This is a genomic window from Granulicella mallensis, assembly GCF_014203225.1.
Taxonomy (GTDB): domain Bacteria; phylum Acidobacteriota; class Terriglobia; order Terriglobales; family Acidobacteriaceae; genus Granulicella; species Granulicella mallensis_A.
The window spans coordinates 1-57671 of the sequence record NZ_JACHIO010000005.1 but is presented as its reverse complement, the minus strand read 5'-3'; the positions used below and the strand labels follow the sequence as shown (position 1 = coordinate 57671).

At 55.8% G+C, this 57671-nt stretch carries 49 protein-coding genes and 3 pseudogenes (1 of these 52 running past the window's edge); 25 read left to right on the top strand and 27 right to left on the bottom strand.

Translation table 11 applies throughout. The annotated features are described in order from the left end of the window. Window positions 1-682: the 5' portion of an MBL fold metallo-hydrolase gene (locus tag HDF15_RS06640; RefSeq protein ID WP_184253926.1), read on the bottom strand. 332 nt of this gene lie to the left of the window's left edge; only the first 682 of its 1014 coding nucleotides appear in the window; its start codon is at window positions 680-682; its stop codon lies beyond the left edge, outside the window. A gap of 854 nt (window positions 683-1536) precedes the next feature. Beyond that, on the bottom strand, window positions 1537-2562 hold the full coding sequence (locus HDF15_RS06635) for an alcohol dehydrogenase catalytic domain-containing protein (protein WP_184253924.1): 1026 nt from the start codon (window positions 2560-2562) through the stop codon (window positions 1537-1539). Window positions 2563-3374: 812 nt separating this feature from the next. Between HDF15_RS06635 and HDF15_RS06630 the strand changes: the two genes are divergently transcribed. Next, entirely contained in the window at window positions 3375-3653 is a 279-nt protein-coding gene (locus HDF15_RS06630) for a hypothetical protein (protein WP_184253922.1), read from the top strand. 404 nt (window positions 3654-4057) lie between these two features. Here the strand turns inward: HDF15_RS06630 and HDF15_RS06625 are convergent, their stop codons facing one another. The 4 genes from HDF15_RS06625 to HDF15_RS26410 all read right to left on the bottom strand — a co-directional run bounded on the left by HDF15_RS06625 (window position 4058) and on the right by HDF15_RS26410 (window position 6023). Beyond that, window positions 4058-5038: an HPP family protein gene (locus HDF15_RS06625; protein ID WP_184253920.1), complete on the bottom strand. Its 981-nt coding sequence runs from the start codon at window positions 5036-5038 to the stop codon at window positions 4058-4060. A gap of 112 nt (window positions 5039-5150) precedes the next feature. Continuing rightward, complete coding sequence (locus HDF15_RS26415; RefSeq protein WP_221314310.1) at window positions 5151-5330, bottom strand: hypothetical protein; 180 nt, start codon at window positions 5328-5330, stop codon at window positions 5151-5153. Next, on the bottom strand, window positions 5303-5602 hold the full coding sequence (locus HDF15_RS06620) for a hypothetical protein (RefSeq protein ID WP_221314309.1): 300 nt from the start codon (window positions 5600-5602) through the stop codon (window positions 5303-5305). Before HDF15_RS06620 ends, HDF15_RS26415 begins: the two co-directional genes overlap by 28 nt. 172 nt (window positions 5603-5774) lie before the next feature. Further along, entirely contained in the window at window positions 5775-6023 is a 249-nt protein-coding gene (locus HDF15_RS26410) for a carbonic anhydrase (RefSeq protein ID WP_221314308.1), read from the bottom strand. Window positions 6024-6277: 254 nt separating this feature from the next. Between HDF15_RS26410 and HDF15_RS26405 the strand changes: the two genes are divergently transcribed. Next, window positions 6278-6634, top strand: a complete 357-nt coding sequence (locus HDF15_RS26405; protein WP_184254376.1) for a LysR substrate-binding domain-containing protein — start codon at window positions 6278-6280, stop codon at window positions 6632-6634. 57 nt (window positions 6635-6691) lie between these two features. Here the strand turns inward: HDF15_RS26405 and HDF15_RS06605 are convergent, their stop codons facing one another. Together HDF15_RS06605 and HDF15_RS06600 are read right to left on the bottom strand one after the other, a co-directional pair. Next, entirely contained in the window at window positions 6692-7639 is a 948-nt protein-coding gene (locus tag HDF15_RS06605) for a GlxA family transcriptional regulator (protein WP_184253919.1), read from the bottom strand. A gap of 219 nt (window positions 7640-7858) precedes the next feature. Continuing rightward, the gene (locus tag HDF15_RS06600; protein ID WP_184253917.1) at window positions 7859-8566 is read right to left on the bottom strand and encodes an alpha/beta hydrolase; all 708 of its coding nucleotides are present in this window, start codon (window positions 8564-8566) and stop codon (window positions 7859-7861) included. Window positions 8567-8979: 413 nt separating this feature from the next. Here HDF15_RS06600 and HDF15_RS06595 point away from each other — a divergent pair, with 413 nt between their 5' ends. The 3 genes from HDF15_RS06595 to HDF15_RS06585 all read left to right on the top strand — a co-directional run bounded on the left by HDF15_RS06595 (window position 8980) and on the right by HDF15_RS06585 (window position 12191). Then, window positions 8980-9768: an HD domain-containing protein gene (locus HDF15_RS06595; protein ID WP_260330898.1), complete on the top strand. Its 789-nt coding sequence runs from the start codon at window positions 8980-8982 to the stop codon at window positions 9766-9768. Window positions 9769-9913: 145 nt separating this feature from the next. Then, a complete protein-coding gene (locus tag HDF15_RS06590) occupies window positions 9914-10633 on the top strand; it encodes a hypothetical protein (RefSeq protein ID WP_184253915.1) in 720 nt (239 codons plus the stop codon). 295 nt (window positions 10634-10928) lie between these two features. Continuing rightward, window positions 10929-12191 (top strand): aminotransferase class I/II-fold pyridoxal phosphate-dependent enzyme, encoded by a 1263-nt coding sequence (locus HDF15_RS06585; protein ID WP_184253914.1) that lies wholly within the window; start codon window positions 10929-10931, stop codon window positions 12189-12191. Window positions 12192-12363: 172 nt separating this feature from the next. Here the strand turns inward: HDF15_RS06585 and HDF15_RS06580 are convergent, their stop codons facing one another. Beyond that, on the bottom strand, window positions 12364-13290 hold the full coding sequence (locus HDF15_RS06580; RefSeq protein ID WP_184253912.1) for a hypothetical protein: 927 nt from the start codon (window positions 13288-13290) through the stop codon (window positions 12364-12366). 662 nt (window positions 13291-13952) lie between these two features. Between HDF15_RS06580 and rpiA the strand changes: the two genes are divergently transcribed. From rpiA to HDF15_RS06560, 4 genes are all read left to right on the top strand, one after another. Further along, window positions 13953-14648 (top strand): ribose-5-phosphate isomerase RpiA, encoded by a 696-nt coding sequence (gene rpiA / locus HDF15_RS06575; RefSeq protein ID WP_184253910.1) that lies wholly within the window; start codon window positions 13953-13955, stop codon window positions 14646-14648. A gap of 179 nt (window positions 14649-14827) precedes the next feature. Beyond that, window positions 14828-15451 carry a YkgB family protein gene (locus HDF15_RS06570; protein WP_260330897.1) on the top strand — a complete coding sequence of 208 codons (624 nt, stop codon included), beginning with the start codon at window positions 14828-14830 and terminating at the stop codon, window positions 15449-15451. Between the two features lie 209 nt (window positions 15452-15660). Continuing rightward, a complete protein-coding gene (locus tag HDF15_RS06565; RefSeq protein WP_184253908.1) occupies window positions 15661-16434 on the top strand; it encodes a helix-turn-helix domain-containing protein in 774 nt (257 codons plus the stop codon). A 1113-nt stretch (window positions 16435-17547) separates the two neighbouring features. Beyond that, on the top strand, window positions 17548-18012 hold the full coding sequence (locus HDF15_RS06560) for a helix-turn-helix domain-containing protein (RefSeq protein ID WP_184253907.1): 465 nt from the start codon (window positions 17548-17550) through the stop codon (window positions 18010-18012). 175 nt (window positions 18013-18187) lie between these two features. On the opposite strand, the gene HDF15_RS06555 is transcribed toward HDF15_RS06560, so the two are convergent. Further along, a complete protein-coding gene (locus HDF15_RS06555) occupies window positions 18188-19642 on the bottom strand; it encodes a catalase (RefSeq protein ID WP_184253905.1) in 1455 nt (484 codons plus the stop codon). A 608-nt stretch (window positions 19643-20250) separates the two neighbouring features. Between HDF15_RS06555 and HDF15_RS06550 the strand changes: the two genes are divergently transcribed. From HDF15_RS06550 to HDF15_RS06535, 4 genes are all read left to right on the top strand, one after another. Next, entirely contained in the window at window positions 20251-21711 is a 1461-nt protein-coding gene (locus HDF15_RS06550) for an NAD(P)/FAD-dependent oxidoreductase (protein WP_260330896.1), read from the top strand. Window positions 21712-22104: 393 nt separating this feature from the next. Then, window positions 22105-22383, top strand: a complete 279-nt coding sequence (locus tag HDF15_RS06545; RefSeq protein ID WP_184253902.1) for a hypothetical protein — start codon at window positions 22105-22107, stop codon at window positions 22381-22383. Window positions 22384-22620: 237 nt separating this feature from the next. After that, window positions 22621-23175, top strand: coding sequence for a carboxymuconolactone decarboxylase family protein (locus HDF15_RS06540; RefSeq protein WP_184253900.1), 555 nt, complete (start codon window positions 22621-22623; stop codon window positions 23173-23175). 1348 nt (window positions 23176-24523) lie between these two features. Continuing rightward, window positions 24524-25741: an immunoglobulin domain-containing protein gene (locus tag HDF15_RS06535; RefSeq protein WP_184253898.1), complete on the top strand. Its 1218-nt coding sequence runs from the start codon at window positions 24524-24526 to the stop codon at window positions 25739-25741. A gap of 133 nt (window positions 25742-25874) precedes the next feature. Here the strand turns inward: HDF15_RS06535 and HDF15_RS25770 are convergent, their stop codons facing one another. Beyond that, window positions 25875-26189 (bottom strand): hypothetical protein, encoded by a 315-nt coding sequence (locus HDF15_RS25770; protein WP_260330895.1) that lies wholly within the window; start codon window positions 26187-26189, stop codon window positions 25875-25877. Window positions 26190-26921: 732 nt separating this feature from the next. On the opposite strand from HDF15_RS25770, the gene HDF15_RS06525 reads away from it, so the two are divergent. Continuing rightward, on the top strand, window positions 26922-27263 hold the full coding sequence (locus HDF15_RS06525; protein WP_184253896.1) for a bifunctional 2-polyprenyl-6-hydroxyphenol methylase/3-demethylubiquinol 3-O-methyltransferase UbiG: 342 nt from the start codon (window positions 26922-26924) through the stop codon (window positions 27261-27263). A gap of 502 nt (window positions 27264-27765) precedes the next feature. Here the strand turns inward: HDF15_RS06525 and HDF15_RS06520 are convergent. The 4 genes and pseudogenes from HDF15_RS06520 to glmS all read right to left on the bottom strand — a co-directional run bounded on the left by HDF15_RS06520 (window position 27766) and on the right by glmS (window position 32737). After that, window positions 27766-28696, bottom strand: a pseudogene (locus HDF15_RS06520) (ISAs1 family transposase). 365 nt (window positions 28697-29061) lie between these two features. After that, window positions 29062-29682: pseudogene (locus tag HDF15_RS06515) on the bottom strand (AAA family ATPase); the annotation flags it as partial. A gap of 510 nt (window positions 29683-30192) precedes the next feature. After that, entirely contained in the window at window positions 30193-30396 is a 204-nt protein-coding gene (locus HDF15_RS06510) for a hypothetical protein (RefSeq protein WP_184253894.1), read from the bottom strand. Window positions 30397-30781: 385 nt separating this feature from the next. Further along, window positions 30782-32737, bottom strand: coding sequence for a glutamine--fructose-6-phosphate transaminase (isomerizing) (glmS, locus tag HDF15_RS06505; protein ID WP_184253892.1), 1956 nt, complete (start codon window positions 32735-32737; stop codon window positions 30782-30784). Between the two features lie 352 nt (window positions 32738-33089). Here glmS and HDF15_RS06500 point away from each other — a divergent pair, with 352 nt between their 5' ends. Further along, window positions 33090-33773 carry a hypothetical protein gene (locus tag HDF15_RS06500; protein ID WP_184253890.1) on the top strand — a complete coding sequence of 228 codons (684 nt, stop codon included), beginning with the start codon at window positions 33090-33092 and terminating at the stop codon, window positions 33771-33773. A 76-nt stretch (window positions 33774-33849) separates the two neighbouring features. Here HDF15_RS06500 and HDF15_RS06495 read toward each other — a convergent pair whose 3' ends face one another. The 3 genes from HDF15_RS06495 to HDF15_RS06485 form a co-directional block, all read right to left on the bottom strand. Next, window positions 33850-35337, bottom strand: coding sequence for a hypothetical protein (locus HDF15_RS06495; RefSeq protein WP_260330892.1), 1488 nt, complete (start codon window positions 35335-35337; stop codon window positions 33850-33852). Between the two features lie 195 nt (window positions 35338-35532). Beyond that, window positions 35533-36591: an LLM class flavin-dependent oxidoreductase gene (locus HDF15_RS06490; protein WP_184253886.1), complete on the bottom strand. Its 1059-nt coding sequence runs from the start codon at window positions 36589-36591 to the stop codon at window positions 35533-35535. 32 nt (window positions 36592-36623) lie between these two features. Next, window positions 36624-37619 carry a RimK family alpha-L-glutamate ligase gene (locus HDF15_RS06485; RefSeq protein WP_184253884.1) on the bottom strand — a complete coding sequence of 332 codons (996 nt, stop codon included), beginning with the start codon at window positions 37617-37619 and terminating at the stop codon, window positions 36624-36626. 155 nt (window positions 37620-37774) lie between these two features. Between HDF15_RS06485 and HDF15_RS06480 the strand changes: the two genes are divergently transcribed. Together HDF15_RS06480 and HDF15_RS06475 are read left to right on the top strand one after the other, a co-directional pair. Next, window positions 37775-38479 (top strand): CoA transferase subunit A, encoded by a 705-nt coding sequence (locus HDF15_RS06480; RefSeq protein WP_184253882.1) that lies wholly within the window; start codon window positions 37775-37777, stop codon window positions 38477-38479. Beyond that, window positions 38476-39159 carry a 3-oxoacid CoA-transferase subunit B gene (locus tag HDF15_RS06475; protein WP_184253880.1) on the top strand — a complete coding sequence of 228 codons (684 nt, stop codon included), beginning with the start codon at window positions 38476-38478 and terminating at the stop codon, window positions 39157-39159. The genes HDF15_RS06480 and HDF15_RS06475 overlap by 4 nt, the downstream gene beginning before the upstream one ends. On the opposite strand, the gene HDF15_RS06470 is transcribed toward HDF15_RS06475, so the two are convergent. After that, a complete protein-coding gene (locus HDF15_RS06470; RefSeq protein ID WP_184253878.1) occupies window positions 39156-39749 on the bottom strand; it encodes an RES family NAD+ phosphorylase in 594 nt (197 codons plus the stop codon). The two genes, HDF15_RS06475 and HDF15_RS06470, sit on opposite strands and share 4 nt — an antisense overlap. Window positions 39750-39787: 38 nt before the next feature. Further along, on the bottom strand, window positions 39788-40162 hold the full coding sequence (locus tag HDF15_RS06465) for an antitoxin Xre/MbcA/ParS toxin-binding domain-containing protein (protein WP_184253876.1): 375 nt from the start codon (window positions 40160-40162) through the stop codon (window positions 39788-39790). Window positions 40163-40288: 126 nt separating this feature from the next. Between HDF15_RS06465 and HDF15_RS06460 the strand changes: the two genes are divergently transcribed. Together HDF15_RS06460 and HDF15_RS06455 are read left to right on the top strand one after the other, a co-directional pair. Further along, complete coding sequence (locus tag HDF15_RS06460; RefSeq protein ID WP_184253874.1) at window positions 40289-40579, top strand: type II toxin-antitoxin system ParD family antitoxin; 291 nt, start codon at window positions 40289-40291, stop codon at window positions 40577-40579. 22 nt (window positions 40580-40601) lie between these two features. Continuing rightward, window positions 40602-40880: pseudogene (locus tag HDF15_RS06455) on the top strand (type II toxin-antitoxin system RelE/ParE family toxin); the annotation flags it as partial. Window positions 40881-40949: 69 nt separating this feature from the next. On the opposite strand, the gene HDF15_RS06450 reads toward HDF15_RS06455, so the two are convergent. The 3 genes from HDF15_RS06450 to HDF15_RS06440 form a co-directional block, all read right to left on the bottom strand. Next, a complete protein-coding gene (locus HDF15_RS06450) occupies window positions 40950-42413 on the bottom strand; it encodes a DEAD/DEAH box helicase (protein ID WP_184253872.1) in 1464 nt (487 codons plus the stop codon). A 359-nt stretch (window positions 42414-42772) separates the two neighbouring features. Continuing rightward, a complete protein-coding gene (locus tag HDF15_RS06445; RefSeq protein ID WP_184253870.1) occupies window positions 42773-43834 on the bottom strand; it encodes a glycosyltransferase in 1062 nt (353 codons plus the stop codon). Between the two features lies 1 nt (window position 43835). After that, window positions 43836-45386 carry a lipopolysaccharide biosynthesis protein gene (locus tag HDF15_RS06440; protein WP_184253868.1) on the bottom strand — a complete coding sequence of 517 codons (1551 nt, stop codon included), beginning with the start codon at window positions 45384-45386 and terminating at the stop codon, window positions 43836-43838. A 212-nt stretch (window positions 45387-45598) separates the two neighbouring features. Between HDF15_RS06440 and HDF15_RS06435 the strand changes: the two genes are divergently transcribed. The 4 genes from HDF15_RS06435 to HDF15_RS06420 all read left to right on the top strand — a co-directional run bounded on the left by HDF15_RS06435 (window position 45599) and on the right by HDF15_RS06420 (window position 51424). Next, window positions 45599-46888, top strand: a complete 1290-nt coding sequence (locus HDF15_RS06435) for an ROK family protein (protein WP_260330891.1) — start codon at window positions 45599-45601, stop codon at window positions 46886-46888. Between the two features lie 336 nt (window positions 46889-47224). Then, the gene (gene xylB, locus HDF15_RS06430) at window positions 47225-48712 is read left to right on the top strand and encodes a xylulokinase (protein WP_184253864.1); all 1488 of its coding nucleotides are present in this window, start codon (window positions 47225-47227) and stop codon (window positions 48710-48712) included. Between the two features lie 147 nt (window positions 48713-48859). Beyond that, complete coding sequence (locus HDF15_RS06425) at window positions 48860-50272, top strand: L-fucose/L-arabinose isomerase family protein (protein ID WP_184254366.1); 1413 nt, start codon at window positions 48860-48862, stop codon at window positions 50270-50272. 111 nt (window positions 50273-50383) lie between these two features. Continuing rightward, window positions 50384-51424, top strand: coding sequence for an aldose epimerase family protein (locus HDF15_RS06420; protein WP_184253862.1), 1041 nt, complete (start codon window positions 50384-50386; stop codon window positions 51422-51424). Window positions 51425-51683: 259 nt separating this feature from the next. Here the strand turns inward: HDF15_RS06420 and HDF15_RS06415 are convergent, their stop codons facing one another. Continuing rightward, a complete protein-coding gene (locus tag HDF15_RS06415; RefSeq protein WP_184253860.1) occupies window positions 51684-53570 on the bottom strand; it encodes a M61 family metallopeptidase in 1887 nt (628 codons plus the stop codon). Window positions 53571-53873: 303 nt separating this feature from the next. Here HDF15_RS06415 and HDF15_RS06410 point away from each other — a divergent pair, with 303 nt between their 5' ends. Both HDF15_RS06410 and HDF15_RS06405 read left to right on the top strand, forming a co-directional pair. Then, window positions 53874-55310 carry a sodium:solute symporter gene (locus HDF15_RS06410; protein ID WP_184253859.1) on the top strand — a complete coding sequence of 479 codons (1437 nt, stop codon included), beginning with the start codon at window positions 53874-53876 and terminating at the stop codon, window positions 55308-55310. 118 nt (window positions 55311-55428) lie between these two features. Next, a complete protein-coding gene (locus tag HDF15_RS06405) occupies window positions 55429-55758 on the top strand; it encodes a hypothetical protein (RefSeq protein WP_184253858.1) in 330 nt (109 codons plus the stop codon). 285 nt (window positions 55759-56043) lie between these two features. Here the strand turns inward: HDF15_RS06405 and HDF15_RS06400 are convergent, their stop codons facing one another. The 3 genes from HDF15_RS06400 to HDF15_RS06390 form a co-directional block, all read right to left on the bottom strand. Next, window positions 56044-56727 carry a radical SAM protein gene (locus HDF15_RS06400; RefSeq protein WP_184253857.1) on the bottom strand — a complete coding sequence of 228 codons (684 nt, stop codon included), beginning with the start codon at window positions 56725-56727 and terminating at the stop codon, window positions 56044-56046. A 97-nt stretch (window positions 56728-56824) separates the two neighbouring features. Continuing rightward, window positions 56825-57202, bottom strand: coding sequence for a 6-carboxytetrahydropterin synthase QueD (gene queD, locus HDF15_RS06395; protein ID WP_014267958.1), 378 nt, complete (start codon window positions 57200-57202; stop codon window positions 56825-56827). A gap of 47 nt (window positions 57203-57249) precedes the next feature. Then, a complete protein-coding gene (locus HDF15_RS06390; protein WP_184253856.1) occupies window positions 57250-57498 on the bottom strand; it encodes a hypothetical protein in 249 nt (82 codons plus the stop codon). Window positions 57499-57671: the final 173 nt, after the last annotated feature.

Sequence of the window (57671 nt, the reverse complement as noted above, 5' to 3'; positions counted from 1 at the left end):
CTCCGAGAGCCAAGACGTCTGCTTTTTCGAAGTAGATCAACAGGTCACCGTCTGTATGCCCGGGACCATAATATTCTACCTGGATCTTCTCCCCGTCGAAGAAGAAGTTTTTCTTGTCCGCTACCAGAAGCGTTGGGCGCGCTCCGATCGATACGGGGGGAAGCGTCCAATTCCAATCGTCGACATGAGTGGATTGGGACAGGTGTTTGAGGGTGTTCGGGTGTGCAATGATTGTTGCGCCGGATTCGTGCATCCAGCCATCGCCATCGGTATGATCCCAATGCCAGTGAGTGTTTACCACATATTTTAGCGGTGAAGGGCTGATCTTGTTAAGTGCAGCCTTCACCTTAGGCTCGGACACGCTGATTCCAGCGTCGACAAGAAACTTGCCCTGCGGTCCCGATAAGACAATAATGTTGGCGCCAGAACCGAACAGCACGCTAATGTTTCCGCGCAAGGTTTCTGTAACGATATCGCCCTCCGCTCTGCGTAAGTAGAAGGCTCCTGCGCCGGTATGAAAGTAATCATGTGGCGTAGCAGCTGTGGGCGCAGAGACGGTAGTCGGCGGAATCTGAGAAAAGGCAAGCGAGGTCGAAAAGCAGAAAGTGATAACAACATACATCGCTCTTAGAACTGCACGATCGCGACAAATCGTGGCGAGACTTCTAGTTGGTTGTGGCATTTTAGACCTTTCCGTATGGATGAGGCTGGTGTTGATGACCCGAACGCTGATTGTCTACCGAATGTCTATCTGGCATCGAGATATAGGATGTCGTTTCTACTCTGTTCAAACAGAAGCTAAGTTACAACTCTTCCCATTGGAGCGGGTTTGCAAATGAGCATGGCAATTGAGACCTCATCATGAATGAGCGGAAGATCCTGCAAGTGCCGTCCAAAGACCATAAGTCGAGGAAATCCCGCTGGCACGATAATGATCGAGGCGTTGCGAGACCGTTTCTGGCTGGGGCTGTTTGTGCGTGCAAGGTCTTAGTGCCTCGCATGAGCTCAGAAATGCGGAAAGAATCGCAAGTCGAATGGAAGGCTTGCTCTCCGACTGAGAGTTTTGCCGGGGTTCGCGTAGATCAGAAAGCCTGCGCAGTGTGAAATCCTCTCCATTCAACAAAACAACCTTTAAGTCTGGCCGCAGTTCTGCAACCCAGAGAATCGACTCACATTCTGAGGGGTGAGAGTGCGTGTGACCAAGTATCAATAGATCTGTGGAAGCCGCAGCGTGGGAACGCAAAAACGACTCTACAGAATAGAAGACTGCAACAGAGACGCTGGAGTTCCCAGGCCACGTGAATCCTACACGCCGCACCGAAGAGTCCGTGTCTATGATCGAGATCGTTGAGAAATTTGGAAGAGGCAAGTGTGGAGCCGGCGTCGATTCCCATGCTGGAGCTGTCGTTATCGTATTCATTCTCAATTTCTCCTTCAGAGCCTTGCTTACAACTAGAAGATAGATTGATCTGCAGTGCTGCGCCACGACACGGATACGTCAAATTCGGACATCATTAGAATGGGCCAGCTCCATCGCTATGAGTTCATTGTGAGGACGACACGGAATCGCGCTTTGCCAGACATCATGCGCGCATAGGCTTCGGGGGCTCGGTCGAGAGGCATCGTCTCGATCATTGCAGCCACACCAGTAAGTGAACTAAATTTGAGCGTCGTGTCTCCTGTAGCGACATTTCCCGTCAAACTTCCTTCAACGGATCGCGTGCCGAAGATCAACTCGGCGGATGACAGCTCGATTGGATCGGGAGTTACCCCAAGGACGAGGAGACGGCCTCGAGGACGAAGCCCCTTCACGGCCTTTGCCGTTGCTTTACCCCCAGACGCTGTGGCCAATATCAGAGAGGCCCCACCGAGTGCCTGCAGGGCCTGGGCAACGTCCGTGGTTGAACTGTCAATATAGTGATGTGCTCCAAGCTTCTTTACCAGTTCGGTCTTGTCGGAACCTCGTCCGATAGCCACGACTTCAAATCCCATCTGCCGCGCATACTGCAATCCGAGATGCCCCAGTCCACCAATTCCCAACACTGCAACCAGGTCGCCGGCCTTTGCTGGTGAGTCGCGCAATGCACTGAAGGTCGTAAGGCCAGCACAGAGAAGGGGCGCTGCATTCACGGAAGAGAGATCATCTGGGATGGAGATGAGTCCGCTCGCCTTAGCGATCATGACTTCTGCATAACCGCCGTCATGCTGAATTCCGGTGTAATCCTGATTCTTACAATTGACCAGGTCTCCTCCGCGGCAAAATAGGCAATGTCCACAGTTTCCACCCAGGAACCCAACGCCAACTCTCTGGCCAATGGTCCAGCCTTCGACGCCTTCACCCATGGCATCGATCTGGCCTACGACCTCATGGCCGGGGACACGCGGCCATTCAATAGGAAAGACGCCCTCAACCGTTCCCGCGTCAGAGTGGCAGACCCCGCATGCCTCGACTCGGATGCGGACATATCCGGGGAGGGGATCGACGACCGGCTTCATCGTCATCTCTAACTTTCCGGGGCTGACAGCCTGAAAAGCACGGTACATGGATTTCGTCTCTGACATTTAGTCCTCCGTTTTGCTTGTTGTGCTTGAAAATTGGGTAGACGACGCTGAATCCGAGCTCAAACCAAGCTCTAGTGCTTTGAGGCCGATTTTCTTTCCGTCTATCGTCAAATGAAGAGAGCCGACCCGTAACATCTCGATGGTTGATAGAAATTGGGTCTTACGGATGTCGATCAATACGATGAATAGATCGACATCAAGCTAGCGACCAGTATTTTGGTATACGTAGATCTCCTGCTCGGCAGCCGGGTGTCATTCGTTTCGGTGTGGTCGTATACAAGCTATGCTGCCTCGAAGCCGTCCGTCCAACTTGATTGTCCGCCTAATATCGAAATGCAAGTATCCCTATCTAGATTGATAGCAAAGTAAGAGCCGAAAGTCTTTCGCAAATGAATTAGTGTTTGCGAAAATGCACGACTTGTGGAGCTTGTTCGATAGGTAGAGACCGCGAGAACAGATGAACTCATCACGAATGGGAGATTACTATCAAATCTCCATAGGGACAACGGCACGCAGAACGATACAGAAATAAGCTCATCGTCGCCTTGAATCCTAAACAGTCTAGACGCGCGTGGAGAGGTGAGAGCTTGTGAATCATTGTTCTGCCAGAAAAGCTGCCTGTCCACAGGAAGCGTTAAGAAATGGAAATGATCACGCTTTGACTGATTCCCCAGAGAAGAGGATGAATTCAAAGTAGAGAGGCTTCGGGAAAATCACTTGTCTTTTTTTGCTGGATTTGTGTCGTGGCATATCTCGTGTGGCGAGATTATCTTGCAAGTAGAGGGTTATTAGCCCCTAAAGGAGATCCAATCATGAGCACGACGACTTCAGTAACTTTCAATTCAGGTGTCTTAAGCTCTAGGCGGCCTCTTAAGACGATCAAGAATAACAACTCACGGAGCATTCGCGCGGAGGTACGGACGATTGCTGCAGGCATAGCTAAGAGCGTAGCTGATGCGGGTGCGAGCAATTCAGAGGAGTTCTATCAAAATCATGTAACTGGAATCTACATGGCTATCTACGCCGAAGTAGCTCTGGCACCACTCATGGGAGCTCTGGCGATTCATTTGTACAGCCGTTGGATAATGTAACTGAAGTTGTGCGTAAGCCAAACAGGCTCAACGGCGATCACAAAGGGCTACAGAATCCTAAAAAAGATTTCTATAGCTCCAATTTTATTTCGAAGTATAGTAGAGCAGTTGTGTTGACTAGTAGCCTAGGTGGATGCAGCACGCCTATTTCAAATGCCCAGCGCAATGAGTAGCTCCGTTAGTAAATAGTTCGGACTGTTGAATTTAATTATATTATTAGATTAATTTGTTGTGGATTTTGGAAGAGCAAGCAAATCTAACCTGCGTTGATCTTTAAAGTGCTACATGGAAATGGAAAATGTAGTAATCCCGATGGAATTACCACATTTCTGTTTTTTTGCTCACTTATCAACTGGTAACTCTTACATCATATCCATTTGTAATGTGGAGTTTACTCCTCCGCCTTATGCTTTACGATTGAGCTGCGTCAACTGTTGAATCTCTCGCAATTTGCTATAGCCCCAAAAATACAGCATAAGTGCGATTGTTCCGAGCAGCACGGATATCGGGTATCGGTAGTTGGGAGCCTCCATCACAAACGGAAGTATGCCTACTGCCAATGCCGGAGGCATGTGCACTTTGAATATCCGAAGAAGGATGATCGAACAAAGCATCGCTACGACTACACCAACAAAACTGAAATTGAAGATGTGGCAGGCTAGGAGCCCTATTGATGCGGTGAGGAAACTTATCAGCGGGAACAGGACCGGGCGAGCCATCCAACTTGGGACTTCAGGATGGCCCAGAATTTCATAGGCCACTACGATCAAGGGCGGAAATATCAAAAAGAAAAGCCCTGTAATCTGTGCCGTTGTCGCTAAAACCAGCACAAACACCAGCAGAGCGATCCCCCAGAAACGGTCGTGAGGTGGCTCCTCGAGTTCATCGACCACCTTAGAGTTGATTTCCTCTTCTGCAGAGGGGTGTTCGTCTTTAGGGCCATATCGTTTCCAGATCAGAAGGAGTGAGACGAGTGCGCTGAGGCCAATAAAGATACCCAGGGGATAAATCCAGCTGCGTTCGGTGAGAACCATCGGGAGTACACCCGCAGAGATAGCTGGCGCGATTGTAGATTTGAGTAGTTTGATTACGATGAGGCTGACCAGCACGATCAATGTTAAAGCAAGAGAGTTAAAGTGCGTATGGCGTACGACCAGGAGACCGAAGATGGCGGTAATCGTTGGGGTTATGATGAGCAGCCATGGCTGATTCGCCCATTTCCCCCGAGACCGGGTAAAAACATCATGTGATAGCGCAGCAAGTTCAGGAAACAAGAGCAGGGAGAAACCAGTCCTGCGAGCCAGGAAGGCGATGGCTGCCATGTAAAACAGGGTCAACAGTTCACCCCCGAGAAATGCCGTGTGTCTACTGCGCGTGGTTTGCATATTACTCCAGAACGTATGATTCATTCAAATGGCAAGTGTATTCACAAAATTATCCTGCGGCCTAATAATTGGATCAAAGGGCGTGCAGGACATTGATCGGTGGAGGGGAGGGCTATGACCTATAAGGTTTGACTGGCAGAAACTTTCCGTCCAGTGTAATCACTGCGCGTGATCCACCTTCAGGGGCATCGATTTTTGTGATGTCCCTCCTGAAATTGATAGCACTGATGATGCCATCGCCAAACTGCTGGTGAATCAATGCCTTTAAGGTTGTGGCGTAGATCTGGAGCATGTCGTAAAAGTGATAGATGTTGCTACGTGACCGGGGACATTGCCGCGCATCGGAATGCTCTGCAGGAGGGCGACTGCATTGGTATTGAGATCAAGTTTCTTGCCGACCACTTCTGCGGCCCTCTCATGTAATGCGTGCTGGCCGGACAGGGCAGCGGCAACGAACGCGATGCTTGGGCCGGTTCCATCGGTCAGGTCTTTCTTGCTTTTGGCACCGTGGATATCGGAAGTGAGCTCGAGACGTGCGGCTTGGCTGAATTCTGATCTAGGCATGTTATTTCCTTTCAGTTTTACTGTGAAATGAAGTTGTTGGGTTTCGACACCAACGCACGCTTATCTGGGAACTGCGAGAGGGAGACAAATCTGTTGGTCCCTCCATCGAGTGCATCGATAGACCCCTTCTCGATGTCGTAGACCCATCCCTGTAGGGTGAGTCAGCTTTCTTTCAGGGCCAGAGCCACCGCCGGATGGGTTTTGATATTTGCTGCTGAGCGACGACATTATCGTGGATGAGAAAATTGAGCCGATCCTCGGGAAAGGAATAAGTGCGTGCTGCGTTGACGATTCTGGCCGACTCCGTATCGCGAAGCCAATTTGCGACTGCTGACAGGTGGTCGAGGCACTTGGACGTAGAGATCGCTGTCATCGCTCCACAATCGGAATAGCCGCAGATTAGGATATTGGTGACGCTCATTGCGGTTACAGCATATAAAAACCTTTAGCGCGCGTTATCAGGGCATACTACTCAACATCCAGAAGATGATGCAGGACAAGATGGAGCCCGCTTTGATGGAAGACAACTTCGATCTTGGATTGCGTTCTCCAAAGTGCGTTCACCCGAGATTGATTGCCGCCCCCTATTTGTAGAGAAATTAAGTGTAATGGTGGCAGCCTCTCTTTCCAGCATTAAGCAAGGCCTTACCATGACAAAAAGCGAGCTGCAGGGGAATCACTCGCTCTTCTTACAACCGACTTTGTGACGCGGCAATATGTAGATCTGTTTTTCAGGCACAAGGCATTGCCCCTCATATCTCGATCGAGGCGAATACTATCAGTGCAATCGTTGAGATTGTTCGCCGAGGACGGCTGATTACGATACTTCCCGTCCGAATTGCGGACGAGCATGGGGAGCTTCGTCCAATCATGTTGAAGCCTGCGATACCAAATCGGACAGCAGCACTTCTTCGGCGCCGCAGCGCATATGAGAGCGCTGCGGCGCGCATATACGTAAAGTCATTTAATCGAATGGTAGCTCATTACAAATCAGCCCAGACGGGCTTGGATTGCTATAGTGCGGTCAGCTAGGAGTATCTGTTTGAGTTTCTACCCCGCAGAATTAATCATAGCTTGCGAGGTGCTGCATTAGGCCATTGTGCTCTTGAAGCGGTTTGTATACTCGCCGGCCGTGATTCCAAGAACACGCAGGAAGACCCGGCGCATTGAATCTGCTGTACTAAAACCACACTGGTCGGCAACTTCTTTTAATCCCATCGTAGAACTGTCGATTAATTGCCGAGCTGCCTCGACTCTCATTCTGTCGACGAACTGCCCTGGATTCATCTGCGTGTCTTTTAGGCAAACCCGAGTGAAATGCCTCGCGCTCATGCCCATCCTATCGGCAAGATTATCAACCGAAAGGTCGGCTTTCAGATTCTCCAGCATCCATACGTGCAGTTCTCGGAGTGGTTGTGACGTTACCGCCTGTCTGGACAACATATGGCTAAACTGTGCCTGTCCTCCCGGACGTACCAGGAACATCACCAGGAAACGGGCGACGTCCAGAGCTGCCCGGTGCCCATGATCCTCTTCGACTAGTGCGAGAGAGAGATCGATGCCAGCGGTGATGCCGGCTGACGTGTACACGGACCCATCACGTAAGAAGATTGGCTCAGGGCGAACTTTAACCTTAGGAAACTCCTTCGCCAACCGATCGCAGAAATGCCAATGCGTTACGGCTTCCTTGCCATCGAGAAGCCCTGCTGCCGCCAGGAGAAACGCTCCAGTACAAATAGACGCTATTCTGCGAGAGCGTGCACCAGCTTCTGCGATCCAGGAGACGAACTCCTCATCGTAGATACCTGTCTCCGACCCAGGTCCGCCGGCAATCACCAATGTATCAATCGGTCCTTTGATCTCTTTGATCGGAGCAGCGTCAGTGAGTGAAACACCTCTATGAGTGCGTAGAGAGTTTTCCATACCGGGATTACCGATCTGCACCTCATAACCGGGGGCATTACAAAAAACTTCTAACGGGCCAGTCACATCCAAAATCTGGACCGGAGGCTGACCGACAATGACGACTCTTCGCATCCCAGCATTCTACGGGATATCAAAAATCTTGATCACGCTCAATCACGTGCTTGTGGTCCTTCTGGGCTAAATGGCATCCTTCAAGGTCTGCTGCGAATTCCATCGGGCCGCACCGGCGTCTATCAGCGCAGAAGAAGTCTTTGCATAATTTTCGTCGTTTAATAGCACAGGCTTAGGGACCGTTGATTCACGAAGATACACGATAAGCCCTCTTGATGATTAGGCATCGAGATGATTTGCAGCCAGAAGGAGTTGCTGGGCTAGCTCCACAGGTCTCGCGATTTGTGGGCAATGTCCGCAGTCTATCTCTGTAACGCTTGCGTAAGGCAATAGAGATGCCGCGTGCCTCTGCCACTCAGGCCTGACCGTCCGATCTGAAGCACAGACAATGTAATGCCTGCTCCTTAGAGAAAGTTCTGATAGGTAGGGAGTGCTGTAAATCACATCAAGCGGCAGTTCTGATTTTTTCCAGTACAAATCTGCGGTATCCGCGCGGCAATCGTGGAACAGATGGTAATCAAGAAAGTGGCGATGTGTGGTCAGAGGATCTTTCGACCGGATCAGGCTTTGGTACCCGTCTACCCATGTGGGATCGTAAATTTCTTCACCCGAAAGCAATCGATCGAAGAAACTTTGTCCTCTTTGGGGAGGGAAGGCTGCAACATAGATCTCTGACATGGCACCGAGTCTGTCTCCGAGAGCGGGCAGGACCAATCCTGCGATGGAATGACCGATGAGTATGGCTCGCGATGTTGGTCCGACCTTCTGAGCTAAGGCATCTGCTGCTGCATCGAGTCCGGATGCCCATGAGACATTATTCAAGCTCACTACGGCGGTCGTATGTCCGCTGATCTCCAATTGAGTCTGCAAAGTCTGCCATGAAAGTGGCCGAGTTTCGGAGCCTGTCAAAACGGTAAAATGCGCCATATTCCCCCAGAGTATTGTAAGAAACAGTAGATATCCTAGCGGCCTTAACGGGCTGGGGCCATGACACAGATGCAGCGATATCGGACATCCTGATGCTTGAACGATGAGGGCGAATGTATGTCCGAAAGTGTCGTGTCTATGTCGTTGTTGTAGCAAGAGATCGACTCTAAGCTTTGTCTTAGCGATAACCGCTTAGGAGCAAGACAAGGTGTGGACAAGAGTTTCAAAAGGTATCTCGACCGACAAGATAGTCCTCACCAGCAGTCAAGCTATCGTGCGATTTTGAAAGATTGATTCGATAGCGGAAGACTTCCTCTTAGTTTCTTTATAGAGTCAAGCTTCCGAGAGATTGACGATTAATAGACATCATCGCCTGACCACGAACCAACAACCTAGATCGAAGGAGATTGATCATGTCGCTTACACGCCGCGTTTTTCTAAAAAGTGCTCCAATGGCATCCGTTGCAGGAGTCACAGCCGTAGGTCTCGCCCAGGGAGGCTCGCCAACACCTGCTACCTTTCGCAGCCCCAAGGTCGTCATCCCAGTACCAACTCCGGCATCGCAATACCAAAGGGTTCAAGCAGGAGTTCCTGACAGTAAGCTGACCAGAGAGGCTACGGGCCTTTTGCGTGAGTTCAGTACACCCCTTCTCTTCAATCACTCCCATCGCGTCTTCTTTTGGGCCAATGAGCAGGGTCGTAGGGCAGGGCAAAGCTTCGACGTTGAATTGCTGTTTATCTGCGCTGCCTTTCACGATCTCGGACTTTTGAAAAAGTTTAGCAGCGAGGCAGACCGCTTTGAGGTTGATAGCGCCAATGCCGTTCGTCAATTCCTTGAACATCACAAGGTGCCGAATGAGCGAATCCAGACTGCATGGGACGCAATCGCCTTGCATACAACGCCTGGCATCGCTGCTTACAAACCTGTTGAGGTCGAGCTACTCTACAACGGTGTAGGCCTTGACGTCTTAGGCATCGGGTATCAGGAGTTTCCGGAGGACATTCGTAAAAAGGTGGTTGCCGAATATCCTCGTGTCGATTTCAAGCAGAGCATCGCCAAGGCATTTCTCGGTGGATTTGAACATAAGACACAAACCACTGAAGCGACCTGCAACGAGGACATCTGCTCACATTTCATTCGTAACTACAATCGCAGCAACTTTTACGATCAGATCCAGAATTCTCCTTTCCAGAATTCCTAGAAGGTTGTTTTTATAGGTGAAGGTATACGGTGATCTGCGTAGATTGCCGTACACCTTCTCCGGTGATGTTTACAACGAGATCACTACGGGTGTTGTGTTTATCACATTCGAGGGTTTCGAATACTCAAGCTGAAAGGGAAGCGAAATGAATGAGTTAGCTGAATTAGCAATGAATGCGCACGGAGGCATAAAGCGTTGGCGCGAGTTTAAGCAAATGAGTGCTCATCAATTGGTTGGAGGGGTACTCTGGTCAATGAAAGGCCAGGACGGTGTAATCAACGACTCGCATGTTACCGTGGACCTCCATCGCGAGTGGGCATCCCATACGCCTTTTACAGGGAGTAGCCGTCGCTCAGTGCTTGAGCCCCTCCGTGTCGCAATTGAGTCCTCAACCGGTGACATTCTCAAGGAACGGCTCAATCCGCGTAAATCATTTGAAGGGCACACTCTGGAAACTCCTTGGGATGATCTCCAGCTTGCGTACTTCGCCGGCTATGCAATGTGGACATATCTGACAACGCCATTTCTCTTTGCTCTTCCAGGTGTGGAGTCGGAGGAACTCGAGCCCTGGCAGGAGAATGGGACGACTTGGCGCCGCTTGAAGGTCCTCTTCCCCGATACGATCGAAACCCATAGCAAGCAGCAAATCTTCTACTTTGACCAGTCCGGTCTTCTGCAACGCCACGATTACGATGTTGATATTGCTGGCAGCAGCCCTGCGGCTCACTATACCTATGAGCACAAAGTGGTGGAGGGGATCGTTATCCCAGTAAAGCACCGAGTGTTTATTCGGAGACCTGATAACACACCTCTCTCGGAGCCTCTTGTAGTGTCGGTCGATCTGGACGATATCAAGTTCAGTTAGACCGATTGCCCTATGAACCGATGTAATTGGGACTCTGGTAGCACTGTAGTTCGAGTCGACCTGGCCATACCCATATAGCTGTACGGCTGCGGTCCCTAGGATTTTTGCTACAGGAATCTCCTAGATGTTATCTTGCAACCGCAAAGTGGAACCATGTGAATGGTTCCACTTTTGCTTGGTTGATGCAGCCTCTTGTGTTGCTCTGGCCGGTTCTCGTCGTGGCTCGTTGACTGAGGACGAAGCTGGATTTCTAATTGGCTCTAGCGTGATTTTGTCTGAAGGAAATTAGTCTGCGATGAAATCTCAGGAGGCGATCGGCATGTCTTTGAAGCAGCTTCAAGCGGAATACCTTGCACTTCAGCAGCGAGGTATTACCTTAGATCTCACGCGCGGGAAGCCATCCCCACAGCAACTCGATCTCAGTAACGAGCTCTTGAACCTTCCTGGTGTGCCGAATTTTATGGCCGAGAATGCCGTAGATACTCGTAATTATGGCGGGTTGCAAGGTTTGAGTGAGGTGCGCCATCTGTTCTCCAGCATGCTGGAAGCTCCGCCTGAACAGATTGTCATCGCGAACAATGCCAGCCTTGCCTTAATGCATGACATCGTGGCATTCGCGCTTCTCAAGGGTACCTGCGATAGTCCCGAGCCCTGGTCTAAACAGAGCGATATCGCTTTTATCTGCCCTGTTCCCGGCTATGATCGGCACTTTAAGATCTGTGAGGATTACGGTATTCGCATGATTTCTGTCGGGCTGCAGGAAGATGGGCCCAATATGGATGAGGTGGAAGAACTCGCAGCCGCGGATCCATCGATTAAAGGAATGTGGTGCGTTCCCAAATACAGCAATCCAACGGGCGCGATCTATTCCGACGCGGTAGTGGAACGACTTGCCGCGATGAAAACTGCAGCCGGCGACTTTCGTATTTTCTGGGACAACGCCTATGCAGTGCATCACCTTACCTCGGAACAGGTCTCGATAGCCAACCTCCTGGAGCGAAGTGCCGTGTATGGACACGCGAATAGAGTTTTCGTCTTTGCTTCCACCTCCAAAATCACCTTCGCGGGTGCAGGCCTTACCGCCATGGCCGCATCGCAACCAAACGTGCAGTGGTTGTTGAGCCGTTTGACGCCACGGACGATTGGACCCGATAAGGTCAATCAGCTTCGCCATGTTCGCTTCTTGAAAGATAAAGAAGGCATTGCTGCGCTGATGGAGAAGCATCGGGAGCTGCTGGCACCGAAGTTTGAAGCAGTTCTGGAGATCTTTGCCGCTGAGTTGTCACAGCTTTCGGGGATCACCTGGACTAAGCCTAAGGGTGGTTATTTCATCAGTCTGGATGTACCTGCAGGATGTGCGAAGCGTGTGGTCGCATTGGCCAGGGACGCTGGTATCGTTTTAACTCCTGCAGGTGCGACGCACCCTTACGGAAATGATCCTGAAGATCGTACGATTCGTATTGCGCCTTCGTTCCCTAAATTGGATGAAGTTCGGCAGGCTGCGAAAGCTGTTGCACTGTGTGTTCGATTCGCAGCGGCAGAAAAGCATGAAGCATAAGGTTGCTTAATGATCAATCGAGCGTTTGTTGTGCTTTGGGACTCTACTTGCTAGGCGATAACCAGTCTAGCGTGACCGAGCTGCATATGGGTAAGGTCGATGTCGCAGACGGCAAACTATTGTAATCATGGCAGATGGCCGCATGGAGCAATCTAAACTGTTTTAGATTGCTTCATGCGCAGGTTAAAAACGGTAGAAAGAGTACTGGCGCAAGAAGAACAAAGTCTGCTGCCGCGCGTAGTGTCGTCGCAGAGATGATTCGGCGATTACGGTGTAATTGAAATAGAAGGAACAGTGAAGCTGAACAGGCCAGTGAGATTGGCCTGGGTATTAGTACGCCCAGAAAGGCAAGCATGACTCCACTGGCCATGACAGCGGTGGCGATCTGACTCAGATAGCGAAGTGCGAAACGAGTGACGAAATGTACTGGGCGATAAAGATTGGAGCCACTGGACTCGTGTTCCCAGAAGTAAATGAAGAGGCAATTGAGGCTGCAAAGAGCAGCAAAAAGTAGAGCAGCTGGAGCCAGACCAACCTGGAGTTCCGGTCTGGTCGCCACTGCGGGAATGAACACGGCCGCGGCAAAAATGAACCCTACAACCAACTCTTTAGGGAGGCGATAGGCATAGTCGATGATATGGACGAGACTGAAATAGCCGGTAAGAAAAACGCCCAGTATGAGATAGAGATGCATAGCCCTATCAAGCACGTGAGGAAGAATCAGTGCAAGTGGTACCGCTGTAGCAATGATTGCGATGGAGAAGGCGCTCCGATGGCGATCGTGGAAGCGGTGGCGTGCTTCGAGATCGTCTACGACTGATGGCTTACTGCCAGACCGGCGAGCATCGAGGAGCCGGTCGGAAGCATAGAGCACCCACACAGCAAGAAACATCGCAAGCGGTGCAAACGCAGATATATGCGTGTGAATAGCCGTAGGAATGAACCAGGTCCAAAGGGCAGCAACGGTAGGCGCATCGAGGGAAAGCAAATGCCAGAGGTGGAAAAACCGAATGAGTGTTGAGTTCTCGCTCATCTCATCTCGGTTCAATCTCCCCGCCACACCTTGTCCAACCGACATCGTATTGTTGATGGTCTTCATCGATAAGCGTCTCGACTTCATCCCCTGTGAAGCTCATGTTAGGCGCTGCTTCGTCTCAACACCATGACGCGGACAAGGCAATTTATGACATGAATCTCATCTCTCGTCGCACATGTGGTTGATCTGTGTCACGGGCGAGAGCCCTGGAGTGCAGGGCCCCTGTGCTCAATTCTCTGGACGTAGTACATCGAAGTTTTAGTCGAAGTAGCTATGGCTGCCTATCTCGCGCTTTCAATTCTTGATTCCAGTTCGAGTGTAGAGATTGTCCTCCAATCAGTCTTCCTTGATTGAGAAGTCGTTTACAGAAGTGCACGGCATAATCGACGTCTGCCTTTAGTGTTCATTCCCGATGTCAGATCGGTGAATTGCCGATTGATGGCAAGCTCCCCATTAGCCCGGGTAATCGTTCAATCCGAAGATGTCAGATTCTGCTGTATTTGTGTCGTGGCGTTGTATCAGGGAGGCGCGTAATCTCCGAATTGTCAAGGGAAGCAGGGATGCAATAGCTTGTAGCACTTAGCAAGAAGTAGATGGAAGCAGGGGCGCGACGCATATCTTTCAACGGAACAGCAAGCAACCAGCCTGTGTGGGAGGAGTGTGCTCCAACTCCTCTTTGAAGTGTGAGTGGAACCAGAGATAGGGATTCCGAGATAGGTGGATAGATGGAAAACGTCAGAGAAGCAAGATCACGAATCAAAATGAAGGCAGCAGAGCATGCGGTTGAGCTTGTCAAATCCGGCATGACAGTCGGGTTTGGTTCCGGCTCTACAGTCTCGATGTGGGTGCGGTTGCTTGGTGAGCGCGTGCGGGATCATAGTCTGCAGATCGTAGCGGTTGCAAGCTCACGAGAGATTGAGCGTCTGGGCAGAAGCTACGGTATCCCCTTCATGGACATTGATAAATGTGATCGGATCGATGTGACCGTTGATGGAGCTGATGAAATTGCACCAGGGTTGGCATTAATAAAAGGAAAGGGCGGTGAGCTTTTGAGAGAGAAGATGCTTGCGAGTTCTTCAAAGATCTTTGTCGTTATCGCTGATTCTTCCAAAGTAGTCAGCAAACTCGGAGGTGTGCCTATACCTGTTGAGGTCATTCCTATGGCAGTGTCCCTGGTAAGTTGCGCTCTCGAAGAGTTGGGGTTTGCTGTCAAGCCACGCGAATGCCCTGACGGTAGCAGCTACCTCACCGATCAACGAAATTACGTGCTTGATTGCACAGGCGTAGCAATTGATGACCCATACCAAATGATGACTGAAATCAATGCGATTGTGGGTGTGGTCGAACATGGAATTTTTCTGGATATGGTGAACTTCGCCATCATTGCCGATGAAGATGGGGTGGTGGAGCGACGAGTCTAGTCGCCTTCCGGATGCCTGGTAGCCGTGCATTTTCACAACATGCAATTCAATGCGGAAAGACTCATTAGCCTTTCGATAGTTAGACTTGCAGCAGGAAGTATTAGGTTTATGAGAAGTCTATTCGCCCGAGAAGTACGTGTCCCTAGCAGCCTATTTGTACGGAGAGATGAGGAATAAAAATGCCCAACATATCTGCAACTGAGGAAAATATGCACGATCAAGATGGTGGAATTAGAACGTTGTACATCAAAGCGGCAAAGCTGGATCGATTTGGAATGGGCCTATTACGTTTAGGCCTTATTGTGGTTCTGCTATGGATCGGGGGGTTGAAGTTCTTTGCTTATGAGGCTGATGGCATCGTGCCGTTGGTGGCAAATAGCCCGGTATTAAGCTTCTTCTACCATCATCCCGCACCGGAGTATAAACATTATATGAATAAGGAAGGGGAGATGAATGCGGCTCATCGAGAGTGGCATACGTCGAATGGAACGTATACCTTCTCTCGTGAATTGGGCATTTTAATTGTGTTTATCGGTCTCCTGATTGCTCTGCACCCCTTTCGTCCTCAGATTGCAGCAGTCGGAAGTCTCTTGTTGATCTTCATGGCTTGTACGACCCTTTCGTTTCTTGTCACGACGCCCGAAGCCTGGGTCCCAGCGTTAGGCGACTCTGTACACGGTTTTCCTTACTTGTCGGGAGTTGGGAGGCTGGTCATCAAAGACGTGATTATGCTTGGAGCGGCGGTCGTTACATTAGCAGACTCGGCGAGGGCCTACCTTTATCGAAGCTCTTTGAAGAAGTAGCCTCTCTTGCATACGGAAGCCTTCTTTCTACAGGGAGAGGGTATGAAGGCAGAACAGTACCTTCATGCGGCAGGTTATCTAACCTTCGCCCGTGTGCTTAACACTAGTTATTGACAACATTTGATAACGGATGTCCGGGCTTTCACCATTATTTGCGATATTGAGGGACCGGATCGCAAAGCTATATAAAGTAGCGAGAACGGAACGATATGATAGTCACGATCAGTAAAAATGAGGATTTAGAGCTTAGAAAAATCGAGATGTCCAATCAGACCATCTCTTTGGTATTGGACCCTGGCTATGTTGATTTCGGTTTCACCCCAAAATCAGTAGGCCGTCTCAACTACAACACAAATGACGTGTTCCTTTTTCCCCGCCATAGGCAGATGTGGTTGAGGTCTATCAAATCGAATGTGATGACAGTCGTCATCTCTGATGAGGCTTTAGCCACCGTCGGTAAGGGAGCTGATAGCAGCAAAATTCATTGCGCGAAATATCTCAGAGATGATCGCATCAGCGCTCTGATGGTCGCGGTAAATGCAGATCGGCTTGTCGGCTTTCCGAGCGGGAAGCTGTTTCTGGATTCAATTGAGCTTGCTCTTGCCGCAGCACTAGTGGAGAGGCACACAATGCAAACGGCCGTTAGTCGTGGGGCTGGTTTAACCCCGATGAGACTGCGGAGGGTTCTTGAACTTGTTGAGGCAAATCTGCAGCATGATCTCTCTCTACAGGAGATGGCAGACGCTGCGGGTCTAAGTGTTTGGCATTTCTCCCAACTGTTCCGGAAGAGTATGAGCACAACACCGCATCAATTTCTAATGAGGCAGAGGGTAGAGCGGGCAAAGGATATGCTACGAGATCCTAGTGTTAAAGTCGCGGATGTTGCCTTTGCATGCGGTTTCAAAACACAACAGCACCTCGCGCGCGCTTTTCGAAACGCCTTTGATGTGAGCCCGACGGAGTACCAACGAAAACGGCGATGATGGGAACGATTCAGTCTCTATGACGCCTGTATACAAGTCGAGTTGGGTCTTCAATTACCTTTCAAAATCCACCTTACCCGTGACGAGAGCTATGCGCCGTTTGTGCAGTTAGCGTGTGTAGGTTAATTGCATCCGCCCGATACGGACTGATAGGTCTTGTCTCACCTGCAAATTTGTTTCGGTCTCTTGGATTGCTCTTCTCTGGGCAGCCGGGTCGTTGTGCGAATCTCAAAGTGCCATCCGGCGTCGATAGTAAATGCACTGCAGTCCCCTTGTTCGGCGAGCGATGGGCATTTTCAGCGTGCAAATAAATGTATCCCAAGATTTGGTCTAAATAAGCAAGTTTTGACATGTAACGTGCAGGGATACCTGATTAACTAGCTCTTGTAGATCCATAATTTGTGGGTTTGGAATAGTCCATCTTCTATAGCTCGTTGTGACCTTGAAGATAAACGTTGTCGCATTTATTGGGGAAAGTTTAGTGCTCAAGTAGCGAATTCAATTGGGTCCCAGGACTTCCACAGATCTGTGGAGATCCTCGCTGAGAGTGGAATAAATTCGTAACACTTCTGTTAACCCACCACTGCGTTCAGGTAGGCTATGAAACCTTGGTCATTCATTCCTCAATTAGATCAGCCGAGAGAACAGATCTATGAAGAGGGAATCCCTCATTCCGGCTCGTCTCTAATCTTGCCCGAACTGGAATGGTGCAGGAGGCCGTCACGTGATCCCCTTTCTCAGGAAGATGGACTAAAGGCGACCCTCTCTCGATGGGTGCAGCCGGAGTTGGGGCACCCAGTCGAGTATTCATCCAAAGGGGAAGATAACTCCCATGTGCTCTCGATCTTCTGTAGTCCAACAAGGGGAGAGTGGTTCGCTGCTGGTAAACCGTTTTATAGCGGGCGAGTTTCAGCAGACTCCGTATGGTTGAGGGAGCCATCTCAGGCTGCGCGCGTGGTCTATTACGAAGGAGTCAGGAGCTTCCGCGTGTACCTGCCCCAAGAACTATTAGCCGAGTGCTATGAGGGAGCATTCGGACATCCTCCTGATACGGACCTGGTCCTGTCCAGCTCGAAACGTTTGGGTTGTCCCATAGTCAGAAGACTCGTTCAAATGCTTATCAATATTGATAGTTTCGGCTCGCCCGCCGGTCCGACATTTGTTGATGGGATAAGCTTAGCTCTTGCCTCACGACTCTTCGCCCTGAATTCGAAGGGAATACAATCACCGTTGGTCGATACACAACCTAAAGCCTTGACGAAGTGGAGATTAAATAGGTCGATCGACTATATTGAAGCAAATCTGTTGCGGCCAATTTACCTGATTGAGCTGAGCAATGCAGTTGGTCTTTCTCGCATGCATTTTGCGAGTCAATTTCGTGCGGCGACTGGTTATGCTCCAAATCGCTATATCCTTCGTCGGAAGATCGCTCACGCACAAACTCTGCTCAGAGATCCTCGGATGCCGATCGTTGACATCGCACTGCTGCTTGGATTTAGAACGCAGGCTCATTTCACAGTTGTCTTCAAGGGTATTGTGGGGCATCCACCCGCTTATTGGCGGAAGCATTGTTGCTGACGGGATGATTGGGCTCATCCACCGTGTTACTCAACTGCGTGTGGCGCGGTACGGTGTCCGGCTAAGCCTGGTCAAGCTCCCAACTCGATCATCGAGTTGGGAGCGGTAAGTAGCCCAATCCTGCATGTGCATAGGATCGCCCTTATTGTTGACTTAGTGCTTGCAGCGCATTTCTTCAGGCCTTCACAAGGTGGTCGAGGTGGAGAGCTCGCGCGACTCCTGCACCATAGGCAGCATCTGCACGGGTGCAATTTGCTACATGACGCTCGAGAACCTCCTGAGAAGCGCCTGCGATATTGCGCGCGGTGTTCTCAAACAGCACCTTTTGTTGTTCAGGACTCATTAGCCGAAAGAGGGCTCCGGGCTGTTCCCAATGATCGTCGTCGACGCGGTGATCCCAATGATCGGCATTGCCTTCTATCGCTAGTGCAGGCTCAGCGTACTCCGGCTGATTGTCCCACAGCCCTTCAGCGTTAGGATGGTAATTCGTTGTGGCGCCGAGGTTCCCATCTGTGCGCATTGCCCCATCTCGGTGATACGAATGAAATGGGCATTGTGGCGCGTTTACCGGAATATGATTGAAGTTCACTCCGAGACGATATCGCTGTGTGTCTCCGTAAGAGAACAAGCGTCCCTGTAGCATTTTGTCGGGTGAAAAGCTGATTCCTGGGACGACATTGGCGGGAGAGAATGCTGCCTGCTCGACCTCTGCGAAAAAGTTTTGGGGGTAGCGATTAAGCTCCATCACACCAACCTCGATGAGAGGGTAGTCTGTCTTCGGCCAGACCTTAGTCAGATCGAAGGGATTATGCTGATGGGACTTTGCCTGCTCCTCTGTCATGACCTGAATAAAGAGGGTCCATCTCGGGAACTCCCCTCGCTCTATCGATTCCAATAAATCACGTCCATTGCTCTCGCGATCGTTTGCTATGAGTGCTGCGGCCGCTTCATCAGTAAGATTTGCAATACCTTGCTGGGACCGGAAGTGGAACTTCACCCAGACCCGGTGGTTTTCGGCGTTAATCATCGAGAAAGTATGGCTGCCAAAGCCGTGCATATGGCGAAAGGACCTTGGGATACCCCGATCAGACATGATAATGGTCACCTGATGCAAGGCTTCAGGTAGAAGCGTCCAAAAGTCCCAGTTATTTTGGACGCTTCTCAGTCCGGTCCGCGGGTCGCGCTTGATTGCATGATTGAGATCCGAAAAACGCAGGGGATCGCGAAAGAAGAAGACAGGCGTGTTGTTACCGACGATGTCCCAATTGCCATCTTCAGTGTAAAACTTAAGCGCAAACCCACGGATGTCGCGTTCCGCATCGGCTGCACCGCGTTCGCCTGCCACGGTTGAGAATCGGGCGAACAGGGGAGTCTGTTTCCCTACCTCGGAGAAGATCGCTGCCTTTGTGTAGCGCGTAATGTCGTGGGTCGTTGTAAACGTTCCATAAGCTCCCCAGCCCTTTGCGTGCATTCGACGTTCGGGGATCACCTCGCGATCGAAATGAGCGAGTTTTTCGATGAGCCAAATATCCTGGAGCAGCGCGGGGCCACGGGGGCCTGCTGTTTGGATGTTTGTGTTATCTGGGACGGGTGAACCGGTGGCATTTGTGAAGCGTTCAGTCTTAGACATGAGTGCTCCTCGCTTTCGAGTGTTAAATTTGTAATGACACAAGGGCTGCCGTTGTAGGTTCTTCGCAGCTCCTCCGTATTGGTTTGCTCGGTGAACCCAAGTTGGGTTCGTTGCGGCTCAGTGGCAGGACATGGATATAGCCAGACTGAGAGCGCCCTGGCATAGTGCAGAGGTTAGTGCCTTTCCGAGGACAGAAGGCTCGTACTTAAGGGGAGTGTAGGCGGAATGAAGGTGTTAGGTCTTTCGCGATAGAAGTAACTTTGTGAGAATGCACGGTGGCGAGTCGCTTCGGAACTCTGACATGGTGCGGCTCTATCGAGAAATGGAGCTACGACTACCTCTGGAGATCAGGTGTCATTGGGAATCCTTGTTGTGATGCGAAAAGATTCTGATAGACGTGCATTTTGATAAAGTCCAGGTTATTTGGAAAAGACCACGGGGTCTGCTTGTTCTAAGATTCAGATGTACAGTTCGGATTCAATATCAATCGGATGATAGCAAGGCCATTCTGCCCTGAGGGAGGAGCGATGCTGCCATCTGAACCTCGGCACAGGTCAAGTTCTGTGCGATATCAACGTGTGAATCGAAAGTCTTTTCTGGTGATATGAATGACTTCTAACGATATGAACATTGTGGTGTCCGCCCAAGTGGAGATCGATGCCGGATTGGCTTCGGCGAATATCGAATCGTATGATGTGATCGTTTTGGGCAGCGGAGAAGCAGGAAAATATATTGCCTGGAACCTCGCGTCGAGCGGAAAAAGAACAGCCTTGGTTGAACGTCGTTATATTGGTGGCTCTTGTCCAAACGTAGCCTGCCTGCCCAGTAAAAACTTTGTTCATTCTGCGAAGGTGATTCACACTGCTGAGCACATAAACTCATATGGGATCCATGCCGTGGATTCCCGGGTTGACATTACGGTCATACGAGGCCGGAAGCGTGCTATGGTCGATGGCCTGGTCGCGATGCATCAGGATCGCTTTGCCAAAAGCGGGGCGGAGTTGATTATTGGCCATGGCAAATTCATAGGTGCTAAAACTCTGAAAGTGGATCTTGCCGAAGGAAGTAGCCGTACGCTTAAAGCAGAGACCGTCGTCATTAGCACCGGCTCGCGTTCTTTTATAGATGCAACTCCCGGGTTGGTAGAAGCAGAGCCACTGACTCATGTGGAGGCTCTTGAGCTCGATGAAGTTCCCAGGCATCTAGTTATTCTTGGCGGAGGCTATATTGGTTTAGAGTTTGCTCAGATTATGAGGCGTTTTGGTAGCCAGGTCACTCTCGTTGAGCGCAACTCTCGACTGTTGCACCGGGAAGATGAAGACGTATCAGAGCTTCTTCTCAAGATCTTCACTGCCGAGGGAATTGAAATCGTAACAGGCGCAAGACTGAAAGAAGTTCATGGCCTATCAGGTCAAAGTGTCACTATCGATTTTGAACAAGATGGAGAGCTAAGAGCACTAAAGGGAACTCATCTTATGGTGGCCGCGGGGCGTGTTCCCAACACCTTTGGGATTGGATTGGATACGACTGGTATCGAGCTTACCTCACAGGGGTTTGTCCATGTAAACGAATATCTGGAGACGACCGTGCCAGGTATCTTTGCGGCAGGCGATTGCGCCGGTAGCCCACAATTTACGCACATTGCTTTTGATGATTTTCGCGTTATACGGGATAGGCTATCCGGATTGCAGCGATCAACCGCTGGACGCCTTGTTCCCTCGTGCTTATTCGTTGATCCAGAGCTGGCTCGAATCGGCCTCAGTGAGGTAGAAGCAAAACAAAAGAAAATTCCCTATCGTCTCGTAAAACTGGCGATGAAGGCTGTTTTGCGTACCCAGACTACAGGAGAGACGGAAGGGTTTCTCAAGGCGCTTATCAGCACGACAGACGATACGATTATCGGTTTTACTGCGTGCGGTGCCTCCTCGGGGGAGATGATGGCACCCGTTCAGCTTGCGATGAGTGCGAAGCTTCCTTACACCGTTCTCCGTGACTCCATCTTCGCGCATCCGACATTCGCCGAAGGCTTGGTGTACCTTTTCTCTCAGACTCCGACTTTAGTTGCTTGACCTAAATAAGGCTCTCTGGCCTCGTTCGCTTCCTCACATGCCAGCCTCTGAATTCAGGCGGCGCTTCAAGCGCAATATTTTCAATAGCTTGCTTGGGTGTGCTATCCGGCTCCCACGAGAGTTACCCGATCACCCCTCCCGATATCCCGGTAGAGGGATATCGGGAGGGGTGATTTCTTCATCAATAATCGAGTTTGCGCTGCTGATCGCGGCTTTCACGTTCATGACGGAATGGACACCGCGATGGGGGCAATGCTGGCAGAAGTATCTGCCGAAGAATGACCAGCCTCAAAACTTCTCGTCCTTTTTTGCTGGATTTACGTCGTGGCAAACGTCTCCTTGCAGGCCTATCTTGCAATAAGAAGGTTAGCAACAACTAAGGAGGACCTGATCATGAACACAAGTACTTCAATAGCTTTTCATTCGGGCGCGTTGATTCCCCATCGGACTCATAGAAGGGGTAAGAATAACGATTCGCGTACGTTCCCCACGAAGATCGGCACGATTGCAGAAGGGGTCGTCCACACGTTAGGCCATGCAACTTCGGGTAGTTCAGAAAAGTTCTATCAAGATCATGTAACAGCCATCTTCATGGCACTCTACGCTGAGGTTGCCCTCGGGCCACTATTGGGAGCGCTGGCAATCTCTCTTTATAGCCATTGGGCAATGTAGCTTACAACTGCGAGTGGAAGTCAGGCACCAAAGACAGAAAACACTCAAGTGTAGACCAGGTATTCGATGTCCGATTGTGCTGCGTTCGTGTTGCGGCGGTATTCCAAATGTTTGGTTCCGCTCAATGAACGCATAGATCTAGAGCAATGAACACGCAATTTCGGAACCCTAACGTAATCACGAAAGACTCGTTCCACGGTTTTTCGTACACCATCTGTAAACACATGGAGAAGATCAATGCCACGCATCTCACCTATTTCAGAATCGACCGATGCAGCTGTTACTGCAGTTCTTAATGATATGAAGGCTCGGAGGGGTAGAGCACCAAATGCTATGGCTACTCTCGCGCAGTCTTCGGCTGCTTTCAACGGCTATCATGCTTTCAAAAAAGCTCTCATGAAGGGGGGCTTGACAATCCGCCAACGAGAAATTGTAGCTCTGGTAACTGCGCAGGAAAACGCCTGTCAATATTGCCTCTCAGGTCACACCGAAGCTGCTGCGACTGTCGGCCTAAGTTCCACTGACATTCTCAATGCCCGGACAGGAAAGAGCGACAACGCGCTGGATAACGCCATCGCAACTTTCGCCCTGAAGGTAATTCAGCAAAGAGGCTTGGTAGATGATGCTGATCTTGTTGTCGCACGAGAGGCTGGAGTTGACGACGCCTTAATGGTCGAGATTGTTGCCAATGTTGCCTTGAATACCCTCACAAACTACAATAATCGTCTCGCTGAAACAGAGATCGATTTTCCTGTAGTTCAGCTTGAACTGGAAGCGTTATCGAATCAATAGCCTGGTTGGAGTTGATAGCACTTCACGAAATGCCTATTGTTAGCTGTGGTGACTGAGCATCGCAAATCAGTCACCACACCGAACCCGCCAGGTATGGTGCGGGAGCGGACAGGTGAACTATGGCCAACTTAGCGGTATGAGCTCTAGTCGATAGAAATCCTGAACGAACAATAGATCCCGCAACATTTAAGACATTGCCACTCGACTGCGTTATCACCGAATTCCCTACCGTCGAGCTACCCGTGAACACGGGGATCGTACCCGAGATACCGCTACCCGTCACAGTCTGCGCGGACACACCTATCGTCAATAGCATCAACCAAGGCGCCAGTAGTACTATCTTCATCTGCATTTTAAGCAAGCCTCTCTCTTTCTCCACTAGGGAGCATGTCTTGAAAGAATGTTATGAAATGATGGAATAGAAAGTCACATGCAGCGGCTATCTAGGTACAACTCAGCATAAGGTGGCCTTAGATGACTCGAAACGTATTTAATGGAGGGACTCTACCAACTGCTATAAACGAGTGGATACGTTGCGTGACGGCTTGTAGCAAGACAACTTATATCAGGACGATTAGCTTCCAAATGTCAGAATAATGTCACCAAGTTCCTCTTGCCGATGCTAAGAGCACGCTGGACTGAAGTTGCTTATTTGAAGGTGGCGACATCGTAACGAACGAATAGTAGTTCATCTCCGCGGCTCCAAGGCCCGTCAGGACCGGGACGTGATACCGTGTTCAGCGCTACTGGAAGTGCTGAACAGCCACTAGCAATAGCTCCCTACAAGCCAACCGAAAACAAGCGTGATCGTTTAGGGCAATGCACGGTAATTCGCCAGACAAACGTGACACCTTTTCGAAGGCGGAAATGGATGGTTGCAATGTCAGCTATATGTACGCGAATACGAGCCACCCCACCCTGATCAGAGCGCAGACTAAGTATCGCGAGCCTATAATAGTCTGCATACGAGTCCATGGATCTTGATGGAACGTGGGTGTCAAACGATGAATGATTTGGCTTTAGTACTGATTTGTCGATTTGGTGTGGTTATCCCGATAAACGCTCGATCACCGTGCATCACCGGGTGCCCAGTAAATCTATTGTTCGCTTGATGATTTCACTCTACCCCGGCGATCATGTCAAAGCACATCGAACGAAGATGGTCCTTATGGAGATGCCCCCTACTTCTGGTGCTATGGCGAGAACAGCACCAGACAGGCCATGAGCAAATCATTCTGAACTTCAAAGCGCGCAGGCCCGTCTCAACCACCGTGCCGCTTGAGTTTATTTCGGTAACTTTTTTTAATTCAGCGCCACATTATTTATGAGCAGTAATCGAGGGCATACTTTGAGACAGCTTTGGACAGGCCGACGGCTCTTCGCAGCACTTCTATCTCTGGGGATTACGCTTTCTTTCACCGGTTGCGGAGGCGGTAACAACACCACGGGCCTAGACAGCCAGGCAGTCCTCATTACAGTACAGCCGTTGAGCCAGACTACCCCGGTTGGCCAAACTGCGACCTTCACAGTCGCTGCTACAGGTACATCATTGCTCACCTACCAGTGGAGCGAAAACGGCGCGAAAATTGCCGGTGCGACCGGCACTTCCTACACCACGCCTGATGTGGCATTGGGTGCTGGTGGATCGACAACAGTAGGCTCCTTCCAGGTGGTCGTCAGCAACGGTGTCAACTCGGTGATGAGCAATGCTGCAACGCTCACCGCAGGCCCGAGATCACCCAAAGCAGGCGATCTGCGGTACTTGCTCTGGCAGCAGGCGGACGCTCCAGGACTCTTTAGCACAGGCGGCGGGTCTGGTGAAGTTGAAGTATCACCTAGCGGCATCATCGATACGACCGCTAGCCAAGCCTTGGGTTCTCCGCTCGGGATGGGGTCTTCTTTCGCCTGTGGCGATGGCGCGTGTACTTGGTCTTACATTTTCCAGCCATTGCCTACGGCAACCTCCGCGCTCAACATGTACTACAAGGGCGGGATCTATTCCAATTTCACCTCGGACCTGCAATCCTATGCAGCCGCTAACATCGTGTTCACTTCGATGGATTTTGAGCCTGCGGAAAATGCCTATGCCGTGTCGTGGGTCCAAACAACGCAGCCAAGCGGGTTCGACTACCGGCTCGACCCCGTCGTGCCCGCTGGGACAGAGCAGCAAACTCAGATTCAGGCTCAGGCGACTTTGGATGGAACAGAGAGCAGAATTGTTACGGCCGTCTCTTTAGACGCGTCTGGCAACGCCACCCTAATCTCTTATGGCTGGACCGGAGACACGACAACTGTCTACGAAACTCAAACGATAGCCGTTCCGCCATCGACTTCGATATCTCCGGCGGTTGTTTCTGCGGCAACAACCTTGGCCAACGCGGGCTACTTCATCAGCGCCTTTGGCGGCAACGATACCGACGGATATATCCTCATTGGGGCGCGCGTTAAGGGCGACACTCTGACGCGTTCGATCACTCAAGCTTCCACTGCAACGCAGCCGCCGTACCAAACCCCTGTTGTGTATCTCAAAGAATTGGGCGTCGATACAATTATCACCGAGAAGTGACATAACCACTCTTTGCCGGCGCTTCAACCCTACTGCGTAAAGAAGTGCTTCACCTGCTGCACAAAAACATCCCACCCATGCCGCTGATCGCCTCGGTCAGCGGCAGTTGATTCGGGCAAGCCTGAACGCAGTTCTACGAAAAGTCGCACGCCTGGATACCGCCAACGCAGGCCAGCGTCCGCAGCCGCTCTTCCTTCAGTACCGAACCAGCCGGGTCCATGTCGAACAACTTCACCTGAGCAATCCCGCCCACAAAGGTAAACGCAAAAGAGTTGGCTCCATGGCGCACACCGCATGAAGAAGTTCTGTGTCGTGAAAGGTTGCGCCAATCGCTTGGTTTGATCGGCGGCATTGAGAAGTAGAAGCAGTACAGCTTCTGCGAAACATCGGCACCTCCAACGGCCGCAATGAGCTGTGAATATGTCGTGATGATTAGCTGGCTTTGCACTTCCGTCCGATACTTCCTATTTTATTGGGTGATCGCTCCGAGATATCACCCAGGTCTTTTCGTGGTACCTCATGAGCTCTCACTCAAAAGCTCCAGCTAAAGTGGACCTCCTTTCATTGTTGGTGGAGGACGTTTTGGGGCTCGCGTGGAGGTTCGTGCTGCAACCGGGAGAGTTAATAACTCTGCTGCTTTCCAAGCGGCATTGAGAGCCTTCTTGAGTTTCTGAACCGACACGAGAGCGGTCTTCGGGTGCCGGTGCTTGTGATAAATCACCACCGTATCTACGTCCAGTCCACTCCAGCGATCGGGCGAGTCGTCAGTTCGTCGTCAAAAAGCGTTCCTTCTCAGATCAGAGTGGAGCCGTGACCTTCTTTGATTACCATCTGCACATCGGAAGAATGTGAGGCATGCGAATACTCCTCGCTCCTGATGCTAGCGTCGTCGTTAGAGCAGCCGTTCATGTGCGTAGGGGATGCCGTTGTGGATGGTACACAGCACTGGCAGATTGTCCTGCAAATTCACGGATTTCCAGGCGGCTTTACGGGCAGGGGGATAGTCCCTCCGCAAGTAGGCACTTAGTACTCTCAGATGACGCTAAATCGCCGAGACACCCGCCGACCTTTCTTAAGGTGAGCGCTTTCATAGATAATCGAACGGTGCCAACGATCTCTTTCACGGACGCATTCTCGCAGCTACACCACTGCATCGACCCCCTATATTTCTTCCGCTCAGATGATCCTGGAAGCAGGCGGCGGCTCCTGGAGCCACATAAACATCCCGGCCAGTGCTCAGATCACCGTCGTCGACATCTCCGCAGAACAGTTGGAAATGCACCAGACTGCCCACCATAAGATCCTCGGTGATCTGCACGTGGTCGACTTGGGCACATCTTCCTGCGACGTCGCCATAATCTGGAACGTGATCGAACACCTGGAGAACCCAGCACTCGTTTTAGATAAACTCCGCGACGCACTCCGCCCCAACGGAGTCATCATCATCGCAGCACCGCATCCAGCTTCATTACAGGCCATGGTCACGAAATGGACGCCCCACTGGTACACGTCTTTATCCTGAGACACGCTTTCAAGAACATGGCTGCCGGTCTCCCGGGCTTTCCGCCCTTCGAAACCGTACATCACTCGGACATCGATCCCCAGAAACTCACAGCGTGGGCACACGAGAGCGGCCTTGAAATCTTGTTCTACACCGCATACGAAAGCACCCGCCGCGCGGCCCTGCAAAAGAAATGCCCAGTGATTGCATTTTTCTGGGGCATGACGATCTTGTTAGGCAACAAGTTCAGAAGCTCGGCGCTTGAGGCCAGCGACTATTTCCTCGTCGTCCGAAAGCCAGGCTGAAGGCCAAACGCAACGTGTCATTTGAGACAGGTCCGGTAGCCAGCGCCAAAGGCGCGTCATATACCAGCCAGGGGCGAAGCCCTAAGGAGACTCTGCACACGTTCTGCGACCTATGCTGATTAATCTACTAGTATAGCGCCGAGTCTTTCTATGGCGCGGCGGCTCTGTTGATTCATCAGGGCAATCGCATGAAGAAAAGGCGAAGTGGGTGTGGGAGGTCAAGCGAAGCCCAGTAGATGAGCTCTGTAAGTGTCGCTAGTAGCTGCGATGAATCGTCTGGCCTTGATGCCGCTTTTTCGTTTGACCGGGTCCAGGCGGATGAGGTTGAGGGTGATGTGTTCGAGGGTGGTTTTCCCGTTGATCTGGCGTTCGCTTTCGATGACCGCAAAAGATTTCAGGTCAGGCCACTGTTGGGGCTTATGCAGGCACTGCAGGTGGTCGAAGACCGTGCAACGGCGTGTCTCGATACGGCCATGGTCCTTTTCCACGCTTTCGGTAAAGCGATGCCAGGTGTGGGTGGCCGGATGGGCCTTGAAGCTGCTCCAGAAGTCCTGGATCGAAGCAGCCAGCTTGGGCTGGTTGTCTTAACGGCGAGAACATAATCAGCGCCACCATCCCGGATCGCTTGTGCAATGTTGGCCTGAGTGCCCATGGCATCGATGGTCACGGTGCAGCCTTGCAGGGCAAGGGTGGCCAGCAGTTCGGGGATGGCCGTCTTCTCATTGGACTTCTCGGCCGTGGCCCGCTGTCCCAATACCAATCCAGCTCCGGCGGCAAAGGCGGAGACCAGATGTAGGGCCGTGCCATCGACCTTACCCGAACGGCGGCTGGTCTTGCCGTCGATGGCCACCACCTCCACCCCCAGCGCCGGAAGGCGGCTTCAAATTCCTGCGCGTCGATCAGACCGAACAGCCGTCCGAACGTATCATGCGAAGGGATACCCTTGGCCAACGGAATGTACCCGCGCAACCAATCCAGCTTTTCCTTGGCCCACAACTCAATCTCTACAAACGTATCCGCTGCCACCAAAACCGCGTTCACCGCCACCACCAACAACTCCGCCAAATTGTGCTCTACCTTGCCCTTTTGCCGTGGATCTCGGATCGATACAAACACATCCGCCAATCGCAGCTGACCTCCTGTCTCCATGAAACCTTCATAGAACAGAACAGCAGCACACCTCATTCAGCGTAAGTGCCTTTCCTTATCCTCCACCTTCTATCTTCGCCTTCCCTTCATGCAATTGCCCTGTGTCGGGTTGACAGCAATGATTGCGGTGAAGAAAGGTTAACCTGTTCGTTTACGCTGATCGAACAGCTTGGCTTCCCAGGGATGATCCATGACGTATCGGCTGGCTTATGTGGGCCCCCGGTTACCCCCCATCGCGAAAGCTTTCGCCGACCATGAAAGACGTCGGAATATTTACGCCATAACGCCAAACCCGGATTAGCTCGTTTACCTGGCGAACGCGCGAATTTGTCCACGCGAGCTAGCGAAAGCTATCCGGATCGGCGTCAAACTCCGGAGACGTGAAGGCCTTCTTCGTCCACCGGTGCGCTGCGTCGGCTGGCAGGAAAAATGCCGTATTTATTTTCGAGCGCGGACGGCGCACACCAGGACATATCTGCCGAGCCTCCCTGACTGGCGCGGATGATACTTGCAGCCGCAAGGATCGGGTTTCCTGCAGCTTGCCGCACGATGGTTGTGAGGTGCGATCGGTTCTTCGTCGCGAACGTCTGGCTTTCTACTTCTCCGACAGTGGGCAACTGAGCAGGATCTCCTACAAATAGGACGAAGGCATTGGGCAGGTGCCGCTTGATATGGCGGTATAAGTCTTCCGAAACCATACTGCATTCGTCGACAACCACGACATCGGCTGTGATGGGTTCAGCGTCTCGCTCTCGTTCATAGACGAGCCGATCTGCATGAGGTTTTGGAGTTAGGCTGAGGACGCTATGGATCGTCCGGCAAGGCACGTCCTTGATGTCGGCTTCTATCAACTTGCGCTTGAGGACCGCAACCGCCTTATGCGTGGGCGCACTGAGAACGATGCGACGTCTCTTTGCCAGCATGTTCTTTGTTAGCCGCTGCATGAGATAGGTCTTGCCCGAGCCAGCGTGCCCTGTAAGCAGGTAAAACCGCCTGGCTCGTAGGCGGCTTCAATTTTACGGAGTGCCTCTGCCTGGTCCGTCGTAAGTTCAGGGTCGGTGGAGAGGTCTTCGACTGGGGTGGGTGCAGCCAGATCTAGAGCAGTTGCCGTTGCGACATCGCTGTTTCGCTGGGGCTGCGACGGTGGCGAGAAGAATGTCTCTTGAGAATCCGCTTCCGGTTGTGCCTAAGTGAGTCGCTTGCGCCAGTGTCGCGCGAGATTGGTCCGCCGACCGCCATTCGAGTCCGGATCTTTCATCGCTGGGATTACTGTAAACGAGGTCGACCGTATTCCTTAGAAAGGACATCGGCTTTACCAAGCCCTGCATTCCCAAGTAAAACACGGCCCCGAAGCAACGCCTTGTAATTACCTAAACACTAAGCACTGAGCAGGGGTCAACATTGGTGTACAGATCCAATAATGTTGTGCGTTTCTGGGTAATGCTGTGCAGTTCCGTTTCCACGAAGTTATGGCAGGGACTGGTGTAGATGTACGGTTACACCCCTACTAAGCGAGCAACCAGTTTTTTATCCCCATCCACAATGGCTAGTCCATTGCCCTTCTCACGCTCGCGTTCGGCAACCTTCAGAATGGCAAATGTTCGCCGCACTACGTCGATCTTGTTCGTGCCTTCCCGTTTGGCAATCGTCGCAATCAACTCATTTACGTCGGCAGGAAGTTCAATAGTCATACGCGGCATTGGCACCTCTTTGACGCCCAATGTAGCACTAAGACAGAGCGGATTCAAACGTCTTCGACACCCACAGGACTTACGCAAGAAGCTCGAAGCGGCATCGAGTTAGCTTAGGCACAATTCCAAATAATGCCTGGATTTTAGGTATCCGAAAATTTCAAGTTGAAAATAAATGGTTTACGATTTGTAATTCCCAACAACATTGGTCATTGTTTATGCTGTCATAAACAATGAAAACAAATGGGTTATACCCCATAACCATCTAAAGCGTTATTCATTCCACACCAAGCCACGACGGTGGCCAACATTGATGAATTGTGGCCAATATTGGTGAACAGTGGCCAACATTGATGTACAACTCCAAACAACAGCAAAGACGGCATATTTTTAGCTACTCAACAGTCACGCTTTTCGCCAGATTCCTCGGCTGATCCACATCGCACCCTCGCCGCACGGCGATGTGGTACGCGAGCAGTTGTAGAGGCACCACTTCGAGGATGGGCAATAGCAGCTCATGGCTCTGCGGAATGTGGATGACATGTTCCACCAACTGGCCGATGTGCTCATCGCCTTCAATGGCAATGGCGATCACGCGGCCGGAGCGGGCGGTGACCTCCTGGATGTTCGAGAGTGTCTTTTCGTACTTCAGCACGCTGCTGGGGTCGCTGGGATCTTTGGTTGCGATGCAGACCACCGGCAGCGTCTCGTCGATCAGCGCGTTGGGGCCGTGCTTCATCTCGCCGGCGGGGTAGCCCTCGGCGTGGATGTAGCTGATCTCCTTCAGCTTCAGCGCGCCTTCGAGCGCGATCGGGTAGTGGATGCCGCGGCCCAGAAAGAGGAAGTCGCGGGCAGTGGAGAAGTGCTTCGCCAGCTCGTGACACTGGTCGTCCACTGAACGCAGGATCTCTTCGATCTTGCCCGGAACGCGTGACAACTCCGTCACCAGATGGAGCGAGGTGGCGTCATCCACCGTGCCGCGCACCTGCGCGAGATACAGCGCGAAGGTGAAGAGCGCCGTGAGCTGAGCCGTGAAGGCCTTGGTGCTGGCGACGCCAATCTCCGGGCCGGCGTTGGTGGTGATCGTGCCCTGCGCGAGACGCGTAACCGCCGCGCCCACCACGTTGCAGATGGCCAGCGTCTTCGAACCCTTGGCGATGAGTTCGTGCTGTGCCGCGATGGTGTCGGCCGTCTCGCCCGACTGCGTGATGAGCAGGCCGATGTCCGTGGGCGAGGGGATCGGGTCGCGATAGCGGTACTCGCTGGCGTAGTCGACGTCGACCGGCAGGCGCGCCAGGCGCTCGATCATGAACTTGCCCGCGAGCCCGGCGTGCCAGCTCGTTCCGCAGGCCGCGATAGTAATGCCCGTCGCGGCGCGGAACTCCGCAGGCGAGATCTTCATGTCCGGCAGGAAGACCTTGCCGGTCTCGAGCGAGACGCGGCCCAGCGTGGTGTCGCGGACGGCGCGGGGCTGCTCGTTGATCTCCTTGAGCATGAAGTGCTTGTAGCCGGCCTTCTCGGCCTGGATGGGGTCCCACGTAATATGTTGCGGCGTGAGGGTGCGGACCTGGCCCGCGAAGTCCGTCAGCTCGATGCCCTGCGTGGTGAGCGTGGCGACTTCTCCGTCCTGCAGGAAGTAGATCGTGCGGGTGTGGTGCAGGATGCCGGGAACGTCAGAGGCGAGAAAGTATTCGCCCTCGCCGATGCCCAGCACCGCGGGCGGGCCCATGCGCGCGGCTACCAGCTTGTCCGGCTCGTGCGCGGAGAGCACGCCGATCGCGAAGGCTCCGGTGAGGCGCTTGACGGCGCGGCGAACGGCTTCTTCGAGCGATAAAGAGGGCGGGGCAGTGAGGACGGTTTGAGATTCGTCGCTGCCGTCGATTGCCTCCGAGGCTCCCTTCAAAGCTTGTGTGACCTGAATAGTTGCTGCGAGTTCGAGTTCGTCCTGGATGACGTGCGCGATGATCTCGGTGTCGGTTTCACTGGCGAACTTATGGCCTTTGGCGATGAGCGCGTTCTTAAGCTGCAGGTAGTTTTCGACGATGCCGTTATGCACCACCACCAGCGTTCCGGTGCCGTCGCGATGCGGGTGGGCATTCTCCTCGGTCGGGCGGCCGTGCGTGGCCCAGCGCGTGTGGCCGATGCCGTAGGTTCCGTGCACGGGGTCTTCGCGCAGAATCGCGTCGAGGTTGCGGAGCTTTCCGGGAGCACGGCGAAGCTGCAGCGCGTGGCCTCCGCCGGCAACGGCGATGCCTGCGGAGTCGTAACCGCGGTACTCGAGGCGCGCGAGACCTTCCATGATGACAGGGACGCAAGGCTTAGGTCCGATATAACCGACGATTCCACACATAGGTAGCAGTGTAGACCGTGAAAGACAGGGAACAGGAATTAGAAAACAGAAAATAATCAGGCAGAAGAGGCAGGGTGATTTGACATGATGGCGGTGAGCTTGCGGTAGCATCGAAGCGTTCTGGGAATGCTGTCGCAATAGTTTGCAATAGCTGTAGGCCTAGGCCTTGGCCTTTGTTTGTTTTTCGTCGTCATCCTGAGGCGCAGCCGAAGGACCCCCGCATCTTGTTCGTGCTGGCAATGACCTCTAAGGTATCCCCCAGATGCGAGGGTCCTTCGCCGATGGCTCAGGATGACGGCGAAAAACAAACAACGACAAGCTCCAGGCTGGGATTGGTACTGAGGGTAATAGAATGCGGCGAATCGCAATGATGCTGTTGGCATTAATGAGCGTAGCTCTCTGCGGACGAGCACAAGACCCGCTGAAGACGCTGCCGAAAAACTACCGGCTGGAGTTCGAAGACCCGTGGGTGCGCGTGATCCATGCGCACTACGGCGCGGGTGAGCATGTGCCGCAGCACGACCATCCGAAGACGCCGACGCTGTACGTCTATCTCTCCGATGCAGGGCCGGTGAAGTTTATCCATACCGGCGATGACGATTTCTCCATCACGCGCCAGCCGGTACATACCGGGCAACTGCGGCTGAACGCAGGACGCGAGGAGACACACAAGGTCGAGAGCCTGAGCAAGACGCCAAGTGACTTTCTGCGTGTCGAGTTCAAGACGCTGCCCTTGCATCTCGACTCGCTGCACGCGCGATCGCCCGCAGCGGGAGAGGCCTTCTGGCATGCGGCACAACCGGAGAAGGTGGAGTTCGAAGACACGCATATCCGCATCGTGCGGCAGGGAGTCCAGCCAGGAAAGAGCGCCCTTCTGCATTCGGAGGCGAAACACATGGTGTGGCTGGCGATTCGCGTCGATGACGCGCAGTGTGCGGGAAAGACAGCGCATGCAGGTGAGAGCTGGGATGCGGCGAAACTCAATGTGCAGGCGGGGGCGAAACGGGTGGAGTTTTTGCGGGTCGAGTTGAAGTAAGGTGTTATCTGTATTTCGTCGTCATCCTGAGCCTACGGCTCAGGATGACGACGAAATACAAAGACGGCGCTAAAACCTACCCCTGCGAACCGTACAACAACACGGCACTGGCAGGCGCAACAATCGACGCCTCACGAAACTTCGACGGCTCCGTAAGTTCTACCTTGGTAGAAGCCAACGAAGGCGCGCTCAACGTGAACGCCAGGCTATAGCCCGCCAGATCGATGTGAAGCGCTTTTGCCTTGTCCTTGTTGATGATCGCGACAACGATCTGGCCGGTGGGCAGCTTCGCCGCAAAGGCCGTGGCGTTCACCTCGCCGGGGTTGAAGTCGACCGGGATAAACGTCGCCCCGGCAAAGTGCCCAGCGAACCGCATGCCGTAAGACACGGGCTCTGCGACATAGAGGCCTTCGACCTCGGCGATGGGGGTATAGAAGGGGCGCGGGTGCGGAGCCTTGGGGTCGGGCATCAGCAACTCGCCGGGCAGCGTGCCGCCGAGCGAGTCCGCCACAGCCTTGCCGCTGCCGCCGTGCAGGTTTGCACCCGCATAGCCAAGCGAGGCGAGGGTCAGCAGGTAGTCCGCCGACCAGAGCGCCGCGCCGAAGACATCCGACATGCCAGGGCGACCGCCACGGTAGCAGCTATTGCCTTCGGTCATGCGGTACTTCGTGCCGACCCTGGCGGCTGCAGCGCGGGTCGTCTCGGCGACGCTCTGCACCTTGGGATTGGACTTGAGCAGCTCATCGAGGTTGGCCTTGGGGTTCGACGGCGGCCCGGTGAAGTAGTAGTGGTGCGAGATGGCGGCGATCTCCGGGTGCTCTTGCATAGAGGCGAGGCGGGTGGAGACAGTGGTAGGCCACTGCGGATTTCCGGCGACGTCAGGCAGGCCGAAGCGCGCGGAGGGAACGCGGGCACGAATGGCGTTGGCGGCGGCCAGCCACTCGTCGAAATAGGCGTCGGCGGACCACTTGGTCTTGTCGCGGAAGCGGCGTGTGAAGCCGTCGGGCTCATTGCCGATCTGGAAGTACTCGAGCTTGGCGCCGAGCGTTTTGGAGACGAAGACAGCTTCTTCCGCAGCGCGTGCAGGCGTGCTGGTGCCGAGATTAATTCCGTACAGGCAGGTCCAGCCGGTCGCGTCGAGGAAGGAGCGGAGATTCGTCACGGCCTCGGGTGTAACCGAGTAGGCGAGCTCCTGGAAGGGGCGTTCGTCCGGGCCTGGTGTGACGATGACGACACTGGGCGGCAGCGGCGGCTGCTTGCTGGCGGGGGTGGGCTTCCACCAGCCGACGTCGGAGGTGTTGCCGCCGATGCGGAGAACACCGTTCGGAGAAAGCTCGCGAAACCGCGCGACGAGGCCTTCGTTGTTGGCCGAGAAGAAAGCGGGGTCGGAGAGCTGCTGCGTCTCGTAGCTCAGGCCGATGAAGTTCTGCGGAACCGTGGGGCCGGGGGCGTCAGGATGCAGCGTAAGCTTCGCGGCAGCGGCAGGAGATTGGGCAAGAGCGCGGAGAGAGGGAAGCGTCGCCGCAGTGGCGGCGGTCGTAAGCAGAAAGCGTCGGCGGTCCATGAACTTCATGCACAGAAGGGTATGGGTTATAGACGAGAAGTTGCAAGTGTAAAGCGCTTTTATTGGGTGTAACGCTTTTCTGCCGCCAACTGAGATGTAGCCGAAGACACCTGCTTCCTGCCCGGCCCCACAAACTTCGGGGGCCAGGTCGGAGCAGAGTGGTTTGGCTTTGAGTTACGAGCTTCGAGAGGCGAGTTACGAGTGCTGCATGACCTGCTTCGCGAAGCGTGCCATCTCAGTGTGCTGCGGTGAGGATTGCAGCAGCACGAGAGAGCAGCCAGCGCCCTCGAAGTCAGCGAGGCGCTGCTTCACCTGTTCGGGTGTGCCGACGAGGCCACTGTGCAGGCCGCGATTGGAGACAGAATAGTCGCGCAGGTTGATCTTCTTTTCAAGCTGCGAGCCGGTGACCCACTGCTGAAAGTTGGCGAAGCCGGCGGGCGATTGCGAGGGGTCGGGCTGCGCGGTAATGCGATCGACCTCCTGCTGCGCTTCGGCCTCCGAGTCGCGCACGATGCAGTAACCTGTGACGCCGAAGGTCATCGGCGGCAGGCCTGTTTTTTCGCGGCGCTGCTTCATGTCGGCCACTTTGGCGGCGATGGTATTGGGATCGTCGCCGTGCATCAGGTAGGCATCGCACTTGGCGGCGATGAGGTTCTTCGCGGTCTCCGATTCGCCCCCGGCATAGAGCGTGGGACGGCTGGAGTTCGCGCCTCCCGAGTAGGTGCGATGCGGGAACGGTTTGGGCGAAAGAAGATTGTCTTCTACGTTGTAGAAGCGGCCGGTATGCGAGGTGTGCTGCTGACTCCAGCAGTTGTCGAGGACATCGAGCCACTCATTGGTGCGGGCGTAGCGGTCATCGTGCTCGTCGAAGGCGATGCCGTACTTCTTCGCCTCGTCCGCCCACCAACTCGAGACGACGTTCAACGTCAGCCGCCCGCTGCTGATGCGGTCGATGTTCGCAGCCTGCTTGGCGAGCAGCGCGGGATTGTGGAACGTGGGACGGACCGCAACCATCAGCTCGAGCTTCTTCGTCACCGCTGCAAGCGCCGCGGCGGTCGACCAGGCATCGAGCGAGTCGGACTCGGGGCCCTTGATGTCGTTGAGGTTCAGCTCGGCGATGAGGGTGAGGTCGTAGCCGAGCTCTTCAGCCTGCTCGCAGAGCGCGCGAGTATATTCCCACGTCGCGGGCATCCGTTCGTCGTCAATGTTGCGAAGCCAGCCGCCGAAGACGGGAAGCCAGAAGCCATAACGCATGTGTTGTCCGATCTCCGTTCGCGTGTTGTCCGTTACTGTGCGCTGAGAGCGGACACGCCGGCCTCAGCTTCGAGCCAGTCCACCAGCTTCGCAAAGGGATCGAAGCCGATGACGTTGGGGCCGTCGGCAACAAAGTTACTCAGCGCATTGGTGTCGTAGTAGTAGCGCTGGCCGTCGCGTGAGTCGGTGATGTACTCCACGCCACCGATGTCGATGCCGGAGTGCCGCATAATCGTCTCGACGTCCGCAATCGCTTCGGCCGGGGGTTGATAGCCTTCGACCGTGATGCCGGACTTGGGGGCGTCGATGGCGCAGGCGGCGCGGTTCAGGTCGACACCGGTCGTCGTACGGCAGATGTCCGCGGGGCACAAGTCGAAGGTCTCGCCCGTGATGTGGACCTTGATCGCATAGAGGAACTTGCCGTTCAGCACTTCGACGCGGACGATGTGCGCATCCTGTGCGGGGATGAACTCCTGCACCAGGGCTGTCGAATCGAGGCCGAACTGAAGCGCGTCCGGGGAACCGGGCTCCGCAGCAATTGCGGCGCGCAGCTGCGACATGCCGTCGAAGCGCTTAACGCCCGCACCGCTGCCGCCGATGTTCGGCTTGACGACGATGGGCCAGCGCAGACCCTCGCTCGCGGCCTCCGCCTGTGCAGGCCGGTGGATGACGCGGGCCTTGGGGTAGGCGATGCCGAGCGAGTCCATCAGCGTAAGCTGGCCGGCCTTGCTGAGCTCCGAGCTGAAAGCCTTGAAGCCGTTGATCACCTTCACGCCGCGGCTCTCGAGGTGCTCGAGATAGCCGAGGGTGTAGAAGATCTGGTCGCCATGGTCGCGATTCCACGCCGACGGCGACATGCGGTTGAAGATCAGCGAGTACTTCTCCTCGGGATGATCCTCGGGCGAGTAGAAGTGGTCAGGCGCAAACAGCTTCACGTAAGGCGTGCCGCGACGGTCAAGCTCGGCAAAGAGCGGTTTGAACCAGTTCGGCTGTTCATAGTAGATCGCGATGGGGAGTGAGTTCGGCATCTTGTTCAGGATAAGACGTGCGAGGGGGTCTTGGCGATACAGGGCGATGCGGGTTTGACCTCGCTTCCGTGAGACGCGTACTCTCGGCTTTCGGTCTGCGCCGGTTACAGGCCGGAAGAAAATGACGCCGGGCAGTGGTCCGGCGGGTGTAACGGATGAACAAGGTCTTCGAAAGTGCGGATGCGGCGTTGCACGATGTGCCTGAGGGTGCGACGGTGATGCTGGGCGGTTTTGGGCTGTGCGGTATTCCGGAGAACTCCATCGCGGCGCTGGTACGGCGCGGCGTGGGGGGGCTGCACACCATCTCCAACAACATGGGAGTCGACGGCTTCGGCATGGGCCTGATGCTGGAGGCCGGGCTGATCGCCTCGCACACCGGAAGCTATGTCGGTGAAAATAAATTACTGGAACAGCAGGTGATCGCGGGCAAACTGAAGGTCAACCTGATCCCGCAGGGCACGCTGGCGGAGCGGATTCGTGCAGGCGGAGCGGGGATTCCCGCCTTCTACACCCCGGCGGGTGTAGGCACAGTGATCGCCGAGGGAAAAGAGACCCGCGAGTTCGACGGCAAGATGTACCTGCTGGAGAAGGCCTTACATGCGGACTTTGCCCTGATAAAGGCCTGGCGCGGCGATCGCGCGGGAAACCTCGTCTACAGGCGAACGGCCCGGAACTTCAATCCGATGATGGCCACAGCGGCGCGCGTGACGGTCGCCGAGGTCGAAGAGCTGGTCGAGCCGGGCGAGCTGGATCCGGACCTGATTCATACGCCAGGAATCTACGTGCAGCGAATCTTCTGCGCGCCGTGCGAGAAGCGGATCGAGCGAAGAACCGTGCGCAAGGTGGAGGCACCCCGATGAGCCCTGAGATATTGGCAAAGACGGCAGATACGGCCAAGCGCGACCGCATCGTGCGGCGTGTGGCGCAAGAGCTGCGCGATGGCTTTTATGTGAACCTCGGCATCGGCATGCCTACGCTGATCGCTAACCATGTGCCGGCGGGAATGGATGTCGTGCTGCAGTCCGAGAATGGGATGCTCGGCATTGGACCCTATCCGCTGGAGGGCGAAGAGGACCCGGACCTCATCAATGCGGGCAAGGAGACGGTATCCGTGCTGCCGGGCACCTCATTTTTCTCGTCGGCGGAGAGCTTCGCGATGATCCGCGGCGGGCACGTCGACCTGAGCATCCTGGGCGCAATGGAGGTCGACGAGCAGGGCTCGCTGGCCAACTGGATGATCCCCGGCAAGGTCGTCAAAGGCATGGGCGGGGCGATGGACCTGGTAGCAAGCGCGCAGAGGGTGATCGTCGCCATGGAACACACAACCCGCGAAGGGCGGCCCAAGATCCTGCACCGCTGCACGCTGCCACTGACCGGTGTGGGCGTTGTTCATACGATTGCGACAGAGCTGGCGTGGATCGTAGTCACACCGGAGGGACTGGTTCTGGAAGAGATCGCGGAGGGCGTAACGGTGGAACAGGTGCAGGCCGCGACGGAGGCGAAGCTGATCATCTCGCCGAGCCTGAAGACGATGCTTTAGAGCTTTAAGCCTATTGGTTTCGGAATCAACCCGGTCACTTCGGCTTGCAGAAGACCGTTCTGGTCGAGCACCGCGACGCGCTCTCCAACAACGAGGGATTCGATAAGAATATCCAGGCAATACCCTTGCGGATTCACGGCGCTTGGGACCTTCAGAGCAGATATCTTTCCGGAGCGAAAACAGGCCTGGCCGAGTTGTTGCGTAGATGTCTCCTCATTGCGCGCATTCGCGATGAAGCGCGAAGGAGTATTGCTGATCAACTCCTCATGCGAGGTGCCCAGATCGGCATAGAGGTTCTCAACTGTAAGATCCAGAACGCGCAGCAGCGTGCAGTCGAGCGTGAGAATCAGGTCTGGGTTGCGAGGTACGCCGCGCAATCGCTCCTTGGCGTCGAGGAAGAGAGCCTCAACCTCGAGCAGCGCGGTCAACTGGCTGTCCGCGCTATAGAGGACTGGAAACATGCGCGGCGCATTGAACCGGCCGCCGCGCTCGAAGGCTCCGATGGCAGACAGAGGCGATGCCCGCCACCGGTCCGCGATAACGCGAAAGCTGAACCCTGCGTGCGGAACGAGCGGGGCTTTCTCCAACACCGGAATGAGTCTTTCAACAGAATGCAATGGCTACTCGATCAGGCGGGTTGCCGGACATTCATAGCATCGACGAATAGCTCCAGCGGAGCAAGATCGCCGTTCTGGATGAACTCGATCGGAGCATGGTTCTCAAGATGCCGATTGGGCGCATTGAGAAAGATGCGCGCATTGCCTTTATCGCCAGCGTAGAGGTCCACGAGCGCCACCCAGATGCGATAGAGCCGCCGCAGGCCGCCTTGCAGGCTGCTGGCATCGGGATGCTTGCGGACGCCGGGAGCCTTGCGGCCAATGGCCTCCGCAATCGTGCCGACGGGGACATTCATCTCGCGAGCGATCCGCGCCGCGTCCAGACGACCGGTCTGCGGATTGAAGAGCACGGGTTCCGTCACTTGAAATACATGAGCAGCAGCCATCGAACACCTCCAATTAGGATAATAAGGTATCGAAAAGGTTGCGTCAAAGTAGCTTTATTGTACCTAGACCCACGTCATAAGCTGATTGAGGCAAGAAGTAGTAAAATTTGCTACTGTGAGGACTTTATGCCGGATATCCAAAAAGTAAGCGTTGCGCTAACAGGCGAACAACTCACAGCGCTGAAAGCCGCTGTTGAAACCGGGGAGTATGCAACGACCAGCGAGATCGTCCGTGAGGCCCTTCGCGATTGGCAGTTCAAACACGAACAGCGTCAGTTGGATATCAAGCGGCTCAGGGAGATGTGGGCAGAGGGGAAGGCCAGCGGACCTGCTGTGCCTCTGGATTTTGCCGAATTGCGACAGGAAGCCCGGCAACGATTGAGCGCTGCCACAAAGCGGCGAGCCAATGAACGTTGAGCTGGTTTAGAGCCCGCAGGCTCGCGAAGATCTACTGGATATCTATGTCTATATCGGCATGGACAACCCGAATGCCGCAGAACGACAGTACACCGCAATTGAGGCTACAGCAGATCACCTGGCACAATTGCCTCGACTGGGAACTCGCCGTCCCGCCATCTTCGCCTCTGCGCGGGTCCTGATCGAAGGACCGTATTTAATCCTTTACGAAGCCCATCCAGACACCGATGAAGGTGCGGTCGAGAGAGTGGAGATCGTCCGAGTCGTTGATGGCAGGCGCGACCTAACTCGTCCGTTTTAGTTCCAAAACAAGAAAGCCCCTCTTTGCGGCGGTAAATCACCGCAAAGAGGGGCTTTCTTATTTCATCCGTTAGCGTCCGCGGCTGGCGCCACGACCGTTGCGCGGTCCGCTACGCGAGCGGCCACCACCGGCAGGGCCACGTGAGCCCGAGTTCGAGCGGCCGAAGTTGCCGCCGCCGCTACGCGAACGCTGCGGTGTCGGCTGGCTGCTGGAGTCGGCGTCGCCACTCTTCCAGCTGCGCGTCTCCATCTGTAACAGATCACCGCCTGCAGCGTTGTTCATATCGATGGGCTGGTTGCGCTGTTCCTTCTCGAGGTTCTTATCGGCCTCGTGCCACTGGAACTTGATCTTCAGCTCACGCTCCAGCTTGCGGGCGTCGCCCTTTTCGAGCGGCGTCACGAAGGTTGTCGCCACACCCTTTGCGCCTGCACGGCCGGTGCGGCCGATGCGGTGAACAAAGTCATCCGAGCCATTCGGCAGGTCGTAGTTCACGACATGCGCGATGTGCGAGACGTCGATACCGCGGGCGGCTACGTCGGTCGCCACCAGGATGCGGGCCTTGCCCATGGTGAAGTTTCTGAGAGCCGCGGTGCGCTGCGACTGTGAGCGGTCGCCATGAATGACCTCGGTCAGATGGCCGGCCTTCTCGAGCTTCTTGGCGATGCGGTCCGCGCCGTGCTTGGTGCGCGAGAAGACGAGGTAGGTGCCCTCTTCTTCCTTCAGCATCTTGTCCAGCTGCGCGAGCTTCTGGTCCTGCATCACGGTGTAGACGCGCAGTTCGACGCGATCGCTCGGCTTCGAGGTCGTGCCGATCTCAATGCGGACGGGGTTGTTCACGTAGTCGCGAACGATCTCGCGGATACTGGCATCCAGCGTGGCCGAGTAGCACATGGTCTGGCGGTCTTTCGGCAGGGCCTGCACGATGCGCTTGATGGCGGGGAGAAAGCCCATGTCCAGCATGCGATCGACTTCGTCGAGCACGAGCATGTCGACGTCCTTGAGCGAAACCGAACGGCGGCGCAGGAAGTCTTCCAGACGGCCGGGGGTTGCAACCACCAGGCGCGGGCCACGGCTCAACTGCTCGAGCTGCGTGTTCTCCGAGAGACCACCGCAGACCAGCACGGCATCGCTCTTGAGCGTGGGGCAGATCTTGAAGTAGGAGTCCAGCACCTGCATTGCGAGCTCTCGTGTAGGCAGCAGGATCAGGGCCAGGATGGGGTTCTTCGCGCCGCGGGTCGAAGGCTTCGAGATCTCTTCGAGGCGATCGATCATGGGGATCAGGAAGCTGAGGGTCTTGCCAGTGCCGGTAGAGGCGGTAGCAAGGATGTCGTCGCCTTCAAGCGCGGGCGGGATGGCTCCGGCCTGCACGGGCGTCGGCGTAACGAAGCCGGCGGCGGAGAGGCGATCCTTGAGGGGCTGCGAGATGTCGAAGTCGGCAAAGGTGACGGTGGTAGCTGCGTCGGTGGCGGTAATGGTCCGCGTGGGTTCCAGGGGTTCGGGGTTCAAAATTGATTCAAGCGTAAGAGTAGACAAGATATTCCTTCAAAAACAGGTGGATGAAGCGGCGAACAAATGCAGAGACGCAGACCGGCATAGGCGCACGATAGGCGTCATGGATTCCGATTCAGCATTGCCTGGTTTCATTCCCATTTCCGAAGCTCGGAGGGTTCGAAGCACTGCTGCTGCACGGCGAGGAAAGTCCCGATGGACCGACCTTCTAGCCAGAGCAACCAACGCACATAAAGCAAGCGGTGGAAGGGGTACGGGGTGGTTGGCGTTCGCGGTCTCTGGCCAGACTCGAATCCATTTGGAGTCATCTGCCCGCGGCGCCCTGCGTTTTAGTTTCCAACGCAATTCCATTGTAGCACGTGCGATGTTCGCGCTGGAGCGCTCTACGTCTGCTTCCGCCAGAACCCCGGCAGATGCACCATGTAAATCAACTTGCTGAGCATGGCCGTCACACGCGTATAGAGCTTCGCCAGCGGAAGCGGCCACGTCAGCGCCGGACAGGTAAAAATCCAATAGCGCGGGTTACTCCCGAACGTCTGCTGCAGAGCAGCGTGTGCTTCGTCGAGCTTCAGCGTCTCGTTGCCGGCGCTGCGGACATCCAGCAGGATCGAAGGGAACCAGCGCCGCAGCGTGAAGTTGAGGATCGGGTCCGAGAGGTCTGGTCTGCCTGGCAACAACCTCGTCACGTTGCCCGCCAGGTGTTCGCCGAAGACCCTCCCCAGGGAGTAGCCATTCGCATTGCCCTGGCGCGCCGCTACCGGACGCTCCCACAGCACGATGGAGCGGCGATGATGCAGCAGCAGGGGCAGCGCCCACGACAACTGCACGAGGTTCGTCCCGATAAAGGCCGTTGGATCCTCATGCGGCAGCGATTCGAGGCGTTCCTTGTTCACCACCATGCCGCTGATGAAGGTGAACATGATGTTCACCACCATGCTGACGTCCTGCGGATTGCGCAGGGTATGGAACCGGCGACCGAAGGGGTCTGCCTGCCGCTCGCGCTGATAGTCTTCGCGGAAGCCATAACTCGTGGCATAGACCAGGTCGACGTCCGAGGGCCTTCCCTCCGCATCCTGCAGATGCGGCATAAGCTGTGCCAGACCTCCGGGAACGATAATGTCGTCGTCCCCGCACAGCCAGAAGAAACTCCCCCGCGCACGGTGATAGCAGGAGACAAAGTTGGCGTCGGAGCCGATGTTCTCGGCATGGCGTTGGATCTCCAGTCTGATTCCCTGGGCCGCAAAGCGCTCTTGCGCGGCGGCCAGGACCTGGGGCGTGTCGTCCGCGGAGGCGTTATCCGATACCAGCACCTCGACCTGAGGATAGGCGACAAGCTGCGGCTCAAGAACCGTCAACGCCGCGAGGAGATCCTGCGAACGGTTGAAGGTCGGAATCGCGATCGTCAGCAGAGGCCGGGCTGTGGAATTGGAATCGGAAAGCGTCATCTCAGGCCTCATGCCAGATTCTTCTCCACTTCAGGAAGGTGTAGGTCCCGTAGCCCAGCCCGATAACAGCCGTCCCCAGGGCATACGAGGCAGCGATGCCCCAGGCGCCGCCGTGCGGAGACTGCATGGTGCCGATCACCAGGGCAACAGGGATCGAATACAGCGCACCCAGGATGGAATTCACCATGAACTTCTCCTGTTTGTGCGCGCGGATATAGAGGGCCTCGGCAGTAACCACCACGTTGCCGACGGTACCGAAGAAGAGCATCGCCAGTGGGATCGGAGACAGCAGGCGGTTCGCCAGAAGGACGCCGTGCATCTTCACCTGGTGCACCAGCAGCCACTGCACGACGACCCAGACGGCGACACACGCCAGCACAGCCGCTCCCGTAGATTGCACCAGCGCTCGCGTGAAGACGCCGTCGAGCTTGCGGTACTCCTTGCGCGCGATCATCTGCCCGAAGGGCGAAGCTTTCGTGTTCATCCAGGAGACGGCCATCGTGCTCAGGGTGGCGCATACGGTCAGGCTCATGCCCAGGCGCCCGGCTTCGACCGGCCCGCGCGAGTTCATCAGTACCGGGACGAAGAGTGAGCTCGTCAGATATCCAGCAAGCCACGAAACAGCGATCCGCCATTGGAACGGCCAGATCTCCTTGCCCCAGTCGATGCGGAAGTTCCGCGTACTGTAGCGCAGCAAGGGGAGCAGCAGGTGGCGCTTGGTGAAGATGAACCATCCCCCCGCAATCGCCTGCCCCAGGATGAAGAACCCCGGAGCATAGAGGCCATGATGCAGCAGAAAGGCGCTCCAGCCCAGAACCGTACTCAAAAGAGATTGACGGAGCCGCGTGCGGTAGACCTCGGGAATATAGCCGCAACCTTCGAGGAAGGAGAAGATGGGGTCGATCTGAAAGGTGCAGCTCGAAGCGAAGACCACCAGCAGCCAGGGGAGCACGAAGTGAACGTCGCCCGCGTTGGATTTGTTCGCAATGTGGCGAAAGAAGGCGATGCCGACCGGCATCAGCGTCAGCGCCATCAGAATGGCGGCGATGGTGTACCAGCGAAAGGCCTTCTGCAGCACCGAGGCGAGGCGTGCGTGGCTCTGTTCCGGGCCCGTGATCGTTCCGTCGGGCGCAATGGTGAGGTGCGCAGCCTCATGGGAGGCCGCCTGCAGAATGACGACCGAGAAGCCCAGCTCGAAGATGATCTGCATCTGAACGAGCGAGTAGAAGGCGTAGTAAAAACCCTGATCCGCAGGAGAGAGGAAGCGCGCAATCAAGGCCAGGGTACCGATGCCGGCCAATGACGACCAGCCGCGCGCCAGCACAGTAAACGCTATGGCGCGGTCGACGCCGATAAAGTGCAGGAGACGACGTAGCAGACCAGTAGGGGCGCCAGCAGGCTCCGGATCTGGATGCGGATGGAGCGGCGTCGCCTCCGGTGGCGATGGGGGCAGCGTGGCATCCGGCTGCACAAAGGCGGCTTCGCCCGCTGCCGTGAGCGCGCTCTCGGAGTCCTGGGGTTCCGTCGTCTTTGGGGTATTGGGTATCGGCATCCGGCTAAAGAGAGACTGGCATTCCTGCGAGAAAAGACTACTGAAATAAGAGAGGCAGCTCGGTTGCCGGAGAGCACGACAGGGGTGTTCCGGGGTAAAGTTTATCAGCCATTGAAACGGCATTGAACGAACGACTCAGAACACTAGGACGCACTTCACGCGGTTTGGGATGCTGCAAGCATTTTTTCGCGTGTCGTATGATTGTGACCACCATGAGCAAGAAGCGCATCGCCGAATCGGCGGCCAGGCAATATGTATCCGGAAGATCTCATGGGGTCCGCAACATCGATCTCTCCTCCGCGCAATCAGCCTCCAGTGAGATAGCGCGCGACATCAACCGGGATATCGTTCTCGAGTTCATCCGCTTTCGTCAGCCGGTCTCACGCGTCGATCTTTCGCGCCTCTCCGGCCTGCAGCCAAGCACCATCTCCGCCATCGTCGAGCAGTTGCTCGAAGAAAAGTGGATCAAGGAAGGTGCCGTAGTACAGGGAGCACGCGGCCGTCCGTCGACCATGCTCTCGGTCAACTCCGACCTCGTAACACTGGCCCTGGACCTTCGTCCCGACCGGGCCATCGTGGCCATCATCGACCTCAGCGGACGCTTTCTCGCGCATGAGACAGTCATGCTGTTATCGGACCCCACTGCGGCCATCGCCCGCATCGTGGACAGAATGCAGCAACTGCGCAAGCAGCACGCCGACAAGTCGTTTGAAGGTGTCGGCGTAAGCGTCCCGGGACGCGTTCACCCCGTCACGCAGCGCATCCTGATGGCCCCCAACCTCAAGTGGCATGACTTCGACCTCAAAGGGGCGCTCGAAGCCGGTCTCGGTCTGCAAGTAGAGCTCGACAACGACGCCAACGCCTGCCTCGCCTCGGAGCTCTGGAACGGCCGCCTTCAAGGCGTGAAAAATGCCGTCCTCGTGGCTATATCCGAAGGCGTCGGCACGTCCATCTTCGCCGGAGGGCAGCTTCAATCCGGGTTCAACGGCCTTGCCGGAGAGTTCGGCCACATCCCCGTCGACTCCTCAGGTCCGGTCTGCGGTTGCGGCCAGCGCGGCTGCTGGGAGATCTTTGCCTCCTCGCGCGCAGCACTCCGTATCTACAAGGAGCTGGCCCCCAAAGCTCCAAGCTGCAATATCCAGGAACTCCTGCGCATGGCGGAAGAGGGAGAAGCCGCTGCCGAGAAGGCAGTCTTCCGGCAGGCGAAATCACTGGGGCAGGGACTGCGCCTGATTACCGCCGCGCTCTCGCCGGAGCTCATCCTCATTACCGGAGAGATCACCTCCTGCTGGGACAAGTTCGGCCCGACCGTAGAGCAGGAGCTGCAGGCGACCATGCTGGTAAAGCCCGCTCCACGCCTGGCCATCGCCGGGGACGGCTATCTCGCCCGGCTCAGCGGCGCCTCCGCCATGCTGCTGCATCGGCACGCCGGCTACCATCGCTCCACGCACCCTGTGCGAGCGAGGAAGCGCCCGGCCAAAACTGCCCGGAAGAAGAAATAAGCCAGGGGGAACGTCATACCCTTGGCGACACGGTTTCATGGCACGTAAAGCAATCGCGTTTGATTTTCACTACGAGCGCAAGTGTCAGGCGTACCCGTCGGAATCACCACCGATCTAAGCCCCAGAGGGGTTTAGACTCAGACTCGTCTCCACCTCTATTTCTCCATCTGTATCTCCTTGCGATAGTCTGCCCTTACGGTCTTTCCTGTCCGGGGATTTAAACGCGATTGCCCTGTCATCGCATACCCTTTGCCTTGACAAGGACCCCACCTCTAACATAATTTCGAGACACGAAAAATAGTTATCGTTTGCTATTCATTAGGGCAAGGACAGTTGATGTATCTCGGAATTGATTGCGGCACGCAGGGCACCAAGGCGCTTCTCATGGACGAGAACGGCAATCCTCTAGGCAGAGGCTATGCCGCGCATGCGCTCATCGAACGCCCGAACGGCGCACGCGAGCAGGACCCACAGTGGTGGGTAGATGCTATGTGCGACTCCGTGAAACAGGCGTTGGCCGGAGTCCCCACCGCCGACGTCCTCGCCCTTGGCGTCTCCGGTCAGCAGCATGGCCTGGTGGTGCTGGATGCAGACCTTCAGGTCATTCGCCCGGCCAAACTCTGGAACGATACTGAGACCACACCCCAGAACGCTGAGCTGATCGAACGCCTCGGCGGCAAAGAGGCCTGTTTCCAGCGCTTCGGCATCGTGCCGCTCACAGGCTACACCGTGTCGAAGCTGCTTTGGCTGAAGGAGCACGAGCCGGAGAACTTCGCCCGCGTCCGCCATATTCTTTTGCCGCACGAGTATCTGAACTTCTGGCTGACCGGCAGGCTCTGCGCGGAGTACGGCGACGCCTCCGGCACGGCCTTCTTCGATGTCCGCACGCGCCAATGGGCCAGGGAAGTACTGGACGAGATCGATGGCGGCAGCGGACAGCTCTATCGCGCACTGCCGGAACTCCTCACCTCCGAGCAATCAGTCGGAACACTTCGTGAAGAAGTAGCCGCGCAGCTTGGCCTGCCGCAGACGTGCCTCGTCTCGACCGGCGGCGGCGACAACATGATGGGTGCGATCGGCACGGGCAACGTCCGCGAGGGCGTCGTCACGCTCAGCCTGGGCACGTCCTCGACGGTGTATTCCTACACCGAACAGCCTGTGCTCGATCCCACCGGCAACGTTGCGCCGTTCTGCTCTTCCTCCGGCGGCTGGCTTCCCTTGGTCTGCACGATGAACGCGACGAACGTCGTGACACAGACATTGACCGTGCTGGGCAAGACGGTCGCGGACATCGAGCCTGCACTGGCTTCGACGCAACCCGGCAGTGAGGGCCTGTGCTTTCTCCCGTTCCTGAACGGTGAGCGAACCCCCGATCTTCCGCAGGCGCAGGGTTCCCTCGTCGGACTCACCGCCAATAACTTCACCCCTGCAAATATCATTCGTGCCGCTATCGAAGGCGTCAGCTTTGGAGTTCTGAACGGCCTGGAACTCATCCTCCACGGCAAGCAGGCCGAGGTGATCCTGGTCATCGGCGGAGGAGCGCGGTCCGCCGAGTGGCGGCAACTGCTGGCCGATGTTACCGGGGCCACCATCCGCGTCCCGGCTGAGGCCGAGGCCGGGTGCCTCGGAGCGGCCATGCAGGCGGTCCATGCCTACAGCCACTCCATCGGCCTCCCCCAGAGCTTCACCGAGATCACCGGCCGCTGCGTCCGGCTGGAAGAGAGCGGCACGGCGACTCCGAGAAGAGAGCTGCGCGAGGCCTACCGCCAGGCCATGGCAAACTATCGTCTGCGCCTGACGGAACTCTACGCGGTGAGTCTGTGACGTAATCGACAGACATCCTGAGAGAGGCGCGCCGTTCCTGGCGTTTGGCGGCTTCTTTCGATTCACCTCGCTCGCCCGGAGGTATAACGCATACCAGCGTAGGGGCGATAGATTAACAAAGTTTAGAAAGACTTTTCGGAGAACATGATGGGCAGACAGATGACGATGGGCGTAGTGGTGGGCAACCGTGGGTTCTTTCCGGGCCACCTGGCAACAAGCGGACGATTGGAGATGATCGCCGCGCTGGAAGCGGCGGGAATCAAGGCCATCGTGCTGACGCCGGAAGAGACGGCACACGGCGCCGTCGAGACCTATGAGGATGCAAAGAAGTGCGCGGCCCTGTTCAAGAAGCACGCTTCCGAGATCGACGGCATCATCATCACACTGCCGAACTTCGGCGAAGAGCGCGGCTTGGCCGACGCACTGCGGCTCGCGAATCTTCAGGTCCCGGTGCTCATCCAGGCCACACCCGACCACGCCGGCAAGATGGGCATCGCGTTCCGTCGCGACAGCTTCTGCGGCAAGATGTCGATCTGCAACAACCTGAAGCAGTACGGCATTCCGTACTCGCTGACCACGCTGCACACAGAGGCTCCGGACTCGACCGAGTTCAAGAGCGACCTGCAGTGGTTCGCCGCAGTCTGCCGCATCGTGCGCGGGTTGAGGAACGTGCGCTTCGGCGCAATTGGCGCGCGTCCTACGGCCTTCAACACCGTGCGCTACTCGGAGAAGCTGCTCGAACGCTCCGGCATCACCGTTGAGACGCTCGACCTGAGCGAGGTCATGGGCCGCATCGAGAAGTCGAAGGACAATGACGATGCCGTGCAGGCCAAGCTCGCGGCCATCAAGAAGTACATTCCCATCGGCGACACGCCTGAAGCGGCACTGATGAAGATGGCCAAGCTGGGCGCGGTGATCGATGGCTGGATGGCGGCGTCCGAACTCACGGTCAGTGCCGTGCAGTGCTGGACTTCGATCGAAGAGTACCTCGGCATCGTGCCCTGCACCGTGATGTCGATGATGAGCGAGCAGCTCATCCCCTCGGCCTGCGAGGTCGATATTCTCGGCACGCTTTCGATGTACGCGCTCACGCTGGCCAGCGAGACGCCCTCGGCCCTGCTCGACTGGAACAACAACTACGGCGACAACCCGGACAAGGCCGTCTGCTTCCACTGCTCGAACCTGCCCAAGCACTTCTTCCGCGAAGGCGTGAAGATGGACTACCAGCTCATCATCGCGGGCACCGTGGGCAAGGAGAACGCGCATGGGACGCTCGACGGTACCGTCAAGGCCGGCGACATGAGCTTCGCGCGCTTCTCCACCGACGACTTCCAGGGCCAGATCACCGGCTACGTCGGCCAGGGCCGCTTCACCGACGATCCTCTGCAGACCTTCGGCGGAGCCGGCGTCGTCGAAATCCCCCACATGCAGAAGCTGCTGCGCTATATCTGCGAGAACGGCTTCGAACACCACGTCGCAGCCAACTTCGCCTCCGTCGCGGGGCCTGTGTACGAGGCGGCGAATAACTATCTCGGCTGGAAGATGCATCGCCACGAGTAAGGGTTTTCAAAGCAGCCTCACACTGACAGTGAGGCTGCTTTTTCTCGCAACTCAAAACTCATCTCTCGATACTCATCACGAAAACCTGTACCCTGCTTAGGTCGCTTACATATGTCTTCCATCACACAGGTCCAATCCATCGCCTGGGGCACGACGCCCCAGGGAGAGTCCGTCCATCTCTTCACCCTTCGCAACGCGCAGGTGGAGGCCAGCATCGCCACCTACGGCGCACGGCTCACCTCGGTGCGCACGCACGACCGCAAGGGCAGGATGGGGGAAATCTCGCTCGGCGCGGATGAACTGGCGCCGTATCTGACCAATACGTCCTACATCGGCGCAACGATTGGCCGGCTCGGCAACCGCCTTGCGAACGGCCGGTTCACACTCGATGGAACGGAATATCAGATCCCGCTCAACAACGGCCCCAACGCGCTGCACGGCGGCCCTATCGGCTTCGACCGCAAGGTGTGGGCGGCGAAGGAAGTCCCTGACGGCGTGGAGATGTCTTATGTCTCCCCCGATGGCGAGATGGGCTTTCCGGGGACGCTGCGTGTGACGGTGCGCTATACGCTGACAGACAACAGCCTGCGCCTGGACTACGAGGCTTCCTGCGATAAGTCGACCATTGTGAACCTGACGAACCATGCCTACTGGAACCTGACTGGAGACATGGGCGACCTGTCGCACCACGTGTTGAGGCTAAACTCCGAGAGCTTCACCCCGATCAACAGCACGCTGATTCCCACCGGTGAGCTTCGCCCGGTTGAAAACACGCCGCTCGACTTCCGCACCCCGAAAGAGATCGGCCTGCGGTGGGACAGCGACGACGAACAGGTGCAGCTCGCGGGTGGATACGACCATAACCACGTGCTGGCAAGTGCTGAAGAGCCTCTGAGGCTCGCGGCAGAGGTCACCGAGCCAGTCTCAGGCAGGACGATGCAGGTGTTCACAACCGAGCCCGGCGTGCAGTTCTACTCCGGCAACTTCCTCGATGGATCGTTCCAGGGCCGAGGCGGCAAGAGGCGCTCAGGCTTCTGCCTCGAGACCCAGCACTTTCCGGACTCGCCCAATCAGCCTGAGTTCCCCTCGGTGCGTATTGAGCCGAATGCGCCATTGCGAAGCACGACAGTTCATCGTTTCTCGGCAGCATAAGGCTGTAAGGCCATAGCCTGGGTGCCCCATCCTCGACGCGCGTTTTTTTGCGCGGCAGGGTGGGGTATCGCACGAAGCACGACCGCCTTTGGCTTGTAGCGGCAACCGTGCCCGAATAGAGGAGAGCGGTCGTTTGCTACCGCAAACGATACCCCCGACGCAGAGCGCGCTTCGAAGATCTGTGAGATTCGCTTAGCGTCCATACCCCACCCTGCCGCGCATAAAGCCGCGCGTCGAGGATGGGGCACCCAGGTTCGCATTACTTCGTCATCGGTTGCAGAATGTCATCCATCCGTGCCGGTGTGCCGCTGACACGCTCCATCTGCGGATACTTCTCGCCATCGTGATAGTCGAGACGAATCACCTTGTAGTACCCCGTATTTTCGACGATGAACTCGATCGCAGGACCCTTGCCCGTGGCTTCCTTGATCGCAGCATGCAGCAGGCCGCCCGTAAAGGCACGTCCGTTGACCGCAAGGATATGCATGCCGGGGCCGAAACCGGCCTTGTCCGCAAGGCTGCCGACGATCACATCCCCCACGCGGCCATCTCCGCCCACCAGCAGGCCCAGCGAGAACTGAGCGTACACCGTGCCGGTCTGCGACTCCGTCAACTGCTCCCAGTAGTTCTGCTTGTCCGTGTAGGTGAGCTTGTAGCCGCTCAGCGCAGCGATGCCCGCAACCTCCGGCGCATGGAACTCATTCGAGTCCAGACGCTGATGCAGAAAGCCCGCCCAGTCGTTCGGCACGACAGCGTTCAGGCCTGCCACCACATCCTCAAAGGTGTAGGGAACGACCTTCGGGCCGGTGTTCCCGCCAAAGCCGTGAAAAGCCGCCGTGAAGTCGTCGATGTTTTTCTTGCCGTTGGTCTTCTCGCGAATGGTGAGGTCGATCTCGAGCCAGAGCAGCTCTCCCTCGTCGTAGTAGTCCGTATCGCGGCGGAAGTTATCGTAGGAACCGCCCGTGCTGTAGAGCACCTGCGCCATGGTCGCGGTGTCCTGCAGATCGCGCCACGTGCGGCCGGGACGAGCATCGTTGAGATAACCGGCGACGGTGGCCAGGCGGTCACGATAGACCGACGGCGCCCAGATGCCGCAGCGTGCGGCGAGGATGTCGCCGAGATACTCAGTGAGACCTTCATAGACCCAGAGCAGATCGCCCTCCATCGGCTTCTGGTAGTTGTCCGTGGCCAGACCCGCAGGGCGGCGGTACTTGCCGTTCCACGAGTGCGTGAACTCATGCGGCAGCAGCAGTCCGTTGGCGATGAACTGGTTGTCGTCGACAAAGGTCTTCTCTCCGACGCGGTCGTCGGACGACTGGTGATGCTCCAGGCCGAAGTGCGAGACCTGATCGCTGAGCGTGACGAGGAAGTGATAGCTGGCATAGTGGCGCGACTTGTAGAGTGCGCCGGTCTCGCGAACGAGCTTGGAGAACTGGTCGATGTGCTCCTGCGAGAGGTCGATGTCCTCCGGGCCGTCTCCGGCGAGATCGAGGAAGTGCTTGGGGCTGACCTCAGGAGCCAGCGGAATCTCGCGGAACCAGCGGCCTGCAAGGACGGGCGAGTCGATGAGCTGCTCGAGAGACACGGTCTTAAAGCCGATGTTATTGCCTTGCGGCTTCGAGGTCGCTTCCAGTGCGGTGCCGAAGTTCCAGCCGCTGGGAACCTTGAGGGACGGCGTAATCATCACGTCAGAGGCCTTGGCTCCGTCCGGATATACCAGCAGCTCGTTCCAGCTCAGCAGCGCGAGGTTGGCGCTGGTGCTTGCCCCGGCAGAGAAGCCCTGCGCGGCGGCGGTGGCGAGGAAGTCCATCTTGACGTCGAGGTTGGAAGCTCCCGCAGGAACGGTGATGTGGTACGCGTACATATCAACCTTGTCGCGCTCCCACTTCACGGGCTGTCCATTAGCCGTGATGACGAAGCCTGCCTGGTTGTCGATGGGGCCTGTGGGGCCGTGCTCACCGGGAATCCACTTCGGGTAGACCAGCGTCATCGGGCCCGGCTGTACGGGGATGGTCTCGGTGGCGTGAAGGATCTTGCGGGGGGCGTCGGTGAGATCGACAGCGAGTGCGATGGGCGCTGTCTGGGCCGAAGCAACGACAGCACAGCCGCAGAGAGCGGCTAGGGGAACAAGGCGGAACAGGGACATTCGTGGAACTCCTGAAGAGGTGCTGCGCAAGCAGATGATTAAAGATACGCGCGGAGAGGGGAAATAGTTTGTGGTGGAGCTTTTCGCCGTCATCCTGAGCGGTACGCGAAGGACCCCCGCATTCTGCACGATGCCAGATGGAGCTAACACTGTCTATGCATGCACCGCTGGCTGAGTTCAGCCTACTCTCCGGAGACACGAGTGGCAGCCCTAGATGCGGGGGTCCTTCGCCTACGGCTCAGGATGACGGCAAAAAACAAAAAGCGAAAACGACTGCGTCTCCGCTAGAATTGGCGCACGTACATGAATCTTTACGCGATCGTTCTCGGCATCATTGTCATCACACTGCTCAGCGTCTCGCTGGCACGTCTGGGTAAAGTAAAAACCAAAGCCGACTATCTCGTCGCGGGACGCTCCCTGCCCGCGTTCGTGCTGGTATTTACGCTGCTCTCCAGCTGGATCGGCTCAGGCTCTCTGCTCGGCGGCGCGGAGAACGCCTACAGGCATGGCTTCGCCGCGCTTTGGCAGGGCGGCGGCGGATGGGCCGGTCTGCTGCTGATCTACTTCATCGCGCCGCGCGCCAGAAAGTTCGCGCAGTTCACCATTCCCGACCTGCTGGAATCGCGCTACAACCAGACGGCACGCGTGCTCGGCGTCATCGCCGTGCTGTTCACCTACACGGCCATCACCAGCTATCAGTTCATCGGCGGCGGCGATATCGTGCATCTCATCTTTCCCTCCATCACAGCCGTTCAGGGGCAATATATCCTGGCGGGCTTCGTGATCGTGTTCACAGCGATTGCGGGCATGGGCTCCGTCGCCTACATGGACGTGGTAATCGGACTGCTGGCGACGTTCACGATGCTTGCCGCGCTGCCGGTGCTGGTACATCTTGCAGGCGGATGGAAGGGAGTTCGCGCAACGCTGCCTGCGACGCACTTCCAGGTATTCGGCGATCTCACCCCGATCAATGCGCTGGAGTTGTTTTTGCCGACCTGCCTGCTGATGCTTGGCAACCAGTCGATGTACCAGAAGTTCTTCTCCGCCAGGAGCGAGAAGGACGCGACCCGCGCAGTGAGCGGATGGATCGTCGGCACGGTCATTCTGGAGACGATCATCGTAGCAATTGCGATCGTGGGTTCGGCGCTGTATCGCACAGGCGAGGTGCATGACCGTCCGCGCGAGATTCTTGCCTACACGGCTATTCATGGCTTCGGTGGCTCTAAAGCGCTCGCAGTACTCGGAGCCCTGCTGGTCGGAGCGATCTTTGCGAAGGTGGTTTCGACGGCGAACAACTATCTGTTTTCGCCTGCGACCAATCTCGTGAACGACGTGTTCGCGCGTTACATCAAGCGCGATGCCTCGAACAAACAGATTCTGCTGGTGTCCCGTTTGATGGTCGTAGCGCTGGGCCTCTGGGCGCTGTATCAATCGCTGGGCACGACCTCGGTGCTGAAGAAGTCGCTCTACGCCTACACCATCTATTCAGCAGCGCTAACGCCGGTGATCCTGGCGGCCTTCTTCTGGAAACGGGCGACGGCGGCAGGTGCGGTGGCCAGCATCGCAGCCGGAACCGTGGTCACTGTCGCGTGGGACTCGCTGACGCCGCATCTGCCGCCGGTAATCGCCGCGCGCGATGCCATTCTGCCTGCCCTGGTGGCCTCTTTAATCTGCCTGTTTGCCGTAAGCCTGGCGACAAAACGGCCCAGCGAACAGCAACTGGCGCCCTTCGCCAGTTGATCCCGAAGACCTGCGTTAATAGCTCATCAAATGTGCCTTGCGGAAGCCACCGAAACGAGGCTCTCGGTATCTAATGGCGGCAGGTGGGAAAGACTCCTGCCGCCAAGGAGAGAAACGCATGGCATACATCAACCTTGCTACAGATAGCACTACCACCCTTCGCCCCCTGACCGGCGATGATGCAACCGCAACCTTCGAAAACGATCCACGCTTTGCGGGATCGGACGCCGCAGCCTTCGCCTCCAGCGAAAACCTCAACGTCGCAAGCGCCGAGGAAGATGAGGACGACTTCGAAGACGAAGACGAGACCGAAGTCGCCGAGGATGAGGATGACGAAGAGGACGATGAAGACGAAGATGAAGACGATGAAGATGAGGACGAAGACGAGGACTCTGACGACGAAGATGAGGATGAAGACGACGCCGTCGCAGAGAAGCAGGCTGCGTAGTTTCTCACCTGGGGTTTAGCTCGCTCCACCCCCAATTTTTGTCATCTCGACCGGAGCGCGGGCCCCCCAGGCGAACGTCTTTTGTTCGCTGGGGTGCAAGCATGACGGCTTTATGTCATGCGTAGTGGAGAGACCCGCAGTTTGCTTGCCCAGCCAATATCGTTTGGGCAAACAAACTGCGGGTCTCTCCGTCCTGAGCGAAGTCGAATGGACGGCGCAAAAGCGCGCCTTCGGTCGAGATGACAAGTTTTGGGTGGGTCAAAAACGATAAAACATACAAAGCAGCTACACGCCCTTCTTGCGAGGCTCCCAGATGTACTTGTGAATCTGCAGGCTCAAGCGGGCAGGCAGGCCATCGGCCAGCATCCACTCCACGACAAAACGCGGATCGAGCGTCGCGTTATCCGTCGTACGCAGCTCACTCGGAGCCTTGCTGAAAGCGGGCGAAAGCAGAATGCTGCCACACTTCGTCTCTAAGGCGTGTGTACGGATAAAGTCACGTGCAAACTCGTAGTCCGCGCGGTCGCTCAGCACAAACTTCACCTCGTCGTGCAGTGTGAGCGCCTCGAGATTCGCCATGTGGAACGAGTTCGCCGCCGAACCTGCGCCCGGGCACTTTACATCGACGATCTTGTGCACCGCCTTCGGCACATCGGCCAGGGGGCGTTCGCCGCTGGTCTCCATCATCAAGGTGTAATTGGCGTCGAGTAGCCGCTGCATCAACGGCAACAGCTCTTTTTGCTGCAGCATCGGCTCACCGCCGGTGAACTCGATCAGCGGGCAGGGCTGTAGCGCTTCGATCTGCGCGACGATCTCGTCAGCCGTAAAGGGCTTGCCACCAGTGAAGGTGTACTCGGAGTCGCACCACGCACAGCGTAGATTGCAGCCGGCCAGACGCACGAAGATGCACGGAACGCCTGCGAAAGAGCTCTCGCCCTGGACCGATTTATAAAGCTCGATGAGATGCATGGGGTTCCTTGAATCACTTACTACAGCGGGAAGCAGATTCCCTTCGGGAATGACAACAAGAAAAGCAAAAGCTAAAGACAACAACGAAAATCTATTGTTATTCGTAGTAACGCGCGAAGCTGGTGTCCGTCTCATAGACGGTGCAATCCTTCACCCGCACTCGGCCCTGCGCCATGTTGAGGAGCTGGCTGGCAGTCTGCTCGAAGAAATACCGCGCAAGATTTTCAGCCGACGGGTTGAGCGTCGTAAAGGGCTCGAGGTCGTTGATCATCTGATGGTCCAGGTACTCGACCGTCGGGCGCAGGACCTGCTTCAGCAGCTTGAAGTCGAGCAGCATGCCGGCCTCATCGAGCTCTGAGCCGACGAGGGTGACGAACACGCGGTAGTTGTGGCCGTGCGGGTTTTCGCATTTGCCGTGATAGTTGCGAAGGTAGTGGCCCGAAGAAAACCCGGCCTGTACCGTGACTTCAAACATGATGGGTGCAGCTCCAATCGAGGCGCGATTGAGCGCCATCAACCATTCTACCGGTGGCGGCGCTTTTGCTGGCGCTGTTCCGCGTCGCGGCGCTCGGCCTGCTCAAAGAGCGACGACAGGATACCCCCCAGTGCCACGGCCAGCGCGACGACCAGCAATCCGAGCCCCATGGTGCGCCAAAGCCGGATATCGCCGGGCGAACCGGGCTGCTGCGCGATATTGGTGAACGACAAAATGCCGCAGACCAGCGCGAGAATGCCGAGTGTGGCTGCGAGGATGTAGAGGTTGCGTCCCAAGTGAATGGCTCCGCTTCCAGTCTAGAGGAAATGGGCTGTAAGCTTCGGCACAGATGTCGTCGTTGTTTGTTTTTCGTCGTCATCCTTCTATGAAGAGAGGCGTAGTTGTCCAGGGGTATTTTGCGAACAGATTGCGTACAGACTTCTATTCGTGCTCATGGCACACAAGGGAG

Excerpts from the sequence above, each read along its gene's own strand:
- HDF15_RS06585 (WP_184253914.1), top strand. The coding sequence starts at position 10,929 with ATGAAATCTCAGGAGGCGATCGGCATGTCTTTGAAGCAGCTTCAAGCG.
- HDF15_RS06460 (WP_184253874.1), top strand. The coding sequence starts at position 40,289 with ATGCCGGATATCCAAAAAGTAAGCGTTGCGCTAACAGGCGAACAACTC.
- HDF15_RS06500 (WP_184253890.1), top strand. The coding sequence starts at position 33,090 with ATGCGGCGAATCGCAATGATGCTGTTGGCATTAATGAGCGTAGCTCTC.
- HDF15_RS06420 (WP_184253862.1), top strand. The coding sequence starts at position 50,384 with ATGTCTTCCATCACACAGGTCCAATCCATCGCCTGGGGCACGACGCCC.
- HDF15_RS06630 (WP_184253922.1), top strand. The coding sequence starts at position 3,375 with ATGAGCACGACGACTTCAGTAACTTTCAATTCAGGTGTCTTAAGCTCT.
- HDF15_RS06465 (WP_184253876.1), bottom strand. The coding sequence starts at position 40,162 with ATGGCTGCTGCTCATGTATTTCAAGTGACGGAACCCGTGCTCTTCAAT.
- HDF15_RS06475 (WP_184253880.1), top strand. The coding sequence starts at position 38,476 with ATGAGCCCTGAGATATTGGCAAAGACGGCAGATACGGCCAAGCGCGAC.
- HDF15_RS06440 (WP_184253868.1), bottom strand. The coding sequence starts at position 45,386 with ATGCCGATACCCAATACCCCAAAGACGACGGAACCCCAGGACTCCGAG.
- HDF15_RS06620 (WP_221314309.1), bottom strand. The coding sequence starts at position 5,602 with ATGCCTAGATCAGAATTCAGCCAAGCCGCACGTCTCGAGCTCACTTCC.
- queD (WP_014267958.1), bottom strand. The coding sequence starts at position 57,202 with ATGTTTGAAGTCACGGTACAGGCCGGGTTTTCTTCGGGCCACTACCTT.
- HDF15_RS26415 (WP_221314310.1), bottom strand. The coding sequence starts at position 5,330 with ATGCTCCAGATCTACGCCACAACCTTAAAGGCATTGATTCACCAGCAG.
- rpiA (WP_184253910.1), top strand. The coding sequence starts at position 13,953 with ATGGAAAACGTCAGAGAAGCAAGATCACGAATCAAAATGAAGGCAGCA.
- HDF15_RS06485 (WP_184253884.1), bottom strand. The coding sequence starts at position 37,619 with ATGCCGAACTCACTCCCCATCGCGATCTACTATGAACAGCCGAACTGG.
- HDF15_RS06525 (WP_184253896.1), top strand. The coding sequence starts at position 26,922 with ATGATCCTGGAAGCAGGCGGCGGCTCCTGGAGCCACATAAACATCCCG.
- HDF15_RS06605 (WP_184253919.1), bottom strand. The coding sequence starts at position 7,639 with ATGCGAAGAGTCGTCATTGTCGGTCAGCCTCCGGTCCAGATTTTGGAT.
- HDF15_RS06555 (WP_184253905.1), bottom strand. The coding sequence starts at position 19,642 with ATGTCTAAGACTGAACGCTTCACAAATGCCACCGGTTCACCCGTCCCA.
- HDF15_RS06580 (WP_184253912.1), bottom strand. The coding sequence starts at position 13,290 with ATGAAGACCATCAACAATACGATGTCGGTTGGACAAGGTGTGGCGGGG.
- HDF15_RS06540 (WP_184253900.1), top strand. The coding sequence starts at position 22,621 with ATGCCACGCATCTCACCTATTTCAGAATCGACCGATGCAGCTGTTACT.
- HDF15_RS06570 (WP_260330897.1), top strand. The coding sequence starts at position 14,828 with ATGCCCAACATATCTGCAACTGAGGAAAATATGCACGATCAAGATGGT.
- HDF15_RS26410 (WP_221314308.1), bottom strand. The coding sequence starts at position 6,023 with ATGAGCGTCACCAATATCCTAATCTGCGGCTATTCCGATTGTGGAGCG.
- HDF15_RS06435 (WP_260330891.1), top strand. The coding sequence starts at position 45,599 with ATGAGCAAGAAGCGCATCGCCGAATCGGCGGCCAGGCAATATGTATCC.
- HDF15_RS06425 (WP_184254366.1), top strand. The coding sequence starts at position 48,860 with ATGGGCAGACAGATGACGATGGGCGTAGTGGTGGGCAACCGTGGGTTC.
- HDF15_RS06415 (WP_184253860.1), bottom strand. The coding sequence starts at position 53,570 with ATGTCCCTGTTCCGCCTTGTTCCCCTAGCCGCTCTCTGCGGCTGTGCT.
- HDF15_RS06595 (WP_260330898.1), top strand. The coding sequence starts at position 8,980 with ATGTCGCTTACACGCCGCGTTTTTCTAAAAAGTGCTCCAATGGCATCC.
- HDF15_RS06510 (WP_184253894.1), bottom strand. The coding sequence starts at position 30,396 with ATGCCGCGTATGACTATTGAACTTCCTGCCGACGTAAATGAGTTGATT.
- xylB (WP_184253864.1), top strand. The coding sequence starts at position 47,225 with ATGTATCTCGGAATTGATTGCGGCACGCAGGGCACCAAGGCGCTTCTC.
- HDF15_RS06445 (WP_184253870.1), bottom strand. The coding sequence starts at position 43,834 with ATGACGCTTTCCGATTCCAATTCCACAGCCCGGCCTCTGCTGACGATC.
- HDF15_RS06550 (WP_260330896.1), top strand. The coding sequence starts at position 20,251 with ATGACTTCTAACGATATGAACATTGTGGTGTCCGCCCAAGTGGAGATC.
- HDF15_RS06545 (WP_184253902.1), top strand. The coding sequence starts at position 22,105 with ATGAACACAAGTACTTCAATAGCTTTTCATTCGGGCGCGTTGATTCCC.
- HDF15_RS06635 (WP_184253924.1), bottom strand. The coding sequence starts at position 2,562 with ATGTCAGAGACGAAATCCATGTACCGTGCTTTTCAGGCTGTCAGCCCC.
- HDF15_RS06600 (WP_184253917.1), bottom strand. The coding sequence starts at position 8,566 with ATGGCGCATTTTACCGTTTTGACAGGCTCCGAAACTCGGCCACTTTCA.
- HDF15_RS06400 (WP_184253857.1), bottom strand. The coding sequence starts at position 56,727 with ATGCATCTCATCGAGCTTTATAAATCGGTCCAGGGCGAGAGCTCTTTC.
- HDF15_RS06625 (WP_184253920.1), bottom strand. The coding sequence starts at position 5,038 with ATGCAAACCACGCGCAGTAGACACACGGCATTTCTCGGGGGTGAACTG.
- HDF15_RS06490 (WP_184253886.1), bottom strand. The coding sequence starts at position 36,591 with ATGCGTTATGGCTTCTGGCTTCCCGTCTTCGGCGGCTGGCTTCGCAAC.
- HDF15_RS06410 (WP_184253859.1), top strand. The coding sequence starts at position 53,874 with ATGAATCTTTACGCGATCGTTCTCGGCATCATTGTCATCACACTGCTC.
- HDF15_RS06495 (WP_260330892.1), bottom strand. The coding sequence starts at position 35,337 with ATGGACCGCCGACGCTTTCTGCTTACGACCGCCGCCACTGCGGCGACG.
- HDF15_RS06405 (WP_184253858.1), top strand. The coding sequence starts at position 55,429 with ATGGCATACATCAACCTTGCTACAGATAGCACTACCACCCTTCGCCCC.
- HDF15_RS06590 (WP_184253915.1), top strand. The coding sequence starts at position 9,914 with ATGAATGAGTTAGCTGAATTAGCAATGAATGCGCACGGAGGCATAAAG.
- glmS (WP_184253892.1), bottom strand. The coding sequence starts at position 32,737 with ATGTGTGGAATCGTCGGTTATATCGGACCTAAGCCTTGCGTCCCTGTC.
- HDF15_RS06480 (WP_184253882.1), top strand. The coding sequence starts at position 37,775 with ATGAACAAGGTCTTCGAAAGTGCGGATGCGGCGTTGCACGATGTGCCT.
- HDF15_RS06560 (WP_184253907.1), top strand. The coding sequence starts at position 17,548 with ATGCTTATCAATATTGATAGTTTCGGCTCGCCCGCCGGTCCGACATTT.
- HDF15_RS06565 (WP_184253908.1), top strand. The coding sequence starts at position 15,661 with ATGATAGTCACGATCAGTAAAAATGAGGATTTAGAGCTTAGAAAAATC.